This window comes from Streptomyces sp. NRRL WC-3605, assembly GCF_001509795.1.
GTDB classification, from domain to species: Bacteria; Actinomycetota; Actinomycetes; order Streptomycetales; family Streptomycetaceae; genus Streptomyces; species Streptomyces viridochromogenes.
In genome coordinates, this window is the sequence record NZ_LLZN01000055.1 from 1 (window position 1) to 57,671 (window position 57,671).

Annotated in this window: 45 protein-coding genes, 1 tRNA gene and 1 pseudogene (1 of these 47 running past the window's edge); 26 read left to right on the forward strand and 21 right to left on the reverse strand. The window is 71.9% G+C overall.

Annotated features, from left to right (window positions below; genetic code table 11):
- From ADL34_RS16570 to ADL34_RS16580, 3 genes are all read left to right on the forward strand, one after another.
- A partial coding sequence (locus tag ADL34_RS16570) for a beta-galactosidase small subunit (RefSeq protein ID WP_234375037.1) occupies window positions 1-749 on the forward strand: 749 nt, incomplete at its 5' end.
- 77 nt (window positions 750-826) lie between these two features.
- Window positions 827-1,603 carry an IclR family transcriptional regulator gene (locus ADL34_RS16575; protein ID WP_199835584.1) on the forward strand — a complete coding sequence of 259 codons (777 nt, stop codon included), beginning with the start codon at window positions 827-829 and terminating at the stop codon, window positions 1,601-1,603.
- 204 nt (window positions 1,604-1,807) lie between these two features.
- A complete protein-coding gene (locus ADL34_RS16580) occupies window positions 1,808-3,205 on the forward strand; it encodes a glycoside hydrolase family 16 protein (protein WP_062666288.1) in 1,398 nt (465 codons plus the stop codon).
- Window positions 3,206-3,263: 58 nt separating this feature from the next.
- On the opposite strand, the gene ADL34_RS16585 is transcribed toward ADL34_RS16580, so the two are convergent.
- Together ADL34_RS16585 and ADL34_RS16590 are read right to left on the reverse strand one after the other, a co-directional pair.
- Window positions 3,264-3,674, reverse strand: coding sequence for a GerW family sporulation protein (locus ADL34_RS16585; protein WP_062666291.1), 411 nt, complete (start codon window positions 3,672-3,674; stop codon window positions 3,264-3,266).
- Between the two features lie 94 nt (window positions 3,675-3,768).
- Window positions 3,769-4,689 carry a helix-turn-helix domain-containing protein gene (locus ADL34_RS16590; RefSeq protein ID WP_062666293.1) on the reverse strand — a complete coding sequence of 307 codons (921 nt, stop codon included), beginning with the start codon at window positions 4,687-4,689 and terminating at the stop codon, window positions 3,769-3,771.
- A 177-nt stretch (window positions 4,690-4,866) separates the two neighbouring features.
- On the opposite strand from ADL34_RS16590, the gene tkt reads away from it, so the two are divergent.
- The 7 genes from tkt to ADL34_RS16625 all read left to right on the forward strand — a co-directional run bounded on the left by tkt (window position 4,867) and on the right by ADL34_RS16625 (window position 14,717).
- A complete protein-coding gene (tkt, locus tag ADL34_RS16595) occupies window positions 4,867-6,942 on the forward strand; it encodes a transketolase (RefSeq protein WP_062666295.1) in 2,076 nt (691 codons plus the stop codon).
- Between the two features lie 18 nt (window positions 6,943-6,960).
- Window positions 6,961-8,106, forward strand: coding sequence for a transaldolase (tal, locus tag ADL34_RS16600; protein ID WP_062666297.1), 1,146 nt, complete (start codon window positions 6,961-6,963; stop codon window positions 8,104-8,106).
- Window positions 8,103-9,632 carry a glucose-6-phosphate dehydrogenase gene (gene zwf / locus ADL34_RS16605; protein ID WP_062666299.1) on the forward strand — a complete coding sequence of 510 codons (1,530 nt, stop codon included), beginning with the start codon at window positions 8,103-8,105 and terminating at the stop codon, window positions 9,630-9,632. The genes tal and zwf overlap by 4 nt, the downstream gene beginning before the upstream one ends.
- Window positions 9,629-10,564 (forward strand): glucose-6-phosphate dehydrogenase assembly protein OpcA, encoded by a 936-nt coding sequence (gene opcA / locus ADL34_RS16610; protein ID WP_062666301.1) that lies wholly within the window; start codon window positions 9,629-9,631, stop codon window positions 10,562-10,564. The genes zwf and opcA overlap by 4 nt, the downstream gene beginning before the upstream one ends.
- A complete protein-coding gene (gene pgi, locus ADL34_RS16615; protein WP_062666303.1) occupies window positions 10,557-12,239 on the forward strand; it encodes a glucose-6-phosphate isomerase in 1,683 nt (560 codons plus the stop codon). Before opcA ends, pgi begins: the two co-directional genes overlap by 8 nt.
- 1 nt (window position 12,240) lies before the next feature.
- Window positions 12,241-13,116, forward strand: coding sequence for a phosphogluconate dehydrogenase (NAD(+)-dependent, decarboxylating) (gnd, locus tag ADL34_RS16620; RefSeq protein WP_062666305.1), 876 nt, complete (start codon window positions 12,241-12,243; stop codon window positions 13,114-13,116).
- Window positions 13,117-13,247: 131 nt separating this feature from the next.
- The gene (locus ADL34_RS16625) at window positions 13,248-14,717 is read left to right on the forward strand and encodes a hypothetical protein (protein ID WP_062666307.1); all 1,470 of its coding nucleotides are present in this window, start codon (window positions 13,248-13,250) and stop codon (window positions 14,715-14,717) included.
- A 4-nt stretch (window positions 14,718-14,721) separates the two neighbouring features.
- On the opposite strand, the gene ADL34_RS16630 is transcribed toward ADL34_RS16625, so the two are convergent.
- The gene (locus tag ADL34_RS16630; RefSeq protein ID WP_062666309.1) at window positions 14,722-15,132 is read right to left on the reverse strand and encodes a VOC family protein; all 411 of its coding nucleotides are present in this window, start codon (window positions 15,130-15,132) and stop codon (window positions 14,722-14,724) included.
- Between the two features lie 165 nt (window positions 15,133-15,297).
- Between ADL34_RS16630 and ADL34_RS16635 the strand changes: the two genes are divergently transcribed.
- From ADL34_RS16635 to ADL34_RS16645, 3 genes are all read left to right on the forward strand, one after another.
- A complete protein-coding gene (locus ADL34_RS16635; protein WP_062666311.1) occupies window positions 15,298-15,867 on the forward strand; it encodes a TetR/AcrR family transcriptional regulator in 570 nt (189 codons plus the stop codon).
- Window positions 15,864-17,210 (forward strand): MFS transporter, encoded by a 1,347-nt coding sequence (locus ADL34_RS16640; protein WP_062666313.1) that lies wholly within the window; start codon window positions 15,864-15,866, stop codon window positions 17,208-17,210. Before ADL34_RS16635 ends, ADL34_RS16640 begins: the two co-directional genes overlap by 4 nt.
- Window positions 17,211-17,275: 65 nt before the next feature.
- On the forward strand, window positions 17,276-18,508 hold the full coding sequence (locus ADL34_RS16645; protein ID WP_062666315.1) for a serine hydrolase domain-containing protein: 1,233 nt from the start codon (window positions 17,276-17,278) through the stop codon (window positions 18,506-18,508).
- 67 nt (window positions 18,509-18,575) lie between these two features.
- Here the strand turns inward: ADL34_RS16645 and ribA are convergent, their stop codons facing one another.
- Window positions 18,576-19,244 carry a GTP cyclohydrolase II gene (ribA, locus tag ADL34_RS16650; RefSeq protein ID WP_062666317.1) on the reverse strand — a complete coding sequence of 223 codons (669 nt, stop codon included), beginning with the start codon at window positions 19,242-19,244 and terminating at the stop codon, window positions 18,576-18,578.
- A gap of 41 nt (window positions 19,245-19,285) precedes the next feature.
- Between ribA and ADL34_RS34865 the strand changes: the two genes are divergently transcribed.
- Window positions 19,286-20,074 carry a creatininase family protein gene (locus ADL34_RS34865; RefSeq protein ID WP_079034072.1) on the forward strand — a complete coding sequence of 263 codons (789 nt, stop codon included), beginning with the start codon at window positions 19,286-19,288 and terminating at the stop codon, window positions 20,072-20,074.
- A gap of 98 nt (window positions 20,075-20,172) precedes the next feature.
- Here the strand turns inward: ADL34_RS34865 and ADL34_RS36715 are convergent.
- The 5 genes and pseudogenes from ADL34_RS36715 to ADL34_RS16675 all read right to left on the reverse strand — a co-directional run.
- Window positions 20,173-21,198 (reverse strand): annotated as a pseudogene (locus ADL34_RS36715) (lysylphosphatidylglycerol synthase transmembrane domain-containing protein); the annotation flags it as partial.
- Window positions 21,195-22,271 (reverse strand): class I SAM-dependent methyltransferase, encoded by a 1,077-nt coding sequence (locus ADL34_RS16660; RefSeq protein ID WP_062666322.1) that lies wholly within the window; start codon window positions 22,269-22,271, stop codon window positions 21,195-21,197. The gene ADL34_RS16660 and the pseudogene ADL34_RS36715, both read right to left, overlap by 4 nt.
- On the reverse strand, window positions 22,268-23,473 hold the full coding sequence (locus ADL34_RS16665; RefSeq protein WP_062666323.1) for a glycosyltransferase family 4 protein: 1,206 nt from the start codon (window positions 23,471-23,473) through the stop codon (window positions 22,268-22,270). The genes ADL34_RS16660 and ADL34_RS16665 overlap by 4 nt, the downstream gene beginning before the upstream one ends.
- A complete protein-coding gene (locus tag ADL34_RS16670) occupies window positions 23,470-23,868 on the reverse strand; it encodes a 6-pyruvoyl trahydropterin synthase family protein (protein WP_062666324.1) in 399 nt (132 codons plus the stop codon). Before ADL34_RS16670 ends, ADL34_RS16665 begins: the two co-directional genes overlap by 4 nt.
- A gap of 152 nt (window positions 23,869-24,020) precedes the next feature.
- Window positions 24,021-25,001, reverse strand: a complete 981-nt coding sequence (locus ADL34_RS16675) for a zinc-dependent alcohol dehydrogenase (protein ID WP_062666326.1) — start codon at window positions 24,999-25,001, stop codon at window positions 24,021-24,023.
- A 108-nt stretch (window positions 25,002-25,109) separates the two neighbouring features.
- Here ADL34_RS16675 and ADL34_RS16680 point away from each other — a divergent pair, with 108 nt between their 5' ends.
- The 3 genes from ADL34_RS16680 (at window position 25,110) to ADL34_RS36110 (ending at window position 27,019) form a co-directional block, all read left to right on the forward strand.
- Complete coding sequence (locus ADL34_RS16680; RefSeq protein ID WP_062666328.1) at window positions 25,110-25,883, forward strand: CDP-alcohol phosphatidyltransferase family protein; 774 nt, start codon at window positions 25,110-25,112, stop codon at window positions 25,881-25,883.
- Between the two features lie 46 nt (window positions 25,884-25,929).
- Window positions 25,930-26,535, forward strand: coding sequence for an HD domain-containing protein (locus tag ADL34_RS16685; protein WP_062666331.1), 606 nt, complete (start codon window positions 25,930-25,932; stop codon window positions 26,533-26,535).
- Window positions 26,536-26,866: 331 nt separating this feature from the next.
- Window positions 26,867-27,019 (forward strand): hypothetical protein, encoded by a 153-nt coding sequence (locus ADL34_RS36110; RefSeq protein ID WP_159038930.1) that lies wholly within the window; start codon window positions 26,867-26,869, stop codon window positions 27,017-27,019.
- A 305-nt stretch (window positions 27,020-27,324) separates the two neighbouring features.
- On the opposite strand, the gene ADL34_RS16690 is transcribed toward ADL34_RS36110, so the two are convergent.
- The 4 genes from ADL34_RS16690 to ADL34_RS16705 are packed head-to-tail and all read right to left on the reverse strand — an operon-like array spanning window position 27,325 to window position 31,928.
- On the reverse strand, window positions 27,325-28,689 hold the full coding sequence (locus ADL34_RS16690; RefSeq protein ID WP_062666333.1) for a GH1 family beta-glucosidase: 1,365 nt from the start codon (window positions 28,687-28,689) through the stop codon (window positions 27,325-27,327).
- A 47-nt stretch (window positions 28,690-28,736) separates the two neighbouring features.
- A complete protein-coding gene (locus ADL34_RS16695; RefSeq protein WP_062666335.1) occupies window positions 28,737-29,576 on the reverse strand; it encodes a carbohydrate ABC transporter permease in 840 nt (279 codons plus the stop codon).
- 37 nt (window positions 29,577-29,613) lie between these two features.
- Entirely contained in the window at window positions 29,614-30,603 is a 990-nt protein-coding gene (locus tag ADL34_RS16700) for a carbohydrate ABC transporter permease (protein WP_062666337.1), read from the reverse strand.
- Between the two features lie 5 nt (window positions 30,604-30,608).
- Complete coding sequence (locus ADL34_RS16705; protein WP_062666339.1) at window positions 30,609-31,928, reverse strand: ABC transporter substrate-binding protein; 1,320 nt, start codon at window positions 31,926-31,928, stop codon at window positions 30,609-30,611.
- A 206-nt stretch (window positions 31,929-32,134) separates the two neighbouring features.
- On the opposite strand from ADL34_RS16705, the gene ADL34_RS16710 reads away from it, so the two are divergent.
- The gene (locus ADL34_RS16710) at window positions 32,135-33,943 is read left to right on the forward strand and encodes a coagulation factor 5/8 type domain-containing protein (protein ID WP_199835583.1); all 1,809 of its coding nucleotides are present in this window, start codon (window positions 32,135-32,137) and stop codon (window positions 33,941-33,943) included.
- Window positions 33,944-34,030: 87 nt separating this feature from the next.
- Here the strand turns inward: ADL34_RS16710 and fusA are convergent, their stop codons facing one another.
- Window positions 34,031-36,079, reverse strand: coding sequence for an elongation factor G (gene fusA / locus ADL34_RS16715; protein ID WP_062666342.1), 2,049 nt, complete (start codon window positions 36,077-36,079; stop codon window positions 34,031-34,033).
- Between the two features lie 523 nt (window positions 36,080-36,602).
- Here fusA and ADL34_RS16720 point away from each other — a divergent pair.
- On the forward strand, window positions 36,603-38,018 hold the full coding sequence (locus ADL34_RS16720; RefSeq protein ID WP_062666343.1) for an MFS transporter: 1,416 nt from the start codon (window positions 36,603-36,605) through the stop codon (window positions 38,016-38,018).
- Window positions 38,019-38,227: 209 nt separating this feature from the next.
- Window positions 38,228-39,106, forward strand: a complete 879-nt coding sequence (locus ADL34_RS16725; protein ID WP_234375039.1) for an ABC transporter substrate-binding protein — start codon at window positions 38,228-38,230, stop codon at window positions 39,104-39,106.
- A gap of 18 nt (window positions 39,107-39,124) precedes the next feature.
- Here the strand turns inward: ADL34_RS16725 and ADL34_RS16730 are convergent, their stop codons facing one another.
- The gene (locus ADL34_RS16730) at window positions 39,125-41,851 is read right to left on the reverse strand and encodes a SpoIIE family protein phosphatase (RefSeq protein WP_079034073.1); all 2,727 of its coding nucleotides are present in this window, start codon (window positions 41,849-41,851) and stop codon (window positions 39,125-39,127) included.
- A gap of 372 nt (window positions 41,852-42,223) precedes the next feature.
- On the opposite strand from ADL34_RS16730, the gene ADL34_RS16735 reads away from it, so the two are divergent.
- The gene (locus ADL34_RS16735) at window positions 42,224-42,748 is read left to right on the forward strand and encodes a hypothetical protein (RefSeq protein WP_062666347.1); all 525 of its coding nucleotides are present in this window, start codon (window positions 42,224-42,226) and stop codon (window positions 42,746-42,748) included.
- 147 nt (window positions 42,749-42,895) lie between these two features.
- Here the strand turns inward: ADL34_RS16735 and ADL34_RS16740 are convergent.
- Window positions 42,896-42,980: transfer RNA gene (locus tag ADL34_RS16740), tRNA-Leu, on the reverse strand.
- A 140-nt stretch (window positions 42,981-43,120) separates the two neighbouring features.
- Here ADL34_RS16740 and ADL34_RS16745 point away from each other — a divergent pair.
- Window positions 43,121-44,455 (forward strand): DUF2254 domain-containing protein, encoded by a 1,335-nt coding sequence (locus tag ADL34_RS16745; RefSeq protein ID WP_062666349.1) that lies wholly within the window; start codon window positions 43,121-43,123, stop codon window positions 44,453-44,455.
- A gap of 218 nt (window positions 44,456-44,673) precedes the next feature.
- On the opposite strand, the gene ADL34_RS16750 is transcribed toward ADL34_RS16745, so the two are convergent.
- The 3 genes from ADL34_RS16750 to sucC form a co-directional block, all read right to left on the reverse strand.
- Entirely contained in the window at window positions 44,674-46,215 is a 1,542-nt protein-coding gene (locus tag ADL34_RS16750; RefSeq protein WP_062666350.1) for an aldehyde dehydrogenase family protein, read from the reverse strand.
- A gap of 108 nt (window positions 46,216-46,323) precedes the next feature.
- Window positions 46,324-47,208, reverse strand: a complete 885-nt coding sequence (gene sucD, locus ADL34_RS16755; RefSeq protein ID WP_062666352.1) for a succinate--CoA ligase subunit alpha — start codon at window positions 47,206-47,208, stop codon at window positions 46,324-46,326.
- A gap of 14 nt (window positions 47,209-47,222) precedes the next feature.
- Window positions 47,223-48,356, reverse strand: a complete 1,134-nt coding sequence (sucC, locus tag ADL34_RS16760; RefSeq protein ID WP_062666354.1) for an ADP-forming succinate--CoA ligase subunit beta — start codon at window positions 48,354-48,356, stop codon at window positions 47,223-47,225.
- Window positions 48,357-48,500: 144 nt separating this feature from the next.
- Between sucC and ADL34_RS16765 the strand changes: the two genes are divergently transcribed.
- From ADL34_RS16765 to ADL34_RS16780, 4 genes are all read left to right on the forward strand, one after another.
- Window positions 48,501-50,183: a thiamine pyrophosphate-binding protein gene (locus ADL34_RS16765; protein ID WP_062666356.1), complete on the forward strand. Its 1,683-nt coding sequence runs from the start codon at window positions 48,501-48,503 to the stop codon at window positions 50,181-50,183.
- Window positions 50,184-50,193: 10 nt separating this feature from the next.
- On the forward strand, window positions 50,194-51,444 hold the full coding sequence (frc, locus tag ADL34_RS16770) for a formyl-CoA transferase (protein ID WP_062666357.1): 1,251 nt from the start codon (window positions 50,194-50,196) through the stop codon (window positions 51,442-51,444).
- Between the two features lie 4 nt (window positions 51,445-51,448).
- Window positions 51,449-53,593 carry an acetate--CoA ligase family protein gene (locus ADL34_RS16775; protein ID WP_062666449.1) on the forward strand — a complete coding sequence of 715 codons (2,145 nt, stop codon included), beginning with the start codon at window positions 51,449-51,451 and terminating at the stop codon, window positions 53,591-53,593.
- 121 nt (window positions 53,594-53,714) lie between these two features.
- Entirely contained in the window at window positions 53,715-55,094 is a 1,380-nt protein-coding gene (locus ADL34_RS16780; RefSeq protein ID WP_062666364.1) for an OFA family MFS transporter, read from the forward strand.
- Between the two features lie 79 nt (window positions 55,095-55,173).
- Here ADL34_RS16780 and ADL34_RS16785 read toward each other — a convergent pair whose 3' ends face one another.
- Complete coding sequence (locus ADL34_RS16785; RefSeq protein ID WP_062666366.1) at window positions 55,174-56,373, reverse strand: sugar phosphate isomerase/epimerase family protein; 1,200 nt, start codon at window positions 56,371-56,373, stop codon at window positions 55,174-55,176.
- Between the two features lie 115 nt (window positions 56,374-56,488).
- Window positions 56,489-57,671, reverse strand: the 3' portion of a protein-coding gene (locus ADL34_RS16790; RefSeq protein WP_062666367.1) for a nucleotide pyrophosphatase/phosphodiesterase family protein. Its footprint extends 248 nt past the window's final position; only the last 1,183 of its 1,431 coding nucleotides appear in the window; the start codon falls outside the window, past its right edge — the gene reads right to left on this strand; its stop codon occupies window positions 56,489-56,491.

Sequence of the window (57,671 nt, forward strand, 5' to 3'; positions counted from 1 at the left end):
ACGCCGAGGGCCTTCTCCGCCCCCCCCTGCTGACGGCTGCCCCCCCCCTCCCCCTGTGGCGGGCGCCCACCGACAACGACGAGATCGGCGGCATGGCCCGCCGCTGGCGCGACCAGGGCCTGGACGCACTGGTCCGCAAGGTGGTGTCCGTACGCGAGCGGACCGGCCGGATCACGGTGGAGGCCGTCTACACGGGAGGGCCCGCCGTCGTACGGCACCGGCAGGTGCTGACGCCCGTCGAGGGCGGCGTCCGCATCGACGAAGAGGCGGAACTGCCGCAGGAGTTCGACGACGTGGCGAGGGTCGGCACGGTCTTCGAGACGGTCGCCGGCCTGGACCGTGTGGACTGGTTCGGGCAGGGCCCCTGGGAGTCCTACCCCGACCGCGCCGCCGGCGCCCCGGTCGGCCATCACACCCGCCTGGTGGACGAGTTGTTCACGCCGTACCTGCGCCCGCAGGAGAGCGGTGGCCGGCACGGGGTCCGCCGGTTCACCCTGTCCGGACCGGACACGAGGGGTCTGCGCGTCACGCTGGACGGGCCGCGCCAGGTCTCGGTGACCCGCTTCCGCGCCGAGGACCTCACCACCGCCCGCCACCACGACGAACTCGCCCCGCGCCCCGGCTGCGTGATCCACCTCGACGCGGCCCACCGCGGCCTCGGCACGGCGTCCTGCGGGCCGGACACCTCCCCCGGCTACCTCGTGGCACCGGGCGTGCACCGGTGGAGCTGGACGCTGGGGGTGGTCTGAGAGGCGTTCACACTCCGTGTGGCAGTGCTACGTTGCACGTCCCGCCCGCTCCGCTGACCTCGACCAGGGAGCCCGCCATCGTCAGCCCGCCGCACCCCGAGATCCCCCGCTCCGCCCCCGGCCGGCTCCTCTCCGTCCTCGGGGCGTTCGACCTGGAGCACCCCGCGCTGAGCCTCACGGACATCGGGCGGCGGGCCGGGCTAAGTCTGAGCACCGCGCACCGGCTGGTGGGGGCGCTGAGGGAGTGGGGTGCGCTGGAGCGGGACGAGCGGGGGCTCTATCACGTCGGGCTGCGGCTGTGGGAGCTCGCGGCGCTCGCCCCGCGCGGTCCCGCGTTGCGGCAGATCGCGCTGCCGCATCTGGAGGACCTGTACGAAGCGACGCACGAGAACGTGCAGTTGGCGGTGCGGGACGGGGGCGAGGTCGTCTACATCGAGTGGCTGTCGGGGCGTTCGGCGGTCGGGGTGCACATCCGGGTCGGAGCGCGCTGGCCCCTGCACGCCACCGGGGTCGGGCTCGCGCTGCTCGCGCACGGCGGGGTGGAGGAGCAGGAGGAGTACTGCGCCGGACCGCTCGCCTCGTTCACGCCGTACACGGTGACGGACGCGGCCCGGCTGCGCCGCATGCTGGCCGAGGTGCGGCGCACCGGGGTGGCGGTCAGCAGTCGCCAGGTCACCGAGGACGCGCTGTCCGTGGCCGCCCCGGTCCGTGATCCGGCGGGCACGGTCGTCGCCGCCGTGTCGGTCGTCGTGCCCTACGCCGACGCGCAGGTCCCGGTGCTGGCCCCTGCCGTACGGCTCGCGGCGCGGGGGATATCCCGGGGGCTGGGGTGGCGGCCCGGGCGACCGGCGTGAACAAGGCAGGCGGACCGGCACCGCCACGGTCGTCGGACCGGGCGCCCTTCACACGGTGAACTCGGTTGTGACGCAGGGGATTTATTTGCTTCAGCTCTTGACGACCGGCACGCCGGGGAGCACATTGACCTCGTTTGAGAGCGCTCTCAGTCACCCCTCCCACAGTCCTCCACCTCCCCACCCCGTATCCCGAGAGGCACCCCCATGAGCGAACTCTCCGGCCCGCCCCCAAGACCCCGCTCCCTTCGGCGCGCGCTCGTCGCAGTGCTCGGCACCCTCGGTCTGGCGGCGGCCGCCGCAGGTGTCGTCGTCCCGTCCGCCAGCGCCTCCGCCCCCACGCCCCCGTCGGGCTGGACCCAGGTATTCCTCGACGACTTCACCGGCCCCGCGGGCACCGGCGTGAACACTTCGAACTGGCGCTACGACACCGGCAAGGGCTATCCCGGCGGCCCCGCCAACTGGGGCACCGGCGAGATCGAGACGATGACGAGCAGCACCGACAACGTCTCCCTCGACGGCAACGGCAATCTGCGGATCACGCCCCGCCGGGACGGGGCCGGCAACTGGACGTCGGGCCGCATCGAGACCAACCGCAGCGACTTCCAGCCCCCGTCGGGCGGCAAGCTCCGCGTCGAGGCCCGCATCCAGGTGCCGAACGTGACCGGGGCCGCCGCCAAGGGGTACTGGCCGGCGTTCTGGATGCTGGGCGCGCCCTACCGGGGCAACTACTGGAACTGGCCCGGCGTCGGCGAGCTGGACATCATGGAGAACACCCAGGGCATGAACACGGTGTTCGCCACCATGCACTGCGGCACCGCGCCGGGCGGCCCCTGCAACGAGAACAGCGGGATCGGGAGCAACACGAACTGTTCCGGTACGACCTGCCAGGCCGGCTTCCACACCTACCGGCTGGAGTGGGACCGCTCGACGAGCGTGGAGGAGATCCGCTTCTACCTGGACGGCGTCAACTTCCACACCGTGCGCGCCAACCAGGTCGACGCGGCGACCTGGGCCAACGCGACCAGCCACGGGTACTTCATCATCCTGAACGTGGCCATGGGCGGCGGCTTCCCGGACGCCTTCGGCGGTGGCCCCGACGGCGGGACGCAGCCGGGGCACTCCATGGTCGTGGACTACGTCCAGGTGCTGTCGTCCGGCGGGGGCGGCACGACCCCGCCACCGACGGGCAACCGTGACGCCTACAGCGCCATCCAGGCCGAGTCGTTCGACGGGCAGGGAGGTGTGTACACCGAGTCGACGTCGGACACCGGCGGCGGGCAGAACATCGGTGCCCTCGCCAACGGGGACTGGGCGCTCTACAAGGGCGTCAACTTCGGCTCCACGGCGGCCCGTCAGTTCGTCGCGCGGGTGGCGAGCGGCGCGGCGGGCGGGGTCAGCGGTCTGGTGGAGGTGCGGCTGGACAGCCGCGGCAACGCGCCGGTAGGCAGTTTCGCGCTGGCCGACACCGGCGGCTGGCAGTCGTGGCGGACCGTCCCCGCGAACATCGGCGCGGTGACCGGCACGCACGACGTCTATCTCACCTTCACCAGCGGCCAGCCCGCCGACTTCGTGAACGTGAACTGGTTCCACTTCGGTCATTGACGCGTGGGTTGGCGCCGCCCCGCCCGGTCCCGTCCGGCCTGGCGGGGCGGCGGTGCGTTCAGTGCCGTCGCCCGCGCAGCGCCCTGATCGCCGTGGGGAGGGCTGCGCCCAGCACCAGGCCGGCCAGGGGGGCCGCCCTGCCCCAGGTGCCGCGGATGGGCCGGTAGGTGGTGACGCCGTCGCGGATCTCGATGTAGCCGAGGGGGCGGGCCTCCACTCCTCCCCCGCCTCCGCCGCCGTCGTTCGTCCTGGCGCCCTCCACCGTGCGTCCCGTCCCGCCGCCGAGGCCGAAGGCCACCCGGGCGACGGGGACGACGGTGACCCCGTCGGCGGCGACGGGTTCGCCGTAGACGGCGGTGACCGACGCCCGGCCGCCCAGCTTCTCGGCGAGGCGTTCCAGGAGTCGGACGGTGGCGTGGGCGGCGGGGTCGGGGGCCTGTTCCGGCGTGGTCGCACGAGGGTCGCTCATGCAGGACTCGTAGGCGCGCGGGGCGTCCGCGTCAACCCGGCCCGCCGGTCGGGCGGGCGGGACCACCCCCTGGGACGTGTGCGGAGCCGCCCGGCTACCGGAGTTCCGCGCGGAACGCCGCCGGTGTCGTGTCGGTGTGCTGCTGGAAGTACTTTGAGAAGTTGGCCGCGTCCGTGAAGCCGACGGCCGCGCCGATCCGGCCGATCGGCATGTCCGTGTGGGCCAGGAGCCGTTTCGCCTCCAGGACCACGCGCCGGTCGATGAAGCCCTTCGGCGTCTGGCCGGTGGCGGCGCGGACCGCGCGCACGAGGGTGCGGCGGGAGTAGCCGAGCTGGTCGGCGTAGGCGCTGACGCTGTGGTTGGTGGCGAAGCCGCGTTCCACGGCGTCCCGGAAGAGCGTGAACGCCGTGTCGCCCTGCCGGGGCGTGGCCGCCGAGCTCACGGCGAGGTGGGCCAGGCGCAGCAGGAGCGCGGTCAGGGAGTGGCGCAGGACGGCGGTGTGCAGGCTGAGCGGCAGGGTCGTGGAGTCCTCGTACTCGCGCCGCAGTTGGGCGAGCGCCGCGCGCAGGGCGGTGAGCTGGGGCTCGTCGGGGCGCAGGAGGGGCGGCAGGTCGTAGCGGTACAGGCCGGTGGCCTCGACGGTGGCGCGGGGCAGGAAGCCGGGCTGCATCGTCAGGACGGTGCCTCGGTAGCCGGCGTCCGCCGCGAACCGGTGGACCTGGCCGGGGCGGATCCACAGCAGGTCGCCGGCGTGTGCCGCGTACTCGGTGAAGTCGACCATGTGCCGGACGGGGCCGTCGTCGAAGAGCATCACGACGTGGAAGTCGATGCGGTGGACCCTGCCGAGGGGTGCTTCGGAGTGCCAGGTGCGGCCGGGGCCCATGGGGCCGACCCGCATGCCGACGCCGAGGACGCTCAGATCCACCGGGAAGGGGAAGGTGCGGATCGCGTCGCCGTCGCCGTCCGGGTCCGGTCTTCCGGGGCCTGTTCCGCCTTCGGCCGTTGTGTCCACCATGTCCGTCTCATGCCGTCTCAGTCGTGCGGGGCGGCCGCTCAGCCGTGCGCCGCGTCCCGCGCGGTGTCCCACTTTCACCACAGCGTGACACACGCCGACCTTCCCAGCGAAAAGTCAGACTTTTAGTTTTGAACGCGTTGGACCAGCTACTTCACCGCGATCGAGGACTTCTTGAAGATGAGCACGCAGACACCGGACAGCTTCGAATGGACCGAACTCGACCGGCGTGCCGTCGACACGGCGCGTCTGCTGGCGGCGGACGCCGTGCAGAAGGTCGGCAACGGGCACCCCGGCACGGCGATGAGCCTCGCCCCGGCCGCCTACACGCTCTTCCAGAAGGTGATGCGTCATGACCCGGCCGACCCGGAGTGGACGGGCCGGGACCGCTTCGTCCTCTCCCCCGGGCACACCTCGCTGACCCTCTACACCCAGCTGTTCCTCGCCGGGTACGAGCTGGGCCTCGACGACCTCAAGTCGTTCCGTACACACGGGTCGAAGACGCCGGGTCACCCCGAGTACGGGCACACGGCGGGTGTGGAGACGACGACAGGGCCGCTGGGCCAGGGTGTCGCCAACGCCGTCGGGATGGCCATGGCCGCCCGCTACGAGCGCGGCCTTTTCGACCCGGAGGCACCCGAGGGCGAGTCCCCGTTCGACCACATGATCTGGGCGATCGTCTCCGACGGCGACCTCCAGGAGGGCGTGTCCGCCGAGGCGTCGTCGCTCGCCGGCCACCAGCGGCTCGGCAACCTGGTCTTCCTGTACGACGACAACCACATCTCCATCGAGGGCGACACCGCGACCGCCTTCTCCGAGGACGTCCTCAAGCGCTACGAGGCGTACGGCTGGCACGTGCAGCGCATCGAGCCGGCCGCGAACGGCGACATCGACGTGGCCGCCCTGTACGGGGCCCTGAAGGCGGCGCGGGCCGAGACGGGACGCCCCTCGATCATCGCGATGCGCACGATCATCGCCTGGCCCGCACCGAACGCCCAGAACACCGAGGCGTCCCACGGCTCCGCGCTCGGCGCGGAGGAGATCGCCGCCACCAAGCGCGTCCTCGGCTTCGACCCGGAGAAATCCTTCGAGGTCGCCGACGACGTCCTCGCGCACACCCGCCGGGCCCTGGACCGGGGAGCCGAGGCACATGCCGCCTGGGACAAGCGGATCGGCGCCTGGCGCACCGCGTCGCCGGAGCGCGCCGAACTGTTCGACCGGGTCGTCGCGGGCCGGCTGCCCGAGGGCTGGGAGGACGCGCTCCCGGTCTTCGAGGAGGGCAAGTCCGTCGCCACCCGGGCCGCGTCCGGCAAGGTGCTCCAGGCGCTCGGGCCGGTGCTGCCCGAACTGTGGGGCGGCTCGGCCGACCTGGCGGGCTCGAACAACACGACGATCGACAAGACGTCGTCGTTCCTGCCGACGGGCAACCCCCTCCCGGAGGCCGACCCGTACGGCCGCACCGTCCACTTCGGCATCCGCGAGTTCTCGATGGCCGCGGAGATGAACGGCATCGCGCTGCACGGCAACACCCGTGTCTACGGCGGCACGTTCCTGGTGTTCTCGGACTACATGCGCAACGCCGTGCGGATGTCCGCGCTGATGCAGCTGCCGGTGACGTACGTGTGGACGCACGACTCCATCGGTCTGGGCGAGGACGGCCCGACCCACCAGCCGGTCGAGCACCTGGCCGCGCTGCGCGCCATCCCGGGCCTGAACGTGGTCCGCCCGGCCGACGCCAACGAGACCTCGGTCGTGTGGGCGGAGATCCTGCGCCGCCACTCCACCGACCCGGCGCCGCACGGCCTCGCGCTGACCCGCCAGGGGGTGCCCACCTACGCCCCCAATGAGGATGCCGCCAAGGGTGGTTACGTCCTGCGGGACGCCTCCACCGCGACACCCGACGTCGTCCTCGTGGCCACCGGCTCCGAGGTCCAGCTCGCCGTCGCCGCGCGGGAGCTGCTGGAGGCGGAGGGGGTCGGCACCCGGGTGGTGTCGATGCCGTCCGTGGAGTGGTTCGAGCAGCAGCCGCGCGAGTACCGCGACAGCGTGCTGCCGCCGGCCGTGAAGGCCCGGGTCGCCGTCGAGGCCGGGATCGGCCTGACCTGGTACCGGTTCGTCGGGGACGCCGGCCGCATCGTCTCCCTGGAGCACTTCGGCGCCTCCGCCGACGCCGGGACCCTGTTCGCCGAGTACGGCTTCACCCCCGAGCGCGTGGCCGCCGCCGCCCGGGAATCCCTCGCCGCCGCCCGCGGTTGACCCGCACGCAGAAAGAAGATGATCGCAGTGACCACCGAAGCAATCACCGCCGGCAACCTGAAGCGCCTGTCCGACGAAGGCGTCTCCATCTGGCTGGACGACCTGTCGCGCCGCCGCATCGAGTCCGGCAACCTCGCCGCCCTCGTCGCGGAGAAGAACGTCGTGGGCGTCACCACCAACCCGTCCATCTTCCAGGCCGCGATCGGCTCCGGCGAGGGGTACGAGGAGCAGCTGTCCGACCTCGCGGTGCGCGGCGTCACGGTCGACGAGGCCGTACGCATGATGACCACCGCCGACGTACGGGCCGCCGCGGACGTGCTGTGGCACGTGTACGACGCCACCGGCGGCCGGGACGGCCGGGTCTCCATCGAGGTCGACCCGCGGCTGGCGCACGACACGGCGGCCACCGTCGCCGAGGCCCGCCAGCTGGCCTGGCTGGTCGACCGCCCCAACGTGATGATCAAGATTCCGGCGACGAAGGCCGGTCTCCCCGCCATCACCGAGGTCGTCGCGGCGGGCATCAGCGTCAACGTCACGCTGATCTTCTCGCTGGCCCGCTACCGCGAGGTCATGGACGCCTACCTGGCCGGTCTGGAGAAGGCGGCCGCGAAGGGCCTGGACCTGTCCGCCGTGCACTCGGTGGCGTCGTTCTTCGTCTCCCGCGTCGACGCCGACATCGACCGGCGGCTCACGGAGATCGGCACGGACGAGGCCCTCGCGCTGAAGGGGCGGGCGGCACTCGCCAACGCACGGCTCGCCTACGAGGCGTACGAGCAGGTGTTCGCCTCGGAGCGCTGGACGGCCCTCGAAGCCGCCGGCGCGAACCGGCAGCGCCCGCTGTGGGCGTCCACGGGCGTTAAGGATCCCTCCTACAAGGACACTAAGTACGTGGACCAGCTGGTCGCGCCGGGCACCGTGAACACGATGCCCGAGGCCACGCTCGACGCCACCGCCGACCACGGGGAGATCACCGGGGACACGGTGACCGGCGGCTATGAGCGGGCCCGCGCCGATCTGGCCGCGGTGGAGGCCCTCGGGGTCTCGTACGACGACGTCGTCACCCGGTTGGAGGACGAGGGCGTCGCCAAGTTCGAGGTGGCGTGGCAGGACCTGTTGGACGCCGTGAAGAAGTCGCTGGGCAGCAAGGGAGCTGACGCAGAATGACCTCCGACTGGGACAACCCGCTTCGCGATCCCCGCGACCGACGCCTCCCCCGGATCGCGGGCCCGTCCGGGCTCGTCATCTTCGGGGTCACCGGCGACCTGTCCCGCAAGAAGCTGATGCCGGCCGTGTACGACCTCGCCAACCGCGGCCTGCTGCCGCCGGGCTTCTCCCTGGTCGGGTTCGCCCGGCGGGACTGGGAGGACCAGGACTTCGCGCAGGTCGTGCACGACTCGGTGCGCGAGCACGCCCGGACCGAGTTCCGCGAGGAGGTCTGGCAGCAGCTCGCCGAGGGCATGCGGTTCATCCCGGGTGACTTCGACGACGACACCGCCTTCAAGCAGCTGCGGGACACCGTCCACGAACTGGACAGGGCGCGCGGGACCAGCGGGAACTACGCCTTCTACCTGTCCGTGCCGCCGAAGTTCTTCCCGAAGGTGGTGCAGCAGCTCAAGCGGCACGGCCTGGCGGACGCCCCGGAGGGGTCGTGGCGGCGCGCGGTCATCGAGAAGCCGTTCGGGCGCGACCTGGCGAGCGCCCGGGAGCTGAACGCGATCGTGCACGACGTGTTCGACCCGGAGCAGGTCTTCCGGATCGACCACTACCTGGGCAAGGAGACCGTCCAGAACATCCTGGCGCTCCGCTTCGCCAACCAGATGTTCGAACCGATCTGGAACCGCTCGTACGTCGACCACGTGCAGATCACGATGGCCGAGGACATCGGCATCGGCGGCCGCGCGGGCTACTACGACGGCATCGGGTCGGCCCGGGACGTCATCCAGAACCACCTGCTGCAGCTGATGGCGCTCACCGCGATGGAGGAACCCGCCGCGTTCGACGCCGCGTCGCTGCTCACCGAGAAGCTCAAGGTCCTCAAGGCGGTCAAGCTGCCCGAGGACCTGGGCCTGCACACCGTGCGCGGCCAGTACGCGGCGGCCTGGCAGGGCGGCGCGAAGGTGCGCGGCTACCTCGAGGAGGACGGCATCGACCCGTCCTCCAAGACCGACACCTATGCGGCCGTCCGGCTGAACGTGGACAACCGGCGCTGGGCGGGGGTGCCGTTCTACCTGCGCACCGGCAAGCGGCTGGGGCGGCGGGTCACGGAGATCGCGGTCGTCTTCCAGCGCGCCCCGCACTCCCCGTTCGACTCCTCGGCCACCGAGGAGCTGGGGCAGAACGCCATCGTCATCCGCGTCCAGCCGGACGAGGGCGTGACGGTCCGCTTCGGCTCCAAGGTGCCGGGGACGTCGATGGAGATCCGGGACGTGACGATGGACTTCGCGTACGGCGAGTCCTTCACGGAGTCCTCGCCGGAGGCGTACGAGCGGCTCATCCTGGACGTCCTCCTCGGGGACGCCAACCTGTTCCCCCGTCACCAGGAGGTGGAAGAGTCCTGGAAGATCCTCGATCCGATCGAGGAGTACTGGGACACGCACGGCAGGCCGGCGCGGTACGCGTCCGGGAGCTGGGGACCCGAGGAGGCGGACGAGATGCTCGCACGAGACGGACGGAGCTGGCGCAGGCCATGAAGATCGACCTGACCGACACCACGGCAAGCAAGATCAACAAGGCGCTGGTCCAGGGCCGCCGGGCGATCGGCACCCCGGCCGTGGGCATGGTCCTGACGATGGTCATCGTCACGGACGAGGAGAACGCCTACGACTCCATCAAGGCGGCCGAGGAGGCCTCGCACGAGCACCCCTCGCGCACCCTGGTGGTGATCAAGCGGCACGCCCGCACCCCGCGCGACCGCACCCGCTCCCACCTCGACGCCGAGATCCGGGTGGGTGCCGACGCGGGGACCGGCGAGACGGTGATCCTGCGCACGTACGGCGAGGTGTCCGAGCACGCCGACTCGGTGGTGCTGCCGCTGCTGCTGCCGGACGCCCCGGTCGTCGTGTGGTGGCCGGTGGACGCGCCGCAGAACCCGGCGAAGGACCCGCTGGGCGCGCTCGCCCAGCGCCGGATCACCGACCTGTACACCTCCGAGAGCCCGCTGCCCGACCTGGAGGCCCGCGCCCGCTCCTACGCGCCGGGCGACACGGATCTGGCGTGGACCCGGCTCACGCCGTGGCGTTCCATGCTGGCCGCCGCCCTGGACCAGGCGCGGGTGCCGATCGTGTCCGCGGTCGTGGAGGCCGAGGCCGACAACCCGGCCGCGGAGCTGCTGGCCCGCTGGCTGGAGGCCCGTCTGGACGTGACGGCCGACCGGGTCGTCACGGCCGGCCCGGTCGTCACGGGCGTCCGTCTGGGCACCGAGAACGGCGAGATCGTCATCGACCGCCCGGAGGGCCCGCTGGCCACCCTGCACCTGCCCGACCAGCCGTCGCGCACCCTGGCGCTGAAGGTCCGCACCACCTCCGAACTCATCGCCGAGGAGCTGCGGCGCCTCGACGCCGACGAGATGTACGCCGTCGCCCTGCGGGGCGAGGCCGGCAAGGAGACCCCCTCCCATGTCTGAGACCCCCCGGCTCACCCGGCGCCCCGAGTGGGTGGCCCTGGAGGACCACCGCGCGGACGCCTTCCAGCAGCCCAGTCTGCGGGAGCTGTTCGCCGCGGACCCCGCGCGCGCCGAGCGGTACGTCCTGCGCGTGGGCGACCTGCGCATCGACTATTCCAAGCACCTGGTGAACGACGAGACGCTCGCCCTGCTGCGCGAGCTGGCGGCCGCCACCGGCGTGGCCGGGCTGCGGGACGCCATGTTCCGCGGCGAGCGCATCAACGTCACCGAGGACCGGGCGGTGCTGCACACCGCGCTGCGGGCCCCCCGGGACGCGGTCGTCGAGGTCGACGACGAGAACGTCGTGCCGAAGGTGCACGCCGTGCTCGACAAGATGAGCGCGTTCGCGGACCGTGTCCGCTCCGGCGAGTGGACCGGCCACACCGGCCGGCGGATCAGGAACGTCGTCAACATCGGCATCGGCGGCTCCGACCTCGGGCCCGCGATGGCGTACGAGGCCCTGCGGCCGTTCACGGCACGGGAGTTGACGTTCCGGTTCGTGTCCAACGTCGACGGCTCCGACCTGCACGAGGCGGTCCGGGACCTGGATCCGGCCGAGACGCTGTTCATCGTCGCGTCGAAGACGTTCACCACGATCGAGACGATCACCAACGCCACCTCGGCCCGCTCCTGGCTGCTCGCCGGGCTCGGGGGCGAGGAGAAGGCCGTGGCGAAGCACTTCGTGGCGCTGTCGACGAACGCCGAGAAGGTGACCGGCTTCGGGATCGACCCGGACAACATGTTCGAGTTCTGGGACTGGGTCGGCGGCCGCTACTCGTACGACTCGGCGATCGGGCTGTCCCTGATGATCGCGATCGGCCCGGAGCGGTTCCGGGAGATGCTCGACGGCTTCCACACCGTCGACGAGCACTTCCGCACCGCGCCCGCCGAGTCCAACGCCCCGCTCACGCTGGGCCTGCTGGGTGTCTGGTACGGCAACTTCTTCCACGCCGAGTCCCACGCGGTGCTGCCGTACTCGCACTACCTGTCGAAGTTCACGGCGTACCTCCAGCAGCTGGACATGGAGTCCAACGGCAAGTCCGTCGACCGGGACGGGCACGTCGTGGGCTGGGAGACCGGCCCCGTGGTGTGGGGCACGCCCGGCACCAACGGGCAGCACGCCTACTACCAGCTGATCCACCAGGGCACCCGGCTGATCCCGGCCGACCTGATCGGCTTCGCCCGTCCCGTTGCCGAGCTGAGCCCCGAACTCAAGGCGCAGCACGACCTGCTGATGGCCAATCTGTTCGCGCAGGGTCAGGCGCTGGCGTTCGGCAAGACCGCCGACGAGGTCCGCGCGGAGGGGGTGCCCGAGGAGCAGGTCCCGCACCGCACCTTCCAGGGCAACCACCCCACCACCACGATCCTCGCCCCGGAGCTGACCCCGTCGGTCCTCGGCCAGCTCGTCGCCCTCTACGAGCACAAGGTGTTCGTGCAGGGCGCCGTGTGGAACATCGACTCGTTCGACCAGTGGGGCGTGGAGCTCGGCAAGGTCCTCGCCAGGAAGGTCGAGCCCGCCCTCACCGAGGGCGCGGAGGTCCCCGGCCTCGACCCGTCCACCGCCGCCCTCGTGGCCGCGTACCGCTCACTCAAGACCCCGTCGGACGCGCAGGGCGTCCAGGAGGAAGTGAACTGACATGCAGATCGGCCTTGTTGGTCTCGGCAAGATGGGCGGCAACATGCGCGAGCGTCTGCGCAACGCCGGCCACACCGTCATCGGCTACGACACCAACCCCGACGTGTCCGACGTGTCCAGCCTGGCCGACCTGGTCGACCAACTCGACGCGCCGCGCACGGTGTGGGTGATGGTGCCGGCCGGGCACGCGACGCAGACGGTGATCGACCAGCTGGGGAGCCTGCTCAAGCCCTACGACACGGTCGTCGACGGCGGCAACTCCCGCTGGACGGACGACGAGAAGCACGCCAAGGAGCTCGGCGCGCACGGCATCGGGTTCGTCGACGCCGGTGTGTCCGGCGGCGTGTGGGGCCTGCAGAACGGCTACGCCCTGATGGTGGGCGGCGAGAAGGAGCACGTCGACCGGCTCCGGCCGATCTTCGAGGCGCTCAAGCCGGAGGGCCCGTACGGCTTTGTCCACGCGGGCAAGGTCGGCGCCGGGCACTTCTCGAAGATGGTCCACAACGGCATCGAGTACGCCATGATGCAGGCGTACGCCGAGGGCTGGGAGCTGCTGGAGAAGGTGGACTCGGTGGACAACGTCCGCGAGGTGTACCGCTCCTGGCAGGACGGCACCGTCATCCGCTCCTGGCTGCTGGACCTCGCGGTGGCCGCGCTGGACGAGGACGAGCACCTGGAGAAGCTGAAGGGCTTCGCGCAGGACTCCGGTGAGGGCCGCTGGACCGTGGAGGCGGCCATCGACAACGCGGTTCCGCTGCCCGCGATCACCTCCTCCCTCTTCGCGCGGTTCGCGTCCCGGCAGGACGACTCCCCGCAGATGAAGATGATCGCCGCGCTGCGCAACCAGTTCGGTGGGCACGCCGTCGAGTCGAAGTAGCGCCCGGCACGGACACCAGGGGCCGGGGCGGCGCACCAGCCGTCCCGGCCCCAGCTTTGTCCCGGGGGGGGAACGTCCTTGATGGGGCGGCGAGTTGACAGCGGCGGAGGCCCGCGTCAGAGTCGCCGCTGATGGAGATCGACGAGCTGGCACCGGCCGAGCGCACCGTGTGGGAGGCCTTCCCCAAGGGGCGGCCCGTGGACTTCCGGCGGACGCCGGACGAGAGCGCGGCGGACGGCGCCGGCTGGGGGCCGGAGCGGACCGTGCGGGCCGAGGTGCTCAGGGCCCTGCTGCTCGACGGGCCCGAGGAGCGCGGCGAGGTGGCGGCCCTGAAGGTGGCGGGCGCCCGGATCACCGGCATGACGGACCTGCGGTACGCGACCGTGGACCGGGTGGTCCGGCTGAGCGACTGCTCCTTCGACGAGGTCCTCGACGTCTCCGGCACCCAGCTGAAGTACCTCAACCTGTCCGGCTCGCACCTGCCCGGACTGGCCGGGGCACGCGTCCGGGTCGACGGCGGGCTGCGGCTGACGGGCTGCCGGTTCCGCGGGCGGGTACGGCTCGGCGGGGCGCAGATCGCGGGGGCGCTCTATCTGGAGGACGCCGAGATCACGGCGGACGGCGGCGGACGGGAGGACCCGGTCCTCCAGCTCCACCAGGTGACCGTCGGCGAGGACCTGTGCGCGAGCCGGCTGCGCACCCGGGGCGAGATCCGGCTCAACGGGGCCACGATCAGCGGTTCGCTGCGGCTGGAGGAGGCGCGGCTGAGCAGTCCCGGTGACTTCGTGCTCGACGCCGAGGCGCTGGAGGTGGGGGCCAACGTCCTCGGCCGCAGGCTGGCGGCGGACGGCCGGATCGATCTGCGCGGCGCCCGCATACCCGGCCGTCTCGACCTGCTGTACAGCCGTCTGTCCAACCCCGGGGGCACCGCCCTGCGCGCGAGCAGCTGTGTGATCGGCGAGGTGTGGCTGCGCGAGGGCGAGACGATGCGGGGACGGCTCAATCTGCGCCGCTCCCAGATCGAACACCTCGACCTGGCACCGGAGATGCTGCCCGACCAGGTCCGTCTCCTCGACCTCACGTACACCTCGCTGACCCCGCACGAGCCCCCCGAGCGGCGGCTGCCCATGCTGGAACGGGACGAGGACACCTTCGACCCGCACGGCTACGAGCAGTTGACGGCCGTGTACCGCCGTACCGGCGACGACCATGCCGCCCGGCTCGTCCAGCTCGCCAAGCAGCGCCACCACCGCACGACCCTGCCCTGGTACGGCCGGTTGTGGGGCCGCGTGCAGGACGCCACCGTCGGCTACGGATTCCGGCCGATGCGGGCGCTGGGCTGGCTGCTCTCCCTGCTGGCCGTCGGCTCGGTCGCCTTCGCGCTGGACGCGCCGCCCCCGCTGAAGGCGGACGAGGCGCCGACGTTCGACGCGGTCTTCTACACGCTGGACCTGCTGCTGCCGGTGATCTCCTTCGGCCAGGAGGCGGCGTTCGCCCCGCGGGGCTGGCAGCAGGCCCTGGCCCACGTCCTGGTCCTGACCGGCTGGATCCTGGCCACGACGGTCGTCGCGGGTGTGACGCGGACCGTCTCCCGGCAGTAGCCGGTCACGCGTTGGACCAGCTCCGGGTGCACAGCACCAGCCGGTATCCGTCGGGGTCCTCGACCGTGACGCCCCACTCGTTCCAGTACGGATTCGGGGAGTCGACCCGCCTGCCCCCGCACGCCTCCAGCCGCGCGACGAGGTCGTCCGGAACGGGCCCGTCGAGGTAGATGACCAGGAGGTCCTCCTCGGTGGGCCGGGGCTCGACCGGACGGGCGGGCTCGTGGACGAGTTCCAGGTGCCAGTCGGCGTCGGGCCGGCCGAGCATCAGCAGGTCGTGTGCGCCGGGTTCCGGCCCGCCGGTCGCGCGCCACACGACCGTCAGCCCGAACCCGTCGGCCCAGAAGCGTTCGGCCGCCGCGAGATCACGGGAGGGGCGGGCGATACGGATGTGGCTGCGGCCGCTGACGGGCACGGGGCCTCCGGAGGTGGGGTGAACGGTGTGTCGTACCGGTCGGCAGCCTAGGCGGCGCGGGGCGGCACGGGCCATCGTCCGTTGGACCTGGGGCCCAGGTCCTGGTCCTCGCTCACTCACGTCATGGCGTAGACACTGTCTACTCGCCTTTGGTAGACAGTGTCCATGAACGACACGGGAGGGCTGCGGGAGCGGCTCGTCGACGTCGGTGTGGACCTCGTGGCCCGCGAGGGCGCCGGGGCCCTCACCCTGCGCGAGATCGCCCGCCGGGCCGGCGTCTCGCACGGCGCCCCGCGCCGCTGGTTCCCCACCCATCTGGACCTGCTGTCGGCGATCGCCCGCCGCGGCTTCGAGGAACTCGCCCGGAGGGTCGCCGCGGTGGGCGACGACGGTACGGCGCGGGCGCGGATCGCCGCGCTGGGGCGGGTGTACCTGGAGTTCGCGCTGGGCGACCGCGGCATGTACGAGCTGATGTTCCGTCACGACCTGTTGGAGAGCGGCCGACTGGGGCTGCGCGACACCAGCCTCCCCCTGTTCGGCCGGTTCGTCGAGCTGGTCGCGCAGGTGCGCCCGGACGTGGACCCCAGGCTGGTCGCGGGCGCGCTGTGGGCGAACCTGCACGGCATCGCCCAGCTGTGGAGCTGGGGCAGCCTCCAACTCGCCACGGCGACAGCCGACTTCAAGCCGCTCCTGGACGCGGCCCTGGACGCCCACCTCGGTCCGGAGGAGCGGTGAACCCCCGTCTGACGCTGGTGAGCAGCGTGGTCGGAGCGGTGGTCGTCGCCTTCGACGGCACCGTACTGACCGTCGCGCAGCCCGCCCTGCGCCGGGACCTCGGCGCCTCGTTGGCCCAGGTCCAGTGGACCAGCACCGGCTATCTGATCGCGGTGGCCGCCCTGCTGGTGTTCGCGGGGCGGCTCGGCGACCGGTACGGGCACCACCGGCTGTTCGGCATCGGCATGCTCGGCTTCGGGGGCGCCTCGGCCGGGATCGCCGTCGCGCCCGGCGCCGGCTGGGTGATCGGACTGCGGGTCGCGCAGGGCGTGTTCGGGGCCCTGCTGCAACCGGCGACGCTCGGGATGCTGCGGGCCGCGTACCCGCCGGACCGGCTGCGGAGGCCGATCGCGCTGCGGACCGCCTCGATCGGCGCCGCGGCGGCCCTGGGTCCGCTGGCGGGCGGCGCGCTGGTGGCCGGGCCCGGCTGGCGTGCCGTGTTCCTCCTCAACGTCGTCCCGGCGCTCGTCCTCGGCACACTCGCCCTCGTCGCCCGGCCCCGGGTCGCGGCCCGTCCGGTCCGGCTCGACCTGCCCGGCGCGGCCCTGCTCGCGGTGACCCTGGCCTGTCTGGTCCACGCCCTCGTCGGGTCCCCGGGGTGGGCGTGGACGGCGGCGGTGGCGTGCCTGACCGGCACCGCCTTCGTCCGGCACGAACGCCGTACGCCCCAGCCCCTGTTGCCCGCCCGTGTCGCCGGTCCGGCGGCTCCCGCGCTCGGCGTGCTGGTGGCCGCGTCGGCGGCGCTGTCGGGCACCCTCTTCGCCGGAACGTTCCTGCTGCAGGGCGCGCTCGGCATGGACGCGTTCCGCAGCGCCCTGACGAGTCTGCCGCTGGCCGTGCTCATGGTGGCGGCCGCCGCCACGAGCCCCGCGCTGCTGCGCCGGGCCGGGAGCAGCCGTACGACGTCGGGCGCGATGGTCGTCCTGGCCGCCGGCGTCCTCGTCCTCTCCCAGGCGACGTCGACTCCCACGCTGTGCACCGGGTTCGCGCTGATCGGCGCCGGGTTCGGGACCGTGATGACGGCGGCCACCCACGCCGTCGTACGGCAGGCGGCCGTCGAGTCGGCCGGCGTGGCGGGCGGGCTCCAGCAGACCGCGATGAACATCGGCCCGGTGCTGGGGGTCGCCGTCGCGACCGCGCTCATGGGGAGCGACGGTGACTCCGCCGGGCCGCCGATGGCCGTGCTGGCCGCCCTGGCCCTGGCCGGGGCGTGTCCCGGCCGTCTCCTCCCGGGTCCGGGCGAGGGCGAACGGAATGATCATCGCCGTTCGGAGGACCGGCCGCCGGTTCCTGAGCGACGATGAGAGCGGAGGCCGCCGCGGTGGGAACAGCACCGCGGACCTCGTCGTACGGCTGAGGAAGGAACGCGATGGCACTGCTGGCACAACAGGTCGACCCGGGCGAGGCCGGGCTGGACGTCAAGGCGCTGGACCGTCTCGACCAGCACTTCGCCCGTGAGGTCGACGAGGGGCGGCTGCCCGGTTTCCTGGTGTCCGTCGCCCGCGGCGGACGCGTCGCGCACCTCACCACGCACGGCATGCGGGACACGGCCGCCGGTCTGCCCGTCGAGGCCGACACCCTGTGGCGCGTCTACTCCATGACCAAGCCCATGACCTCAATCGCGGCCCTGATGCTCGTGGAGGAGGGGAGGCTCTCCCTCGACGACCCGGTCGGCCGTCACCTCCCGGCGTTCTCCGAACCCCGCGTGTACGTCCGCGGATCGGGCGCCGGCACGGTGACCCGCCCCGCCGACGGGCCGATGACGGTGCGGCATCTGATGACCCACACCGCCGGCCTCACCTTCGCGTTCTACCACCAGCACCCCGTCGACGCCCTCTACCGGGACGCCGGCCTGCACTCCGCCGTGCTCCCCGGCTCGGACCTGGCCACCACGGTCGACGTGTACGCGAGTCTGCCGCTCCAGTTCGAGCCCGGCACGCAGTGGAACTACTCGGTGGCCACCAACGTCCTCGGCCGGGTCGTCGAGGTGGTGTCGGGGCAGCCGCTGGACACGTTCCTCGCCGAGCGTGTCTTCGGCCCGCTCGGTATGACCGACGCCGGGTTCCGCGTGGACGGCGAACAGGAGGGACGGCTGGCCGAGTTGTACGGGCAGACCGAGTCCGGCGGCATCGAGCCGATCGCCGGTCTGCCGCTGCACGGACGTCCCCGGTTCCTGTCCGGCAGCGGCGGCGTGGTGGCGTCCGCGCACGACGTGCACCGCTTCATGGAGATGCTGCGCCGCCGCGGCGAGCTGGACGGCACCCGGCTGCTGACGCCGGGGACGGTCGCGCTCATGACGTCCAACCACCTTCCCGGCGGCGCGGATCTGCGCTCCTTCGGCAGCCGGCCCGCGCACGACGAGCCCGGCAACGACGGCGTCGGCTTCGGTCTCGGGGTGTCCGTGGTGATCGACCCCGACCGCACCCGCGACCCGTCGGTGCGGGGCGCCTTCGGCTGGAGCGGGGTCGCGACCACCACGTTCTGGGTGGACCCGACCCACGACCTCACCGTGCAGTTCATGACGCAGGTGCGGCACCGCACGTCGCACACGGTGTTCCAGGACCTGAAGCGGCTCGTGCACGAGGCGGTGGTGGGGGGCTGACCCGGGCCCGTGGGGAAGAGGGCGCGGGCCGTGCCCTCTTCCCGTCCGGGTGGGCCGGCCCCGCGGATCAGGTCAGCTGCCCGACGGCGTCCAGGTGGGGCAGGTGGTGGTCCATGCGCTCCCGCTTGGTGCGCAGATAGGTGATGTTGCTCTCGCAGGGCTGGATCAGCAGCGGGACCTGCTCGGTCACCTCGATGCCGTGCTCGATCAGCGCCTCGCGCTTGCGCGGGTTGTTCGACATCAGGCGGACGCTGCGGACGTCCAGGTCGCGCAGGATGCCGGCGGCGGCCCCGTAGTCACGGGCGTCGACGGGCAGTCCGAGCGCCAGGTTGGCCTCGACGGTGTCCAGGCCCTCCGCCTGCAGGGCCATGGCGCGCAGCTTCGCGAGCAGGCCGATGCCGCGGCCCTCGTGGCCCCGCAGGTAGACGACGATCCCGCTGCCCTCGGCGACGACGGCGCGCAGGGCGGAGGCCAGCTGGTCGCCGCACTCGCAGTGCTGGGAGCCGAACGCGTCGCCGGTCAGGCACTCGGAGTGCAGCCGGGTCAGGACGCCGTCGGGGCCCGGTTCACCATGGACGAGCGCCACCTGTTCGTCGCCGCGGTCGTGGTCGATGTAACCGATCGCCCGGAATTGCCCGTACACGGTCGGCAGGGGGGTGTTCACCACGCGTTCGACTCCGGAACGCTGCGTCCGCTGGCCGGACTTCTTGCCGAGCACGCCAATCTTTTCTGTCATGATTCTTCAGTTCCTATGCAGAGACGAAAGGCCGGTAAAAGATGAGTGATGCGCAGACGCGGCCGGCGGCACACTCGCTGGTGCCGGCGGACACCACCGAGGACGTACGGGCGCGGGGAGCGGACGTCTCACGACAGGTCGCGGTCCTTCCCGTCGGGAGCTTCGAGCAGCACGGCGCGTTCCTGCCGCTGGCCACGGACACCCTCGTGGCCTGCGCGATCGCGCGCGAGGTGGCCGCCGCGCACCCCGTACACCTGCTGCCGCCGGTGACGATCTCGTGCTCGCACGAGCACGCGGCCTGGCCGGGGACCGTCAGCATCTCTTCGGTGACCCTTCATGCGGTGATACGGGACATCGCGGATTCGCTCCGCCGTTCGGGCGTCGACGCCCTGGTGCTGGTCAACGGGCACGGCGGCAACTACGTACTGGGCAACGTCGTTCAGGAGTCCTCCGCGCGCGGAGAGCGGATGGCGCTGTTCCCGGCCGCGGAGGACTGGGAGACGGCGCTGGTGCGGGCGGGGGTGGAGACCTCGCTGCTCACCGACATGCACGCGGGGGAAATCGAGACCTCCATCCTTCTGCACGCTCATCCCGAATTGATCCGCCCCGGTTACGAGACTTCCGATTTCGTCGCGGACGACCGGCGTCATCTGCTCACCCTCGGCATGTCCGCCTATACCGATTCGGGGGTCATCGGCCGTCCGTCGCTGGGTTCCGCCGAAAAGGGGAAGCGGCTGCTGGAGAGCCTCGCGGATTCCTTCGGCGCGTATATGTCACTGCTGACCTCCGCGGGCGACTCCGTCGCGGACACGACGGACGGACGAAAATAGCCGCTGTCCCCCGGGTCCGCCACGGTGTCGGCGGATCCGGTGCGGGCCCGTAGCCCGGTGTACCAGCGGGCGACGAGGACGAGGGCGCCCGGCAGGGCGGCCACGAAGCTGAGGACGCCGTACACGACGGCGACGGCGAGCCCCGTGTCGGCGCCGAGCCCGGCGGCGGCGAACGCCCAGGCGGTGACGCCCTCCCGAGGGCCGAACCCGCCGACGTTCAGGGGCAGTCCCATGGCGAGCAGCGCTAGGACGGCGAGCGGCAGCAGGGCGGTGAGGGAGGCCCCGGAGCCGGCGATCCGCGCGGCGAGCACGAACATCGCGAGGTGACCGGCGAGGACGACCAGCGAGGAGACGGCGACGCCGGGTCCGTTGCGTCGGGACAGCAGGCTCTCGCGGGCCTGCGCGAGCGCGGTGCGCACGGCCGAGGGCCGCGCGCCGGACCTGCGGGAGGGCGCGCGGTTCATACGGACGGCGGCCACGACGGCGAACGTCCCCGCGGCGGCGAACAGCAGGAGCGGGGTGAGGTCGCGTGCCTGGTCGAGCACCGGCGACGGCATGGTCAGCAGGACGACGGCGCCGACCGCGGCGAGCGCGACCTGTCCGGCCGTGCGCTCCAGCACGACCGCGCGGACGCCGCGCCCGAGGTCACCGGCGCTCTGCCCGTGCCGTACGGCCCGGTGGACGTCGCCGAGGACGCCGCCGGGGAGCGCCGCGTTGAGGAACAGCGCCCGGTAGTAGTCGGCGACGGCCGCTCCGATCGGCAGCCCGATCCGCAGCCCGCGCGCGACCAGTTGCCAGCGCCAGGCGCTGAACACGGTGGTGACGAGCCCGATGCCGAGCGCGGCGAGCAGCGCGGGTCCGTCGATCCGCCGCAGCCCGTCGAGGAACACGCCGGTGCCGAGCCGCCAGAACAGCACGCCGAGGATGACGACGCCGGCGACCGTGCCCAGGTGGGTGCGGACCTTCGGGTCGCGCAGGAGGGCCTTGGTGCGGGAGACGGGGGCGTCCGCGGTCCTCGCCCCGGCCCGGGCGTCCGCGGTCTCCCCCGTACGGTCCGCCCGCCGGGCGCGCGGGGTGAGGCCCGCCCGCCCGGCGGGCGTCCCCGCCACCGTCTCCACGGTCATGACGCCCCGCCCGTCGCCCGGCTGAGGGCCAGCAGGTCGGTGTGGTGGACGACGACCCGCAGCTCGCCGGCCGCGCAGGCGTCGAGCCGGTCGCGCAGATAGCGGTCGGCGCGCTCGCGCAGTTCGGGGCGCTGCTCGACCGCCGCGCCGACCCAGCCGCGCAGCCACTGCGCGGTGAGCGCCGCCTCGTCGGGGCCGAGCCGCCAGGGGCTCGGATGCAGCTGGACGGTCGCCCCGTGCTCGGAGAAGATCTCGGCGGCCACCGTGGCGGCGTCCGGGCCGAGCAGTCCGGTGCGGCGCTGGTGCGCGTTGAACGCCTCGGTGATCTCCTCGTCCAGCGGGTCGGACGGGGTGAGTTCGACGCGGCCGGCGACCGACAGGGTCAGCAGTGCCGTGCAGCCCGCTCCCGCGCAGGCGGCGGCGAGGGTGTCGATCTCGTCGCGGGTGAGGACGTCGAGCAGCGCGGACGCCGTCACCAGGGAGGCGCCGTGCAGGGCGTCCGGGGTGAGCCGGCCGACGTCGCCGCGACGCGTCTCGACGGTGACGCGGCTGCCGTCGGCGGAGGAGCGCGGGGAGGCGACGGCGGCGAAGTGCAGCAGGTAGGGGTCGCGGTCGTGCAGGACCCAGTGCTGGGCGCCGTCCAGGTGGGGGGCGAGCCAGCGGCCCATGGAGCCGGTGCCGCAGCCCAGGTCGTGGATGACCAGTCCGCCGGGGCGGCCCGGCAGGTTGGCGAGCCGGATCCGCAGCGGGTCGAGCAGGTCGTGCGCCCGCGCGGCGGCGTCCGCGCTCTCGCGCAGCTCCAGCCACTCGGGGGCGTAGCGCGGCGGGTCGTCCGGCGCGGCCTCCCGCAGCCGTACGGTGGCCCGTTCACCGGGCCGGCCGGTGGGGCCCGCGCCGAGGATCACGACGTCGGAGTCGGCGCCGTGCGCCTCGGGTACGGACGCGTCGCTCATGTCACCCTCCGCCGGGCCTGTCCCGTTCTCCGGTCGCCCGCGCGCCGGACCGGCCGCGTCCCTGGGGCCCGGCTGGGCCGGGATGGTGCCCCCGCCCTGTGTCGTCGCCGCCTTGCTCATGCCGCCCTCCGCGGTTCGTCAGGCAGTCGGCCCAGTACCGCGGCCAGGCTGCGGGCCGTGCCGGCCCAGCCGTTCAGAGCGGCCCGGCGTCCCCGGGCCGCCGCCTTCAGCCGGCGTCGTACGTCCGCCTCGCCGAACCATCCGCGCAGTTCGGCGGCGATCGCGGCGGGGTTCTCCGGCGGTACGAGGATGCCGGGGACTCCGCCGTCGGGGGCGCGGCCGACGGCCTCCGGCACCCCGCCGACGTCGGTGGCCAGCACCGGGATGCCGCGTGCGAGCGCCTCGGTGACCGCCATGCCGTACGTCTCGGCGTAGGAGGTGAGGACCATCAGGTCGGCGGAGTTGTAGCTGGCGTCGAGTTCGGCGCCGGCCTGCGGGCCCGCCAGGACCAGACGGTCGGTGAGGCCGTGCCGTTCGATCAGGGAGCGCAGCCCGGCGACGTACTCGGGGTCGTGGTTCAGCCCGCCGACGAAGGAGCAGCTCCACGGCAGGTCGGTCACCGTCGCCAGTGCCTCGATCAGCCGGTGCTGGCCCTTGCGCGGGGTCACGGCGGCCACGCACAGCAGCTTGGACACGCCGTCCGTGCCGGACGCGAGGGGCGCGATGTCGGCGCCGGGGGCGGCGACGTGGACCCGCTCGGGGGCGAGGCCGTGGTGGGAGACGAGCCGGCGGACCGCCCAGTCGCTGGTGGCGACGACCGCGTCGACGGCGCGCAGCACCGTGCGCTCCCGGGCGTCCAGGTCGGCCGCGACGGACGGCTCCAGTCCGGTCTCGTCGCCGAGCGGCAGATGGACGAGGACGGCGAGCCGCAGCCGTTCGGCCTCCGGGACGATGATCTCGGGCACCCCGCAGGCGACCAGGCCGTCCAGCAGGACGACGGTCCCGTCGGGGAACTCCCGCAGGGTCCGCGCGAGTTCGGCGCGGGCTGCGGCCTCGGGGCGGGGCCACGCGCCGGCCACCGCGCGCTTGTGGACCTGCCAGCCGAAGCCGGGCAGGTCCAGGCTGACCCGCCGGTCGTAGGCGTTGCCGCCGCTGGGGGCCGCCGGGTCGTCGACGCCGCCCGGCATGACGAAGTGCACGGAGCGCAGGGACATCGGGATGATCTCCGCGTTCTTCAGGACGGAGTGCTGTACCGGCACATAGCCGAGCGTGGCCTTCTCCGGCTCCGGCCGCGCCTGCGTCTCCAGGGTCACGTCGGTCACAGGTCACGCTCGTAACTCGCCCACGCGACGTGCGACTCGTGCAGCGTGACGGTGATCCCGGCGAGACCCCGCGCGCCCTCGCCGAGCGCGCCCTTCTCGACGCGGTCCGCGAGCCGGTCGGCGATGACCTTGGCCAGGAACTCGGTGGAGGTGTTGATCCCGGCGAAGTCGGGTTCGTTGTCGAGGTTGCGGTAGTTCAGCTCGGCGACGACGGCGCCGAGCTCCTGGGTGGCCAGTCCGATGTCGACGACGATGTTGTCGTCGTCCAGCTGCTCACGCCGGAACGTGGCGTCCACGAGGAACGTCGCCCCGTGCAGACGCTGCGCGGGCCCGAAGACCTCGCCGTGGAAGCTGTGGGCGATCATGATGTGATCGCGGACGGTGATGCTGAACAACGGACGACCCTCCAGGTGCGGTGCGCCTAATCCCCGGCCGATCGCCGCCGGGGATGCCGTGTAGTACGGCTCATGGCTTCCCCTTGTTCAGCGCGTCCTCACTCTTTTCTCAGGTCAGGCGCTCTTGCGTCCCAGGGGGCTCGATCCGCGCGTCAGGGCGCGTCCGGGTACCTGATCCTGTGGCAGAGCGCCGGGATCCGCCCGGACGCCAGCTTCGGCAGCAGCTCGGGCAGCTCCTCGAAGGGGCTCTCCCCGGTGACGAGCGCGTCGAGCGCGGGATCGGCGAGCAGGTCGAGGGCTAGCGCGAGGCGGTCGGCATAGCTGCGGCCGGCGCGGGCCGGGGACACCGTCCCGACCTGGCTGCTGCGGATCACGAGGCGCCGCGAGTGGAACGCCTCGCCGAGCGGGACGGCCACCCGCCGGTCGCCGTACCAGCTGAGTTCGAGGACGGTGCCCTCGGGACGCAGCAGTTCCAGGGAGCGGGCGAGTCCCTGCTCGCTGGCGCTGGCGTGCACCACGAGGTCGCAGTCTCCGAGGGCGTGCTCGGGGGACGCGAAGGCGACGCCGAGGGCCTTCGCCACCTCGGCGCGGGACGGGTCGGCGTCGACCAACTGGAGCCGTACGCCGGGGAAGCGGGCCAGCAGCGCGGCGACCGAGCAGCCCACCATGCCGCCGCCGACCACGGCGATCCGGTCCCCGACCAGGGGGGCCGCGTCCCACAGGGCGTTGACGGCGGTCTCGACGGTGCCGGCGAGGACGGCCCGCGCGGCGGGCACGGCGTCCGGTACGACGGTCACCGCGCTCGCGGGGACGACGTACCGCGTCTGATGCGGGTACAGGCAGAAGACCGTACGGCCGGCCAGCGCGTCCGGCCCCTGCTCGACCACCCCGACGCTGAGGTAGCCGTACTTCACCGGGGCGGGGAAGTCCCCCTCCTGGAACGGCGCCCGCATCGCCGCGTGCTGGCTCTCCGGGACGCCGCCGCGGAACACGAGTGTCTCCGTGCCCCGGCTGACCCCCGAGTACAGCGACCGCACCAGCACGTCCCCCTCGCCCGGCTCGGGCAGGGCGACCTCCCGGATCTCGCCCGCCCCCGGGGCTCTGAGCCAGAACGCACGTGCGCTGCGGTTCATCGGGATCCTCCTGAACGATCGGCGGCCTGTCCACGTACCGAGGTGTGCACAGGCCGCGCACAGTACGCGGCCTTGATCGACTCTGTCATCTGGCCGGAGGAATGTGCGGTGGCCCTGAACAACACGTACGAAGCAAGGCTGGTCCAGCAGGAGACCGCGGTGGGAGCGGGCGTTCAGATCCTGTTGCTGGCCCTGCTGGGATCGGCGATCGGCATGGGTCCCGCGGGCTGGCTGACCGGCCTCGCGTTCGCCATCGCCTCCTGGGCGCTGCTCTCCCTGGCCCTGCACCGGTCCGGGCTCCGCTCGTTCGGCCCGGCGAACCGGGTCACGCTCGGCCGGGCCACCCTGGTCGGCGGGGTGACGGCCCTGGTCGCCGACTCCTTCCAGGACGCGCCGCCCGTCACCCTGTTCGTGGGCCTGACCGCGGTCGCCCTGATCCTCGACGGCGTGGACGGCAAGGTGGCCCGCCGCACCAACACCTCGACGGCTCTGGGCGCCCGCTTCGACATGGAGGTCGACGCGTTCCTCATCCTGGTGCTCAGCGTGTACGTCTCGATGTCGCTGGGTCCGTGGGTGCTGCTCATCGGCGGCATGCGCTACGCCTTCGTCGCCGCCGCCCGGGTCTGGTCGTGGCTGAACGCCCCGCTGCCGCCGAGCACCGCCCGCAAGACGGTCGCCGCGATGCAGGGCGTCTTCCTGCTGCTGGCCGCGTCCGCCCTGCTCCCCCACGCCGCCACCGTCGCCGTCACCGCCTCGGCGCTGGCCGCCCTGCTCTGGTCGTTCGGCCGGGACGTCCTGTGGCTGTATCGCACGCACCGGGCGACGCGGGTGGCACCGGCGGCGGCCGGGCGCAGGGCGCGGCCGGAACTGGTCACGAGCTGACGTCCGGGGGCGGCCAGCGCGCTCACCTGCTTGTTACGCTCGCCGGATGCACATACCGGGACCGGACGAGATCCGCGCGCTGCACGAGGAACACGCGCCGACCGCCGAGGCGTTCGCCTCCGTCCACCGTCACTGCGAGATCGTCTGGAGCGTCGCCGCGCACCTGCTGGAGTCGCCGCGCCTCGCCCACCTCGACGCGGAACTGGTCCGGGCCGGCTGCCTCCTGCACGACATCGGCGTCTACCGCCTCTACGACGCCGGCGGGCGGCTGGACCACGGGAACTACATCCGGCACGGCCTGCTCGGCCAGGAACTGCTGGAGAACGTGGGCCTCCCCGCCGTCCTGTGCCGTTTCTGCTCCCACCACACCGGCGTCGGAGTGACCCGGCAGGACGTCGTGCGCCAGAACCTCCCCATGCCGCCCGCCGACTATCTGGCGGAGACGCCGGAGGAGCGGCTGGTGATGTACGCGGACAAGTTCCACTCCAAGTCGCGGCCCGACCGGTTCCTGTCCCCCGACGCCTACGCCGCCCACGTCCGCCGCTTCGGCGAGGAGAAGGTGACCGCCTTCCAGGCCCTGCGCGACGAGTTCGGCGACCCGGACCTCACCCTTCTCGCACCGGAGGTGGCCTGGCCGCCCGTCACCGGCTGAGGGTCTCCCCCGCCACTCCGCGGGCAGGTGCGCGTCCGGTGCGTCCGGGCGGTGGTCGGGCAGGTTCGAGCGGGCGGACGCGTCGTGGCACACCCGCAGGAACTCCGGGTACCGCTCGAACCGGCCGAGAGCGGCGACTCCGGCGTACAACAGCAGTTCACGGTTGGCCCGTACGGCGCCCGGCTCGCCGTCGGCGCCGCGCACCGCGACCCGGGTGAGCCGTCCCGCCTCGTCAGTGAGCAGCCGGTGCGCCCGGGTCTCCATCCTCAGCGTGAGGTCGGGGCGGTCGAAGACGGGGGGCAGACACGCGGCGGAGGCGGACGAGCGCAGGTTGCGCGACCTTCTCCCGGCGCCCGGCGGAGCTGAGCGGCCGGCCACCGCCCGCGGGATCGACGGAGACGAGGAGACCGCCCGCTGGCTGGACGCGGTCGCGGAACTGCTCGGCCTGCGGCACGTACACCGTTTCCGCTCCGCGGGGAAGTGAGCGGCCACGGCCACGGAAGGCCGACCCGCCTCGTGATCCGGCCATGGGCGAGCCGGCCTCATGCCGTCAGCCGCACCCTCCCCGCGGCGGCCACAGCGCGGTCGACGGCCTCGTCGCAGAGCAGCGCGAGATCGTAGCCGCCGCGGGCGTAGCCACTGACGAGGGAGAGCCGTGCCCGTGCCTCAGCTCAGATGCGCTTCTGCGCTACCGGGACCCGAACCGGCCCGTCTGCGGGGCACACCCCGGATGTCCATGGCCCCGGCATCGGTGGGCGCAGGCCCCGTCCCGCGCCCACCACCGGCGCGTCACGCCGCCCGCCGCGCCCTCCCCCCATGCGCCCGCACGATGTCCGCGTACAGATGGCCGGTGCCCTTGATCGTCCGTACCTGTGTCTCGTAGTCCACGTGGACCAGGCCGAAGCGCTTCGCGTAGCCGTACGCCCACTCGAAGTTGTCCAGGAGGGACCACGCGAAGTAGCCGGCCAGTGGGGCGCCCTTGCGGGCGGCCGAGGCGCAGGCCGCTAGGTGCCGGACCAGGTAGTCCTGCCGTTCGGGGTCGTCGACCGTGCCGTCGGGGCGTACGACGTCCGGGAAGGCGGAGCCGTTCTCGGTGACGTAGATCTTGCGGGCGCCGTACTCCTCGGTGAGCCGCAGCAGCAGGGTCTCGATGCCGCTCGCGTCGATCTCCCAGTCCATGCCGGTGCGCGGCACGTCGGGGCGGCGGACCGCGCGGGCGTACGGGGCGGGGCCCTCGGGGTCGTCGACGACGCGGGCCGGGAAGTAGTAGTTCAGGCCGAGCCAGTCCAGAGGGGCCGCGATCGTCTCCAGGTCGCCGGGGTGCGAGGGGAGTTCGACCCCGTACGTCTCGACCATGTCGGCCGGGAAGCCTCGGCCGTGGATCGGGTCGAGCCACCAGCGGTTGACGTGGCCGTCCTGGCGGCGGGCGGCGGCCTCGTCCTCGGGTCGGTCGCCGGCCGCGTACACCGTGGAGAGGTTGTTGACGATGCCGACCTCGGCGCCGGGGGCGGCCGCGCGGATCGCCTGCGTGGCCAGGCCGTGGCCGAGGAGGAGGTGATACGAGGCGCGGACCGCGGCCGTGAGGTCGGTCAGGCCCGGGGCCATCGTGCCCTCGAGGTGCCCGATCCAGGCCGAGCAGGACGGCTCGTTGAGGGTGGCGAAGTGGCGGACGCGGTCACCGAGCCGGGAGGCGACCACCGAGGCGTACTCGGCGAAGTGCTCGGCCGTCGCGCGCTCGGGCCAGCCGCCCCGGTCCTGGAGGGCCTGCGGCAGGTCCCAGTGGTAGAGGGTGACGGACGGCGTGATGCCCGCCTCCAGCAGGGCGTCCACCAACTCGTCGTAGAAGGCCAGCCCCTTGGGGTTCACCGGACCGTCGCCGCCGGGCAGGACGCGAGGCCAGGCGACGGACAGGCGGTAGGCGTTGGTGCCGAGCGTGCGCATGAGGGCGAGGTCCTCGCGCCAGCGGTGGTAGTGGTCGCAGGCGACGTCGCCGGTGTCGCCGTTGGCGATCTTTCCGGGGGTGTGCGAGAACGTGTCCCAGATCGACGGGGAGCGGCCGTCCTCCGCGACGGCTCCCTCGATCTGGTACGCCGCTGTGGCGGTGCCCCACAGGAAGTCGTTCGGGAGTGCGGCGAGGTCGATACGGTCGGGCACGGAGTTCCTTTCGGGGCGGGGGTGGCACTCGGGGCGGGGGTGCTCGGTCACTTGACGGCGCCCGCGGTCAGTCCGGCGACGAGGTAGCGCTGGAGGAGGAGGAAGCCGGCCACCACGGGGACGCTCACGACCAGCGAGGCGGCCATGATCTGGTTCCAGTACACGTCGTTGAGCGTGGAGTAGCCCTGGAGGCCGACGGCGAGGGTGCGGGTGGTGTCGTTGGTCATGACGGACGCGAACAGCACTTCGCCCCAGGCCGTCATGAAGGCGTAGACGGCGACGGCGACGATGCCGGGGACGGCGGCCGGGACGACGACCCGGAACAGTGCGCCGAGCGGTCCGCAGCCGTCGACCAGCGCGGCCTCGTCCAGGTCGCGCGGGACGGAGTCGAAGTAGCCGATCAGCATCCAGATGGAGAACGGCAGGGAGAAGGTCAGGTACGTCAGGATCAGGCCGCCGCGCGAGCCGAACAGGGCGATGCCGGTGGCGTTGCCGATGTTGACGTAGATGAGGAACAGCGGGAGCAGGAAGAGGATGCCCGGGAACATCTGCGTGGACAGGACGGTGACTGTGAAGACCCGCTTGCCGCGGAAGTCGTAGCGGCTGACGGCGTACGCGGAGAAGACCGCGATCACCACCGAGCAGACCGTGGCCGCGCCCGCCACGACGAGCGAGTTCACGAAGTACCTCGCGAGCGGCACCGTCGACCAGATGTCGATGTAGGGGCGGATCGTCAGACCGCTGGGCAGCCAGCGGAACGTGCCCGACACGTCGGCCAGCGGCTTGAGCGAGCTGGAGACCATCACGTAGACGGGGACCAGGACGAAGCCGGTGAGCAGGGTGAGGAAGATCCGCCGGGACCAGAGGAAGGACCGGGGCGGTGCCATCGGGGACCTGTACGACCCGGCGAGGGGCCGTGTGGACTCAGACATCGGCGGTCCTCCGTCCGCGCGAGGTGATCACGAGGTAGACGCCGGTGACCACGAGCAGGAAGAGCAGCAGGAGCACGGACATCGCCGAACCGGTGCCGAAGTTCCAGGTGACGAAGGACGCCTGGTAGATGTGCACGGAGATGAGGTCGGCTGCCTCGGGCGCGGTCTTGCCGAACAGGACGTACGGCGTGTTGAAGTCGTTGAACGTCCACAGGAACAGGACGAGGACGAGCACCTGGTTGACGGGGCGCAGCGACGGCAGGGTGATCCGGCGGATCTGCTGCCACATGCCGGCGCCGTCGAGGGAGGCCGCCTCGTACAGCTCCTTCGGGATGTTCTGCAGGCCGGCCATGACGATGAGGAAGGCGAACGGCCAGCCCTTCCACACGGACACCGTCAGCAACGCGAAGAAGCTGTTGTCGCCGATGAGCCAGAACGTGGGCTTGTCGGTGATGCCGAGCTGGTCGTGCAGGACGTGGTTCACCAGGCCGTTGTCGTGCTGGAACATGAAGACCCAGGTGATGACGGCGGTGTACACGGGCAGCGCGTACGGCACCAGGAACAGGGCGCGCAGCAGGCCCCGGCCGCGGAACGCGTCCTGCATGTAGAGGGCGGCGGCGGTGCCGATGCACCAGCACAGGGCGACGGACAGCAGGGTGAAGGCGACCGTGACCAGGAACGAGTGGAGCAGCGCCTCGCCCACGGGGGCGTCGAAGTCCACGGAGATCTTGTAGTTGTCGACGCCGTTCCAGGGCGCGGTGGTCCAGTCGCGGATGTAGAACTGCGTGAGTTCCTTGAAGCTCATCACCATGCCGATCACCATCGGCACGAGGTGGACGAGGAGTTCGAGGAGCAGGGCGGGCAGGAGGAGCAGGTAGGGCAGGCCGATGCGGCGGATCCGCCCGGGACGGCGGCGGGGGCCGCTCGCCGTCCCGGGGGAGCTCGGACGCACCGCGGCCTCGGTGGGGACCGTGGTCGTCATCGTGCTCACTTCGCCGGCATCTGCTGCTGGGCCTTCTCGAGGGCGGCCTTGACCGAGTCCTCCGTGACCTTGCGTCCGGCGGCGGCGTCGGCGAACAGCCCCTTGATGGCGGTGCCGACGGCGGTCTCGAACTGGGACTCGTCGGCGACCTGCGGGGCGGCGACGGCGCTCTTGGCGAGGGTGTCCTTGAGGACCGCGTTCGCCGGGGTGTTGAAGGCGGCGTCGGCCTGGGCGCCCTTGACCGGCGGTATGGAGCTGTAGGCCTGGTTGAGGATCTTCTGCTCGGCGTCGCTCGTCATGAACTTCACGAACTTGGTGGCGCCGTCGATGTTGTCGGTGTTCTTGAAGACGGCCATGTTGATGCCCATGACCATGGAGTTGACGCCGGTGCCGGTGCCGGGGGCGCCGGACTGCACGGGCACCGGGGCGATGCCGTAGTCGTCCTCGCTCATGCCCTGGGACTTGAGGTTGGCGGACGCGGACTGCCACAGCAGCATCGCCGTCTTGCCCTTGGCGAAGTCGCTGACGGACTGGTTCTGCGCGTACTCGGCGTTGCCCGGCGCGACGACCTTGTCCTTGGCCATCAGGTCGACGAACTGCTTGACGCCGGCGACGGCCTTGTCGGAGGTGAAGTCGGCCTTGCCGTCGGCGGTGAAGAAGTCGGCGCCGTGCTGCTTGGCGAAGACGACGGCGTGGTGGATGTTCTCGGAGGGGTTGGACCCCTCGACGCCGAGCGCCCACTTGCCGCCGCCGGTGAGCTTCTTGCCGTCGGCGACGAGTTCGTCCCAGGTGGCCGGCGGCTCGGCGATGCCGGCGTCGGCGAACGCCTTCTTGTTGTAGTAGAGCGCGTACGCCATCGAGTACAGCGGGACGGCGGCCGGGTCCTTGCCCTCGGCGCCGGTGGAACCGAGCGCGGAGTCGACGAAGCGGTCCTTGCCGCCGATCTTGTCGAACTGCGCCTTGTCCCACGGCAGAAGGGCGCCGGTGGCCTGGAGCGAGGCGGACCAGGTGTTGCCGATGTTGAGGACGTCCGGGCCCTGGCCGGACGTGGTGGCGGTGAGGATGCGGTTGAGCAGGTCGGACCAGGGCACGACCTCCAGCTTCACCTCGATGCCGGTCTCCTTCTCGAACTTGTCGAGTTCGGGCTGGAGGACCTTCTTGTCGACCTCGATGCTGGCGCCCTGGTTCGAGGCCCAGTACGTGAGGGTCTTCGGGGAGTCGTTCGACCCCCCGCCGTCCGTCGACGAACCGCCTCCGCAGGCCGTGGCGGCCAGGGCGAGAGACATGGTGACGGCAGCTACGGCCGCGGCTCGCGTTGTGCGCATGGCTCCGGTGTCCCTTCCGGGGGTACTGCTGCTTAATTTAGAGCGTGAGTTAAGCCCCTGGGCGCGACGGCGTCAAGGCTTTGGACGCACTTGCCGGACTCTTGTCCAACCCCTTGACCTTTTCATTTCGCGGTTGAACCATTCAGCGGCGAGAGAGCGCTCCCAGACCCCACTTCGTTCACTTCCTGAACCAGGAGAGCCGCCCCATGCCTGATTCCTTGCCGTCGAACTCCCCCTCCGACTCCCGGCCCGCGGTCGGCCGCCGCACCCTGCTGGGCGCCGCCGCGGCGGCCACCGCCGCACCCGTGGTGCTGGGTTCGGCCGCCCGCGCCTCCGCCGCGCCGACGCCCCGCCGCAAGCCGCGTGCCCTGCCCGGCGGTGGCGACCTCGGCCCGAACGTCCTCGTCTTCGACCCGTCGACCCCCGGCATCCAGGCCCGCCTCGACGAGGTGTTCCGGCAGCAGGAGTCCGCCCAGTTCGGCACCGGCCGCTACGCCCTGCTGTTCAAGCCCGGCACCTACCAGGGCCTCAACGCCCAGCTCGGCTTCTACACCTCCATCGCGGGCCTCGGCCTCTCCCCCGACGACACCACCATCAACGGTGACGTCACCGTCGACGCCGGCTGGTTCGACGGCAACGCGACGCAGAACTTCTGGCGTTCGGCGGAGAACCTGGCGCTGGTCCCGGTGAACGGCACCAACCGCTGGGCGGTCGCGCAGGCGGCCCCGTTCCGCCGGATGCACGTCCGCGGCGGCCTCAACCTCGCCCCCAGCGGCTACGGCTGGGCCAGCGGCGGCTACATCGCGGACAGCCGGATCGACGGCCAGATCGGCCCCTACTCTCAGCAGCAGTGGTACACCCGCGACAGCGCGATCGGCAGTTGGCTCAACGGCGTCTGGAACATGGTGTTCTCGGGTGTCGAGGGCGCACCCGCGCAGAGCTTCCCCAATCCGCCGTACACCACCCTGACCACCACGCCGGTCTCCCGCGAGAAGCCGTTCCTGTACCTCCAGGGCAGCGAGTACCGGGTCTTCCTGCCCGAGAAGCGGACCAACGCACGCGGCGTGACCTGGGGCAACGGCACCCCGCGCGGCACCTCCCTGCCGCTCACGCGGTTCTACGTCGCCCGCCCCGGCGTGACGGCGGCGACACTGAACCAGGCCCTGGCACAGGGCCTGCACCTCCTCCTCACCCCCGGCATCTACCACCTGTCGGAACCCCTGCGGATCGACCGGCCGAACACGGTCGTCCTCGGCCTCGGCTACGCGACCCTCATCCCGGACGGCGGTGTCACGGCGGTGAAGGTCGCCGACGTCGACGGCGTGCGGCTCGCCGGCTTCCTGGTGGACGCCGGGCCGGTCAACTCCCCCACCCTGCTGGAGATCGGACCGCGCGGGGCCTCCCGCGACCACTCCGCGAACCCGACCACCGTCCAGGACGTGTTCATCCGCATCGGCGGCGCGGGCCCCGGCAAGGCCACGACCAGCATGGTCGTCAACAGCCGCCACACGATCGTCGACCACACCTGGGTGTGGCGCGCCGACCACGGCGACGGCGTCGGCTGGGAGACCAACCGCGCCGACTACGGCGTCGTCGTCAACGGCGACGACGTCCTGGCGACGGGCCTGTTCGTCGAGCACTTCAACAAGTACGACGTGCAGTGGTTCGGCCAGCGGGGCCGCACGATCTTCTTCCAGAACGAGAAGGCGTACGACGCCCCCAACCAGGCCGCCATCCAGAACGGCTCGGTCAAGGGCTACGCCGCCTACCGGGTCGGCGACGCGGTGACCTCGCACGAGGGCTGGGGCCTGGGCAGCTACTGCTACTACAACGTCGACCCGACGATCGTCCAGCACCACGGCTTCGCCGCCCCGACCCGCCCGAACGTCCGCTTCCACAACCTCCTCGTGGTCTCCCTGGGCGGCCAGGGCCAGTACGAACGCGTCATCAACGACACGGGCACCCCGACGTCGGGGACGTCCACGGTGCCGTCGACGGTGGTGTCGTATCCCTGACCGGTGACCGGTGAACTGGTGACCCGTTCCGGTTCCGGGGGAGGGCGGCCCCACCTGACTCCAGGTGGGGCCGCCCTCGCCCTCAGGTCACCGGGCGGCCTGCGGCGCTGGGGCCGGGGCGTAGCCCGTCGGGCGGGTGGTGAAGGTGCCGCGGCCCTGGGTGCGGCTGCGCAGGCGGGTCGCGTAGCCGAACAGTTCGGCCAGGGGCACGGTCGCCGTGACGACCGCCGCGCCCGCCCGGGTGACCGAACCCGAGACGCGTCCGCGGCGGGCCGCCAGGTCGCCGAGGACGGTGCCGACGGCGTCCTCCGGCACGGTGACCGTCACCTCGGCGACCGGCTCCAGCAGCACCATCGCGCAGGAGCGCAGGGCGTCGCGCAGGCCGAGGCGGCCGGCGGTGCGGAACGCGGTGTCGGACGAGTCCTTCACATGCGTCGCCCCGTCGGTGAGGGTGACGCGCACCCCGGTCACCTGGTGCCCGCCGAACGGCCCCTCGACGAGGGCGTCGCGGCAGCCGGCCTCCACGGCACGGACGTACTCCTGCGGCACCCGCCCGCCCACGACGGCCGAACGGAACTCGAAGCCGGACCCGGCCTCCAGCGGTTCGACGTCGAGGACGACGTGCGCGAACTGACCCGCGCCACCGTCCTGTTTGACGTGCCGGAAGACGAACCCGCGCACGCCGGTGCCGACGGTCTCGCGGTACGACACCCTCGGCCGTCCGACGGCGACGTCCAGGCCGGTCTCGCGCCTGATCCTCTCCACCGCGACCTCCAGGTGCAGTTCGCCCATCCCGGACAGCAGCGTCTGCCCGGTCTCCGCGTCCGTGCGCACCACCAGCGACGGGTCCTCCTCGGCGAGCCGGGCCAGCGCGGTGGCCAGCCGGTCCGTGTCGGTGGACCTGCGTGCCTCCACGGCGACCGACACCACCGGGTCGGCCACACCCGGCGGTTCCAGGACGAGGGGGGCGCCCGGCGCGCACAGCGTGGAGCCCGCGCGAGCCGACTTCAGGCCGACGACGGCGACGATGTCCCCGGCGACCGCCCGGTCGACCTGGGCGTGCCGGTCGGCCTGCACCCGCAGGATCCGCCCGATCCGCTCGGTGCGTCCGGCGCTCGTGTCCAGCACGGTGTCCCCCTTCCCGATCGTTCCCGAATACACCCGCACGTACGTCAGCCGTCCGGTCGGCGTGGCGCTCACCTTGAACGCCAGCCCCGCGAAGGGCGCCGCCGGGTCGGCCGGGCGCCGCTCGTGCGGGTCCTGCGTGTCGTGGACCGGCGGTACGTCGAGCGGTGACGGCAGGTACGCCACCACCGCGTCGAGCAGCGGCTCCACACCGCGATTGCGGTAGGCCGAGCCGCACAGCACGACGACGCCCTCCCCGGTGCGGGTGACCTCGCGCAGGGCGGCGGTCAGCGTGCCGGGCGACACGGTCCCCCGCGCGCAGAACTCCTCCAGCGCCTCGGCGTGCAGCTCGGCCACGGCCTCCTCCAGCAGACGCCGGCGCCGGCGGGCCTCGGCCCGCAGTTCCTCCGGTAAGTCCTCGACCGCGAAGGTGCCGTCGTCGCCCCAGACCAGCGCGCGCATCCGTACGAGGTCGACGACCCCGCGGAAGCCGTCCTCGGTGCCGATCGGCAACTGCACGGCCAGCGGCACCGGATGCAGCCGTTCCCGGATCGACGCCACCGCCCGGTCGAGGTCCGCGCCCGCGCGGTCCAGCTTGTTGACAAAGGCGATCCTCGGCACGCCGTGCCGGTCCGCCTGCCGCCACACCGACTCGCTCTGCGGCTCGACGCCCGCAACGGCGTCGAACACGGCGACCGCGCCGTCGAGCACGCGCAGCGCCCGCTCGACCTCGTCGGCGAAGTCGACGTGGCCGGGGGTGTCGATGAGGTTGACGCGGTGCCCGTCCCAGTCGCAGCTCACTGCCGCGGCGAAGATGGTGATGCCCCGGTCGCGCTCCTGCGGATCGAAGTCGGTGACGGTGGTGCCGTCGTGCACCTCGCCCCGCTTGTGGGTGGTGCCGGTGGCGTACAGGATCCGCTCGGTGACGGTGGTCTTCCCGGCGTCGACGTGGGCGAGGATGCCGAGGTTGCGTACGGCGGCGAGGGCGTTGATGTGGGTGTGCGTGCGCACGGCCGGTGGCCTTTCGGATGGTCCGGAAGAGGGCGGCGCGATGCCCCGGCGCACGGCAGCGCGGGCCCACGGCGAGGCGGGGGCGCTGGATCAGACGTGCGTCACGGGGTCCGGTGCCGGGCGCGCAGCGGGCACCGGGCGGCCGGAGACACCAGGATCACCTCGGTCCGGCGGGACCGGGAACGGGGAGCAGCGGCGGCGGTGTGCGCACGCACGGCCTGTCTCCCCTCGTCGTCGGTCGTGACGGCGCCGCCCGTCGTGGGCGGCGTCCTGCGGTGAGTCTAGGGAGGGCCGCTCGACCTGTGCCACGTGTTTTCGCCGAAGCGCGGGCCCACCACCCAGGCCCCACGGCATGCCCCTAGCCGTCTCGCATCGCGAGATGAGATTCCTGCTTCATGAGATGTCTGAGAGTCTTCGATCTACCTGCACTGTGCACCTATATTCGAGACAGGGAACGGGTGCCGCCGTGCGGGTCCGTCGGCACGCGCCGCCGCGACCCTTCTCCCCCTCGAAAGACCGAGAGATGTCTGCACCCACCAGCAGTCCCGCCGGCACCCCCGTGAACTCGCGGTCCCGCGTCCTCGTCGCCAGCCTCATCGGGACGACGATCGAGTTCTACGACTTCTACATCTACGCGACCGCGGCCGTCCTGGTGTTCCCGAAGCTCTTCTTCCCGAGCAGCGACCCGACCACGGCCCTGCTGTCGTCGTTCGCCGTCTTCGGCGCCGCCATGGTCGCCCGCCCGATCGGCGCCATTGTCTTCGGGCACCTCGGAGACCGCCTCGGCCGCAAGGGCACGCTGGTGACCTCGCTGCTCACCATGGGTATCGCCACCTTCCTGATCGGCGTACTGCCCACCTACGCGCAGGCCGGCTGGGTCGCCACCGCGCTGCTGGTGCTGATGCGGCTGGCGCAGGGCTTCGCGCTGGGCGGCGAGTGGAGCGGCGCCGCGCTGGTCGCCACCGAGAACGCCCCGAGCGGCAAACGCGCGCTGTTCGGCACGTTCCCGCAGCTGGGCGCGCCGCTCGGCTTCATCATCGGCAACGGCCTGTTCCTGATCATGGGCGCGCTGATGCCGTCCGCGGCGGGCGCCGACCCGTCCCAGCCCTCGGACGCCTTCCTGAGCTGGGGATGGCGGGTGCCGTTCCTGTTCTCGGCCGTGATGGTGGCGATCGGCCTGTGGGTGCGGATGCGCCTGGTCGAGTCGCCGGTGTTCGCGAAGACCCGGGAGGCCGGACTGGTGCGCAAGCTGCCGCTGGCGGCCGTGGTCCGCAGCCATGGGAAGCAACTGGTCCTCGGCACCTTCTTCATGCTGGCGACGTACGTGCTCTTCTACCTGATGACCACCTTCTCGCTGAGCTACGGCCGGACCGCGACGGACGCCGCCGTCCCCGGACTGGGCTACAGCTACACCACCTTCGTCCTGATGATGATCTTCGGCGTGTTGTTCTTCGCGGTGTTCACCCTGGTCTCCGGCCCGCTCGCCGACCGCTACGGCCGCCGCACGACCCTGGCGTGGGTCACCGCGGCGATCGTCGTGTTCGGGCTGGTGTGGGTGCCGCTGATCGGTCTGGGCACGCTCGGTGTGGTGCTGTGGCTGGTGCTGGGCTTCACCCTGATGGGTATGACGTTCGGGCCGATGGGCGCGCTGCTGCCGGAGCTGTTCCCGACGAGCATGCGGTATACCGGGTCCGGCATCTCGTACAACGTCAGCTCGATCCTCGGCGCCGCCGTCGCCCCGTTCATCGCGGTGGCCCTGTGGGAGGCGGGCGACGGCTCGCCGTGGCTGGTCGGCGTCTACCTCTCGTCGATGGCGGTGCTGACGCTGATCGCCCTGCTGGTGGGCAAGGAGACGAAGGACGTACGGCTGGAGGAGGGCGAGTCCGCCGCGGCTCCGGCCCCCGCCCGTGACGAGGCCGCCACCACCGTGGCCCCCTGAGCGCACCGGTCACTGTCGAGTACCACTGAGCACCACCGATTCACCCCTGAACGCCGCTGAGGCCCCCCAAGTCCGTTGCCGGACGCGGGGGGCCTCGGCGTGCCCGGAGCACACCCCACGGCCAGCGACTCCGCGGCGGCTCCGGCCACCGTTAGGCCCCGGGTGATTTATGGTGAATCCAGCAGTTTGCCCCTACCGGAGGTGCAATGATGCGCGCCGCGGCAGCGATCGTCTCTCTGGCTGTCAGCGGGGCGCTCGTCATCGCGACCTCGGCCTGCGACCAGGACGGATCGAAGGCGTCGAAGGTCCGCTACGGCGACTGTGACGTCTCGGGGCGGCACGGCGAGTTCCATCTGACCCCGGAGACGGCCGGGGCGCTCACGGTCAAGACGACCCTGCCCGCGCCGGGCTGGTGGAACGGTGACACGCCGGACTCCGTCAGGAGCGGCTACGAGTACTGCATGGCCGCGAACATCGCCTACCGCTCCGGACTCGACCGCGTCGACGTCAAGAACGCCCCCTTCCCGGAGGTCGTGTCCGGCCGGACCAAGGACTTCGACCTGGCCCTGGCACAGATCACGATCACACCGGAACGCAGCAAGGTCGCCGAGTTCTCCCCGCCCTACCTCTCCTCGACCCTCGGCCTGCTGATCAGGGAGGGCGAGCGGATCGACGAGGACAACATCAGCGACGTGCGCATCGGGGTGGCAGAGGGCACCACGGGCGAGCAGTTCGTCGAGGACCGCATCAAGCCGGTCAAGCCCGTCACGGCCTACGCCAACGACCCGGAGATGATCACGGCCCTGGAGGACGGGCGGATCGACGCGGTCGTCCACGACACGACCATCCTGCTGCCGTACGCCCAGAAGGAGGGCAGCATGGTGAGCCTGGTGGGCCAGTACCGGACCGACCAGGGCTACGGCGCCCTCTACCCGATGGGTTCGCGCAACCGGACCGAACTGGACCGGGTCATCAGGCAGCTCATCGACGACGGGACACTCGCCAAGCTGTCGGCCGTCTATCTCGGGGCCGCCTTCGGCCGGGACCCGGCCAAGATCCCGTTCCTCACGGTCGACGAGAGTTCGTGACCGCGCGCCCCCACGGCGTCACAGGTCGAGGAGGCCGGTCAGATCCCCGGCGGCCTCGCCGTCGAGCGCCAGCTCAGCCCAGATGATCTTGCCTCGGTCGGTGTACCGCGTCCCCCAGCGGCGGGACATCTGCGCGACGAGGAACAGGCCGCGGCCCCCCTCGTCGGTGAAAGTGGCCCTGCGCAGATGCGGGGAGGTGCTGGTGCCGTCGGCGACCTCGCAGATCAGGCCGTCGTGGTCACGCAGCAGCCGTAGGCCGATGGGGCTGCGGCCGTACCGGATGGCGTTCGTCACCAGTTCGCTGAGGATCAGCTCGGTGGTGAAAACCGCCTCGCCGAGCCCCCAGGACTCCAGCCTGCGGCCGGCCTCCGCACGGATGCGGGGGACGGCGGCGGGGTCGTCGGGCACGTCCCACTCCGCGACCTGGTCCGGGTCGAGCAGCCGGGTGCGGGCGACGAGCAGGGCGACGTCGTCGCTCGGCCGGGTGCGCAGCATCGCATCGAGCACCGCCTGGCACGTGTCGTCGAGACTGGCGCCGTGCGTGGCGGCCAGCGCCTCCCGCAGCATGCCGAGCCCGACGTCGATGTCCCGGTCCCGGGCCTCGACCAGGCCGTCGGTGTAGAGGACGAGCCGGCTGCCGGCGGCCAGCCGGAGCTCGGCGGTCTCGACCGGCAGCCCGGCCCCCACACCGAGCGGCGGGGCGACCGGGATGTCGGGGAAGGTCACGGAGCCGTCGGGCGCGACGAGGGCCGGTCCGGGGTGGCCGGCCCGGGCGAGGACGCACCGCCCGGAGACCGGGTCGTAGACCGCGTACAGGCAGGTGGCCCCGGTGATCGCCTCGGTGTCGCCCTCGACCGCCGCGTCGTGGTCGATCCGGGTGATGAGGTCGTCCAGGTGTGCGAGGAGCTCGTCCGGAGGCAGGTCGAGGGCGGCGAAGTTGTGCACGGCCGTCCTCAGACGGCCCATGGTGGCGGCGGCGTGCAGCCCGTGGCCGACGACGTCGCCGACCACCAGGGCGACCCGGGCCCCGGGCAGCGGGATGACGTCGTACCAGTCGCCGCCGACCCCGGCCTGCGCGGGCAGGTACCGGTGCCCGACCTCCAGGGCGGACAGCTCGGGGAGCGTGCCGGGCAGGAGGCTGCGCTGGAGGGTGACGGCCGTCGTGTGCTCGCGGGTGTAGCGGCGCGCGTTGTCGATGCACACGGCCGCCCGGGTGGCGAGCTCCTCGGCCGGGGACACGTCGTCGCCCTCGAAGGGATCCTGCTCCGAACGCCAGAACTGCACGACCCCCAGCAGCTGGCCCCGCGCCCGCAGCGGCACCGAGATCATGGAGTGCATCCCGTACGCGATGACCTGCCGCGCGCGCTCCGGGTCCTGGGCGCGCCAGCCGTCGGCCGCGGCGAGGTCCGCCACCAGGACCGGCCGGCCGGTGGTGACACCGGTGGTGACGGGATTGCCGGGCCGGTAGCGCACCGGCGTTCCGACGGGCCGGAAGGGCGGGTCGTCCTGGATGCCCGCGACCGCCACGCGGCGCATCTCCGTGCTCGCTCCCGTGGGCTCGTCGCCGTGCAGCACGGACTTCACCAGTTCGACGGTGGCGAAGTCGGCGAAGCGCGGGACCGTCACCTCGGTCAGCTCCTCGGCGGTGCGTCGGATGTCGAGGGTGGTGCCGATCCGGGTCCCGGCCTCGTAGAGCAGTTGCAGACGCCCGCCCGCCACGTCGGCCCGGCCGGCGAGCGAGCGCAGCTCGGTGGTGTCGCGCAGAGTGGCCACGCAGCCCTCGCGGGGACCCACGGGCCGGACGTTGACCGCGAGCAGGGTGTCACCGGCCAAGAAGACCTGGTCCGTGGCGGCACGGCCCGATCCCAGCAGTTCGGCCAGGGCCGGGTTCAATCCGATCTCGGTGACCGGTCTGCCCTCGGCGTCCGGGGGCAGGGTGAGCAGGCGGCGCGCCTCGTCGTTGGCCAGCAGCAGCCTTCCGTCGCCGTCGAGGATGAGGACGCCCTCGCGGACCGCGTGGAGCACGGCGTCGTGGTGCTCGTACATACGGGTCATCTCGACGGGCCCGAGGCCCCGGGTCTGCCGCCGCAGACGACCGCTGACCAGCGCGGACCCGCCCGCGGCCAGGAGCAGCGCGACTCCGCCGGCAGCGAAGATCACCGGCAGCTGCTCCTGCACGACCCCGGTGACCTTGTCCACCGTGACGCCTACGGTGACGAGGCCGACGGCGTCGCCCTTGTCATTGAAGACGGCCACCGTCGAGTCGACCGCCTTCCCCAGGCTGCTGTCGAAGGTGGTCTGGTGGGGCTTGCCTTCGAGTGCGTTGCCGTAGGAGGTGGAGACGTGCTTGCCGATCTGGTCCTCGTCGGGGTGGGTCCACCGGAAGCCGTAGGGACTGAGCGCCACGACGTAGTCGACGCCGGTCTTCTCGCGCACCGCCTCGGCGTGCGGCTGCAGCTCGGCCGTCGGGTCGTCGCTCTGCATCGCCTCGGCGGTGCCCCGGGCGTTCGCGAACGCCTCGGCCGTGACGAGCGACCGGTCCTTGGCCTCCTGGAGCGCGCGGTTGCGGTCCTGGATCACGAGGGCCGCCACGGCCGTGGCGATCAGCAGCAGCACCACGACGAACTGGAGCAGGAAGACCTGACCGGCGACGCTGCGCGGCTTCCGCCACGACAGCAGGCGCCGGCCGGCCGAAGCGCGCCGGGCCTTCGGGGCGGCTTCCGACGCCCCGCCTCCGGGAGGCACGCGATCGCGCCCACCCTCGGGGGGTACGCGGTCGCCCCCGCCCTCAGGGGGCACACGGTCACCCTCGCCCTCAGGGGGTACGCGGTCGCCCTGTCGGCGCGCTGGGGCGTATCGCCCTAGTTTGCCCATTTTCTCAGTATCGGGGACGGGAGAGAGGGGCGCGGCTCAGGGCGGGGCGATCGTGCTCGGCGGCCGCAGCAGGGTTGCCAGGAGCGGGCCCCGCGTCGGCGCCTCGGCCGCACGCATCGCATCTCGGCCGGGGCGAGTGCCCGCACGCCACCACCGGGTAATGCGCAGGCCGGCCGGGCCACGCCTGTCCTATTCTGACCGCCGCCGTCCCCGCCAGGACGAGCCCGAAGGAGGGGTGGCAGAGTGCCGGACGTGTACGGGATCATGCTGGACGCCGAGCTGAGCCAGGCGTTCGACGTGTGGTCCGCCTATCTGGACGCCCGGACCGGCGAAGACCACCAGGCCCGCGCACGACTGCGTTCCACCTTGCGATCGGCCCGCGAGGCGGCCGCCGCGGGCGATCTCGAGTCCGCACGCGCCCTGGTGGCGGAGTTGTACGACGACGCGCGAGACGCCGGTCTTCCCTGGGCTCCGGTGCGGCCCGACGCCCGCACGGCGGACCGGCAGGCGCGCGACTACACCAAGGACGAGCTGCGGCAGTTGCTTCCCGTGGACCAGCGTGAGGAACTCGACAGCATCGCGATCTACCTGAGCGTCACGCGTCGACGCCTCCGGACCGCCCCCGGCCTGGACGCGGCCACCTGCCGAGACATCCTGTACGTCTCGGCCCGCGCCGACATGGCCCTCGACCTCGCTCACCCGACAGCGGCGTGGCGGGAACTCGAACGCCTCAAGGCCATCGCGCGACGCTGTGGCGTGGAGCCCTGAGAACCGAGCGGAAACGACGGGGCCGCGACGACGAGGCCCACCGGTATCCGCACCCCTGTTCCTCGACCCGGCGCCGAATCTCCGCGGCAACAAAAAGAGGACCTCGACCTGATGGCCGTGGTCCTCGATCTCCATCGCTGGAGTGAGTGTCCGAGGGGGGACTTGAACCCCCACGCCCGATAAAGGGCACTAGCACCTCAAGCTAGCGCGTCTGCCATTCCGCCACCCGGACTAGGTGTGCGCCGCCGTGCCGGGGTGTCCCGTCGGCGACATGGACAACAATACCAAGCTTTCGGAGTGCCTTTCACCTGCGTTTCCTTCCATCGGGCGGGGGTCCCGGACCTCGCGGCCCGGCCCGCCTAGGGTCGCACCATGAGTGACTGGCTGGTTACACGGGGCCCGAACGCGGGGCGGCGCCGTCCGCGGGCGCTGTCGCCGTTCCGGGAGCATCTCCGGGACACCTTCTGGTTCGCGCCGACGGCCGCGATGGTGGGCGTGTTCGTCGTCTGGCTGGCGGCGCAGGCGCTCGACACGGCGATCGTGGACGCGCTGCGCGAGGACGGCGACTACGAGTCCATCGAGGAGCTGCTGCGGTTCGCGGAGGACGCCAAGACCGTCGTGAACGCGGTCGGGTCGGCCATGATGACGTTCATCGGGGTGGTCTTCAGCATCTCGCTGGTGGCCGTGCAGATGGCGAGCGGGCAGTTCACCCCGCGGGTGGTCCGGCTCTTCGTGCGCAGCCGGATCACCAAGGCGACGTTCGCCGTCTTCCTGGCCACCTTCGTGCTGAGTCTGCTGGTGCTGACCTCGTTCGACACCACCGACGACCCGCGGAAGGCGACGACGCTGCCGCTCGTGCAGTCGGTCCTCACGCTCTGCATGGTGGCGCTGAGCCTGCTGCTCTTCGTGCTGTACGTGAACGGCACGCTGCGGCTCATGCGGATCAGTCATGTGATCGCGCGGATCGCCTCGGAGTCCTTCCGGATGGTGGCGTCGATGCCGCCGTCCGACGGCGGTCCGGACGCGCCCGGTCTCGGTGCGCCGACGGCTTGGGTGCCGCACGACGGGCGCGCCGGGGTGCTGCGGGACGTGCACATCGCGCGGCTGGTGCGGGTGGCCCGCCGGCACGGGGTGGTGCTGCGGCTGGTGCCCCGCATCGGGGATTTCGTGGTGCCGGGTACGCCGCTGCTGGCCGTGCACGGCGGGGCCGCCCCGCCCGCGGGCGCGCTGCGCCGCATCACGTCCGTGGGCGTGGAGCGGACGTTCCACCAGGACCTCGGATTCGGGCTGCGGCAGCTGTCGGACATCGCGCTGCGCGCCCTGTCCTCGGCGATCAACGACCCGACGACGGCCGTGCAGGCACTCGACCGGATCGTGCAGTTCCTCGCGGCGATGTCCCGGCGTCCGCTGGACGAGGCGGTGCTCCGGGACCGTGGCGGGGCCGTGCGGCTGGTGCTGTCCGTGCCGGGGTGGTCGGAGCTGGTGGATCTCGGGTTCGCCGAGGTACGGGTGTGCGGTGCTGACAGCCCGCAGGTGACCCGGCGGCTATTGGCCGGGCTGGACGACCTGCTGCTGCTCGCTCCCCCGGACCGGCGGGAGCCGCTGCTGCGGCACCGCGAGCTGCTGCGGCAGGCGGTCGAGGAGACCGTCCCGAACGCCTCCGACCGTGCGTTCGCGCTGCGGCCGGACCGGCAGGGCATCAGCTGACCGGATGCGGACCGGCCCGCCGACGCCCCGGTCGGTCCGGGCCGCCGATGCCCCGGTCGGTCCGGGCGCCCGTGCTCGCGGAGGAGCCGGTGCCGGAGCGCTCTCCGACTGCCGCTCTCCGCCCGTCCGGGTGCCCGTGCACAGGGGGGAGGAGGGGAGGAGCCGGTGCCGGCAAGCACCCCGGGCTGCCGCTCCCCACCCCGTCCCGGTACCCATGCTCAGGGCAGCAGCTGGTACTCCGGGAAGTTCCCCGGCAGCCGCTCCCCCGGCGGGCCCTGCGTCACCGCGCGTACCAGCAGGTCGCCGCCGACGAACGCGCCGCGCCAGGACGCGCCGAAGCCGCCGAACAGCTCGTCCCGGTCGCCGCGTGAGCGCGGCGTGCCGTGGCCGACCTTGAACGCGCGGATCTGCGGGGCCAACCTGTCGTACGTGGCGCGGTCGTCGGTGGAGAGCGTGGCGACCAGGGCGCCGTTGGAGGCGTTCATGGCCGCCAGCAGCTCCGCCTCGGTGTCGACCAGGACGATCGTGTCGACCGGGCCGAAGGGTTCCGCGTGGTGCAGCGGGGAGGATCGCGGCGGGTTGAGGAGGGTGACGGGCTGGACGTACGCCGAGGTGTCCTGGCCGGGGAGGAAGCGGGCGTCGGAGAGCCGGCCGCGGTGCAGCGGGACGGCGCCCCGGTCGATGGCCTCAGCCACCTGGTCATGGAGTTCCTTGGCCTTGGCGGCGTTGATCACCGGGCCGAAGTCCAGGCGGGGGTACGGGTCGTCCGGCTGTTCGACCGCCAGGGGGTGGCCGATCCGCAGGGTGCGGACGGCGGGCAGGTAGGCGGCGAGGAAGTCGTCGAACAGCTCGCGCTGGACGACGAAGCGCGGGTACGCCGTGCAGCGCTGTTTGCCGTAGTCGAAGAGCTTGGGGACGACGGCGGTCAGGGTGTCCCAGTCCGTGTAGTTCCAGATGCCCCAGGTGTTGAGTCCTTCCTGTTCGAGGATGTGGCGCTTGCCGAGGTCGGTGACGGCCGTGGCCACCGCCGCGCCGGTGTCGCGGCCGCCGACGAAGGAGACGCAGCCGATCTCGGGCGCCCGCACCAGCGCCTGGGACAGCTCACCTCCGCTGCCGCTGACGAGGGTGACGGGGATGCCCTCGCGGGCGGCGAGCGCGCAGGCCAGGGTCAGACAGGCGACACCGCCGTCGGTCGGGGTCTTGGCGATGACCGCGTTGCCCGCCAGGGCCTGTACCAGCACTGCGTGAACGAGCACGCTCATCGGGTAGTTCCAGCTCGCGATGTTGGAGACGGGTCCGTCGAGCGGGACCCGCTCCGCGGTCATCGGTCCGATGCCGTCGACGTACCAGCGGACGCCGTCGATGGCGCGGTCGACGTCCGCCGTCGCGAGCCGCCAGGGCTTGCCGATCTCCCAGACGAGGAGCAGGGCGAGCAGGTCGCGGTGCTGGGCGAGGGCGTCGAGGGTGGCGGCGACGCGGGCCCGGCGTTCGTCGAGGGGGACGTGCCGCCAGGCGCGGTGCTGGTCGAGCGAGGCGCGTACGGCCTGGTGGGCGGTGGCCGCGTCCAGGCGGGGCGGGCCGGCGATGGGGCTGCCGTCGACGGGGCTGGTGGCGGGCAGCGCGCGGCCGTCCGCCTGCCAGGTGCCGTCCCAGAGGTTGAGGACACGGTCGTCTCGGAACGCCTCCGGGGCGACGGCGAGGCAGCGCTGCCAGGCGTCGGTCCAGGAGGTGCCGGACTTGAGGGTGAGGGTGGTGGCCAAGGGGTCTCCGCTCTCGGTGCACAGTCGGGGGCGGTGGTGATGGCTGCGAGGGACGCTAGCGGGGGGCGGGCACGCCGGTAAGTGACCGCGCGTGGACTATGAGTGACGTCACGCGCCGGTGGTGAGGCGGTCCAGGACCAGGCGGGCGGTGTCGGTGGGGGTGCGGCCGACCCGTACGCCCACGGCCTCCAGCGCCTCCTTCTTCGCGCCGGCCGTGCCGGAGGAGCCGGAGACGATCGCGCCCGCGTGCCCCATGGTCTTGCCCTCGGGCGCGGTGAAACCGGCGATGTAGCCGACGACCGGCTTGGTGACGTGGTCGCGGATGTAGGCGGCCGCGCGTTCCTCGGCGTCGCCGCCGATCTCCCCGATGAGCACGATCAGTTCGGTGTCGGGGTCGTCCTCGAACGCGGCGAGGCAGTCGATGTGGGTGGTGCCGACGACGGGGTCGCCGCCGATGCCGACGCAGGTGGAGAAGCCGACGTCCCGCAGCTCGTACATCAGTTGGTAGGTGAGGGTGCCGGACTTGGAGACCAGGCCGATGCGGCCGGGCTTGGTGATGTCGGGCGGGATGATGCCCGCGTTGGACTGGCCGGGCGTGATGAGGCCGGGGCAGTTGGGGCCGATGACGCGGGTGCCGCGTGCCCTGGCGTGGGTCGTGAAGGCGACGGAGTCGTGGACCGGGATGCCCTCGGTGATGACGACGGCGAGCTGGATGCCGGCGTCGGCGGCCTCGGTGACGGCCGCCTTGGCGAAGGCGGGCGGGACGAAGACCACGGTGACGTCGGCGCCGGTCGCGTCGATGCCCTCGGCGACGCTGCCGAAGACGGGCACGGCCCGGTCGTCGAAGTCGACGGTCCGGCCGGCCTTGCGCGGGTTGACGCCGCCGACGACGTTGGTGCCGGCGGCGAGCATCCGCCGGGTGTGCTTCATGCCCTCGCCGCCGGTCATGCCCTGGACGAGGACCTTGCTCTCCTTGGTGAGGTAGATGGCCATGTCGTCATGTCTCCTCAGGCGGTGGCGGCGGCGAGTCGGGCGGCGCGTTCGGCGGCGCCGTCCATGGTGGTGGCCTGCTGGACCAGCGGATGGGCGTGCCCGTCGAGGATGGCCCGGCCGCGGGCGGCGTTGTTGCCGTCGAGGCGGACCACGAGCGGCTTGGTCAGCCGGACGGTGTCCAGGGCCCTCACGATGCCGTCGGCGACCGCGTCGCAGGCGGTGATGCCGCCGAAGACGTTGACGAGGACGGACTTCACGTCCGGGTCGGACAGGATGACGGAGAGGCCGTCGGCCATGACCTGCGCGGAGGCGCCGCCGCCGATGTCGAGGAAGTTGGCGGGCCGCGCGCCGCAGCCTGCGACGACGTCGAGGGTGGACATGACGAGTCCGGCGCCGTTGCCGATGACGCCGACCTCGCCGTCGAGCTTGACGTAGTTGAGGCCCTTGGCGGCGGCCGCCGCCTCCAGGGCGTCGTCGTGCCCGGTGCCGTCGGCGCCCCAGCGGGCCTGCCGGAACTGGGCGTTGTCGTCGAGGGTGACCTTGCCGTCGAGGGCGAGGATGTGGCCCTGTGCGGTGCGGACGAGGGGGTTGACCTCGACGAGGAGGGCGTCCTCGCGGACCAGCACCTCCCACAGGCGGACGAGGACGTCGACGGTCTGCGGCGGCAGTCCGGCGGCCTCGGCGATCTCGGCGGCCTTCGCGGAGGTGACGCCCTCGGCGGGGTCGACGGGGACGCGGGCGACGGCCTCGGGCCGGGTGGCCGCGACCTCCTCGATCTCCATGCCGCCCTCGGCGGACGCGATCGCGAGGAAGCGGCCCGCCGCGCGGTCGAGGACGTAGGACACGTAGAACTCGGCCCCGATGTCGACGGGTTCGGCCAGCATGACCGTGCCGACGGTGTGGCCCTTGATGTCCATGCCGAGGATCTGACGGGCGGTGAGCTCGGCGGCGGCGGGGTCCGCGGCGAGCTTCACGCCGCCCGCCTTGCCCCGGCCGCCGGTCTTCACCTGTGCCTTGACGACGACCCGGCCGCCGAGCCGCCGGGCGATCTCGCGGGCCTCCTTGGAGGAGTCCGTGACCTCCGCCCGTGGCACCACGATGCCGTGTTCTGCGAAGAGTTCCCTTGCCTGGTGCTCGTACAGGTCCATTCCGGCTCCTGACTCGAAAGTGCCGCACGCCCCCTGGACACCACCCATCGGATGCGGGATAACAAGGTTCATACAGTATTCGTCGACTGTATGCAATGTACCGCGAGACCGCTCCCACCCCCTACGAAGGGACAGGACTTCGCCATGCCCGACGACACCAAGGACGTCATCTCCGGTGGTCATCTCGTAGCCAAGGCACTGAAGGCCGAGGGGGTCGACCGCATCTACACCCTCTGCGGCGGCCACATCATCGACATCTACGACGGCTGCGTCGACGAGGGCATCGAGGTCGTCGACGTCCGTCACGAGCAGGTCGCCGCCCACGCCGCCGACGGCTACGCCCGCATCACCGGAAAGCCCGGCTGCGCGGTCGTCACCGCCGGGCCCGGCACCACCGACGCCGTCACCGGCGTCGCCAACGCCTTCCGCGCCGAGTCACCGATGCTGCTCATCGGCGGCCAAGGCGCCCTCACCCAGCACAAGATGGGGTCCCTGCAGGACCTGCCGCACGTCGACATGATGACGCCGATCACCAAGTTCGCGGCGGCCGTCCCCGATACGGCCCGTGCCGCGGACATGGTGTCGATGGCGTTCCGCGAGTGCTACCACGGCGCCCCCGGGCCCTCCTTCCTCGAGATTCCCCGCGACGTCCTCGACGCCAAGGTGCCCACGGCGAAGGCACGCGTGCCCCAGCCGGGCGCCTACCGGGCCTCCACCCGCTCCGCCGGCGACCCCGAGGCCGTCGAACGGCTCGCCGACCTGCTCGTCCACGCCGAGAAGCCGGCCATCCTGCTCGGCAGCCAGGTGTGGACGACCCGCGGTACCGAGGCCGCCGTCGAGCTGGTGCGCACTCTCAACATCCCCGCCTACATGAACGGCGCCGGCCGTGGCACCCTGCCGCCCGGAGACCCGCACCACTTCCAGCTGTCGCGCCGGTACGCCTTCTCCAACGCCGACGTCATCGTGATCGTCGGCACGCCCTTCGACTTCCGCATGGGGTACGGCAAGCGGCTGTCGCCGGACGCGACGGTCGTGCAGATCGACCTCGACTACCGCACCGTCGGCAAGAACCGCGACATCGACCTCGGCATCGTCGGCGACGCCGGCCTGGTGCTGAAGTCGGTGACCGAGGCCGCTTCCGGGCGCGTCAACGGGGGCGCGTCGAAGCGCAAGGAGTGGCTGGACGAGCTGCGCGCGGCCGAGCAGACCGCGCTGGAGAAGCGACTGCCCAGCCTCCGGTCCGACGCCTCGCCCATCCACCCGTACCGGCTGGTCAGCGAGATCAACGACTTCCTCACCGAGGACTCCATCTACATCGGCGACGGCGGCGACATCGTCACCTTCTCCGGCCAGGTCGTGCAGCCCAAGTCGCCCGGGCACTGGATGGACCCGGGTCCGCTCGGCACGCTCGGCGTCGGGGTGCCGTTCGTGCTCGCGGCCAAGCAGGCGCGGCCCGACAAGGAGGTCGTCGCGCTCTTCGGCGACGGCGCGTTCTCCCTGACCGGCTGGGACTTCGAGACGCTCGTCCGTTACGACCTCCCCTTCGTCGGCATCGTCGGCAACAACTCCTCGATGAACCAGATCCGTTACGGCCAGGCCCAGAAGTACGGCCTGGAGCGCGAGCGGGTGGGCAACACCCTCGGCGACGTCCACTACGACAAGTTCGCGCAGATGCTGGGCGGTTACGGCGAGGAGGTCCGCGACCCCGCCGACATCGGCCCCGCGCTGCGGCGCGCCCGTGAGTCCGGGAAGCCGTCGCTGATCAACGTCTGGGTCGATCCCGACGCGTACGCCCCCGGAACCATGAACCAGACCATGTACAAGTGAGGTGGCCCGTATGACCGGCACGACGGGTACTCCGTCCAAGGCTCTCGAAGGCATCCGCGTCCTGGACATGACGCATGTGCAGTCCGGGCCGTCCGCGACCCAGTTGCTCGCCTGGCTCGGCGCGGACGTCGTCAAGCTGGAGGCGCCGACCGGTGACATCACGCGCAAGCAGCTGCGCGACCTCCCGGACGTCGACTCCCTCTACTTCACGATGCTCAACTGCAACAAGCGGAGCATCACCCTCAACACCAAGACCGAACGCGGCAAGGAGATCCTGACCGAGCTGATCCGGCGCTCCGACGTCATGGTCGAGAACTTCGGGCCGGGCGCGGTCGACCGCATGGGCTTCACCTGGGACCGCATCCAGGAGATCAATCCTCGGATCGTCTATGCCTCCATCAAGGGGTTCGGCGACGGCCCGTACACCGGTTTCAAGGCGTACGAGGTCGTGGCGCAGGCCATGGGCGGGTCGATGTCGACCACCGGTTTCGAGGACGGGCCGCCGCTGGCGACGGGGGCCCAGATCGGTGACTCGGGCACCGGGGTGCACGCCGTGGCAGGGATCCTCGCGGCGCTCTTCCAGCGCGAGACCACCGGGCGCGGTCAGCGGGTCAATGTGGCGATGCAGCACGCCGTGCTCAACCTCTGCCGGGTGAAGCTGCGCGATCAGCAGCGCCTCGCCCATGGCCCGCTTCCCGAATATCCCAACGACGACTTCGGCGACGAGGTTCCCCGGTCGGGGAACGCGTCCGGCGGGGGCCAGCCCGGCTGGGCGGTCAAGTGCGCGCCGGGCGGTCCGAACGACTACGTGTACGTCATCGTGCAGCCGGTCGGCTGGCGACCGATCAGCGAGCTCATCGGCCGGCCGGAGCTGGCCGACGACCCCGAGTGGGCGACGCCGGAGGCCCGGCTGCCCAAGCTGAACAAGATGTTCCAGCTGATCGAGGAGTGGTCCTCGACGCTGCCCAAGTGGGAGGTGCTGGAGCGGCTGAACGCGCACAACATCCCGTGCGGGCCGATCCTGTCCACAAAGGAGATCATCGAGGACTCCTCGCTGGTCGCGAACGAGATGGTGGTCACCGTCCCGCACCCCGAACGCGGCGAGTTCACCACCGTCGGCAGCCCGCTGAAGCTGTCCGACTCCCCCGTCGAGGTGACCAGTTCACCGCTGCTCGGCGAGCACAACGAAGAGGTGTACATCGGCGAGCTCGGACTCGGTGACGAGGAGCTGCGCCTGCTCAAGTCGAACGGGGTGATCTGACGTGATGGCCGAGGACCGTGTCATCAGGGTGCGGACGCTGCTCGACGCGGTGCGGGCCGAGGGCCGTACGGCGCTCACCGCGCCCGAGGGCAAGGTGATCGCGGACGCGTACGGGATCGCCGTACCGGGCGAGGAACTGGCGCGGGACGTCGACGAGGCCGTCGCGTACGCGGCGCGCTTCGGCGGGCCGGTGGTGATGAAGATCGTCTCCCCGGACATCCTCCACAAGACCGACGCCGGCGGGGTGGTCGTCGGGGTCGAGGGGGCGGTGGACGTCCGGGCGGCGTTCCACCGCATCGTCGACAACGCGCGCGCGTACGACGCGAAGGCCCGCATCGAGGGCGTCCAGGTGCAGGAGCTGCTGCCGCAGGGGCAGGAGGTCATCGTCGGTGCGGTCACCGACCCGACGTTCGGGAAGGTGGTCGCGTTCGGGCTGGGCGGGGTCCTGGTGGAGGTCCTGAAGGACGTCACCTTCCGGCTCGCTCCGGTGACCGCCGACGAGGCGCTGTCCATGCTGGACTCGATCCGTGCCGCGGAGATCCTGCGCGGGGTGCGCGGCGGGGCGGCCGTGGACCGGTGGGCGGTCGCCGAGCAGATCCGCCGGGTCGGGCAACTGGTCGCCGACTTCCCGGAGATCGCCGAGGTGGACCTCAACCCGGTCATCGCCACCGCAGAGGCGGCGGTGGCGGCGGACATCCGGGTGATCCTCTCCTCCGAGGCGCGCAAGGAGCGCAGGCGGTACACGCGCGCGGAGATCCTCACCTCGATGCGCCGGCTGATGCAGCCGTCGTCGGTCGCCGTCATCGGCGCGTCCAACGAGCAGGGCAAGATCGGCAATTCGGTGATGCGCAACCTGGTCGACGGCGGCTTCGCCGGGGACATCCATCCGGTGAATCCCCGGGCCGATGACATTCTGGGCCGCAAGGCGTACAAGAGTGTCACGGACGTACCCGGTGAGGTGGATGTGGCGGTCTTCGCCATCCCAGCGAAGTTCGTGGCGTCGGCGCTGGAGGAGGTGGGGCGCAAGGGCATCCCGAACGCCGTGCTGATCCCCTCAGGGTTCGCGGAGACCGGTGAGCACGCGCTCCAGGAGGAGATCGTCGCGATCGCCGAGCGGCACGGCATCCGGCTGCTCGGGCCGAACATCTACGGCTACTACTCGACGTGGCAGGACCTGTGCGCCACGTTCTGCACGCCGTACGACGTCAAGGGCGGGGTGGCGCTGACCTCGCAGTCCGGCGGCATCGGCATGGCGATCCTGGGCTTCGCCCGGACCACGAAGACGGGTGTGTCGGCGATCGTCGGCCTCGGCAACAAGTCGGACCTGGACGAGGACGACCTGCTGACCTGGTTCGGCGAGGACCCGCACACCGAGTGCATCGCGATGCACCTGGAGGACCTGAAGGACGGGCGCGCGTTCGTCGAGGCCGCGCGGGCGACCGTGCCGAAGAAGCCCGTCGTGGTCCTCAAGGCGGGGCGGACGGCCGCCGGCGCGAAGGCCGCCGGGTCGCACACCGGGGCCCTCGCGGGCGACGACGCCGTGTACGACGACATCCTCCGGCAGGCCGGTGTCATCCGGGCTCCCGGGCTCAACGAGATGCTGGAGTACGCGCGCGCGTTGCCGGTCCTGCCCACCCCCCAGGGCGACAACATCGTGATCATCACGGGGGCGGGCGGCAGCGGGGTGCTGCTGTCGGACGCGGTGACGGACAACGGCCTGTCGCTGATGGAGATCCCACCGGATCTGGACGAGGCGTTCCGCCGGTTCATCCCGCCCTTCGGGGCGGCGGGCAACCCGGTGGACATCACGGGCGGCGAGCCGCCGTCGACGTACGAGGCGACGATCCGGCTCGGCCTGGAGGACCCCCGCGTCCACGCGCTGGTCCTCGGCTACTGGCACACCATCGTCACTCCCCCGATGGTCTTCGCGGAGCTCACCGCGCGCGTGGTCGCCGAGTTCCGCGAGCGGGGGATCGAGAAGCCCGTCGTCGCGTCGCTCGCGGGCGACGTGGAGGTCGAGGAGGCCTGCCAGTACCTCTTCGAGCGGGGGGTCGTGGCGTACCCGTACACGACCGAGAAGCCGGTGGCCGTACTGGGCGCCAAGTACCGCTGGGCGCGGGCGGCGGGACTCCTGGGGGGCGGCTCATGAGGTGACACGGCGGGGGGCCGGCCGACGGTGCGCGTCGGCCGGCCCCGGGACCCGCGCGCGCACGAAAGGCATTGGACAGGGGGCGCTGGCCAGAGCTTTCGACGCAAGGGGTGCAAACAACGTGACTACTACCGACGTTACACGGGTCGCCACCTACCGGGAGGTGACCGACAGGAACGGACGCGTCTACCGTGTCGGCGAGACCGACGTCGACATCATGGGTCGCAAACGCAAGTGGATGGTGATCCTGCCCTGGGTGGGCATGATGGGCATCTCGTCCGCCGAGTACGCCTTCGCGTCCGCGGAGGACACGCTGCACGAGGCCCACCAGTGGTCCAGCAACAGCATCTACTGGATGATGACCGCCTGGGTGTTCTGCCAGGCGGCGGTGGCCTTCCCGGCGGGGCGGCTGCGGGAGAACGGCAAGCTGCCCGCGCGGTGGGCGATGATGCTGGGTGCGGCCGGCACGCTGCTCGGCTATCTTTCGCTGGCCTTCGCGCCGCATGTCGCCCTGGCCTTCCTCGGCTTCGGTGTCTTCAGCGGTATGGGCGCCGGCATGGTGTACGCGACCTGCGTCAACATGGTCGGCAAGTGGTATCCGGAGCGCAGGGGCGGCAAGACCGGCTTCGTCAACGGCGGTTTCGCCTACGGCTCGGTGCCGTTCGTCTTCATCTTCCACGGCTACATGGACGGCTCCAACTTCCGTTGGGTGCTGGTCTGCTCCGGCCTCTTCCTCGCCGCGATGGTGGCCGTCGCCGGGTTCTTCTTCCGGGACCCGCCGAAGAACTGGTGGCCGTCCTCCATCGACCCGCTGAACCCGCCGGACGACCCCCGCGCGCGGCGCTCGCTGGAGAAGAACCCGCCGGCCGTCAAGCAGTACTCCCCCATGGAAGCGTGGCGGACGGGCCGGGTGGCGCTGATGTGGTTCTGTCTGGCCTGCACCTCCGGCGTGAACATCTTCGGCATCGCGTTCCAGGTCGACATCGGCGAGGAGGCGGGCTTCGCGGCCGGCATCGTGGCGACCGCGATGTCGCTGAAGGCCATCGTCAACGGCACCGGCCGCGGCGTGATCGGCTGGCTCTCCGACCTCTACGGCCGCAAGCAGTGCCTGCTGTACGTGTGCGCGATCCTGGGGCTCGCGCAGTTCGGCATCATCTGGTCGGCCGAGATCAAGAACCTGCCGCTGTTCCTGATCTTCTCGGCGATCTCCGGCTTCGGCGGCGGGGCGATCTTCCCGATGTTCGCGGCGCTGACGGCTGACTACTTCGGTGAGAACAACAACGCCACCAACTACGGGATGGTCTACAGCTCCAAGCTCGTCTCCGGCCTGGGCGCGGGCATGGGCTCCCTGGTCGTCGCGGCGTGGGGCTACAACGGCGCCTTCAGCCTGGCGGGCGGCATCTCGCTCTTCGCCGGTGTCGTCGCGCTGTTCCTGCACCCGCCGGGACGGACGAAGAGCAAGCAGGTGACGCCGAACCCCCGCCCGCTCGGCGAGGGGTGACGATCGACGCCACCGGCGCGCACGGACCGGGCGGCCCCTCCCATGGTGCGGGAGGGCCCGCCCGGTCCGTGTGCCGGGGTCAGCAGCGCCGCTTGCGCAGGGCCGCCATGTTGTCGTAGCTGATCTTGGCCTCGCGCAGCGACTGCGCGGGGTCGGTGGCGCTCGGGGAGTTGTCGTCCTCCACCATCGGGTTGCGGTAGTTGCTCAGCCCGACCCGGGAGAAGAACGTCGTGTAGTCGATGTCGCCGGTGCCGAACGGCACCATGTCCCAGCCCATGCCGTTGGTGGTGCTGACGACACCGTCCTTGGCGTGGAACAGCGGGTAGCGCTTGTTGTACCGGGCGACCAGGGCCGCCGGGTCGAAGACGTTCTCGCGGGTGGAGCCGTCGTGGGCGGTGTAGGTGTGGAACTTGTACTGGGCGACGTGCGCCCAGAAGATGTCCATCTCCAGCCAGACCACCTTCGGGTCGGTGATCTTGAGGAAGTACTCCAGCTTCCGGATGCCGGAGCTGCGGGTCGGGCGGCCCTGGTCGTCCAGCGGGCCGCCGTCGAGCAGGAAGCCGTAGGCGCTGTCGTGGTTGTGGGTGTACAGCTTGATGCCGGCCCGGCGGGCTATCTCGCCGAGGGCGTTCCACTTGTCAGCGGCCACGTCCCAGTCGGCGCGGTAGGAGCTGCCGGTGGGGTCGCCGCCGGTGCCCATGTGGTCCATGCCGAGGATGTTGGCGATCTCCAGGTGCTTCTTGAAGGTGTCCGTGTCGGCCGTCGTCAGCGGCCAGGACGACGGGATGAAGCCGTGGTTGCCCTGGGCGCGCAGCCCGTACTCGTCGAGCCAGCGGCGCAGCAGCCGGGCGCCTTCGACCGACTCCAGGCTGGCGCCGCCGGGGGCGTTGGCATGCTGGTTGTATCCGGCGAACTCGACCTGCCGGTAGCCGTGCCGGGCGAGTTGCTTGAACACCTCGCGGAAGCCGGACGGCAGGTCACTCACGAGCGGGTCGCGGGCCGTGGCGTCCCGGACGGTGTAGAGGATGATGCCGCGCTTGTGGGGCGGCACGAGCACCTGCCCACGGCCGTGGTCGTGTCCATGGCCGTGGTCTCTGCCCCGGTCCTGGGCCAGGGCGGGTGCGGCGCCGAACACGGGGGCGGCGACCGCTCCGGCGGCCACGGCGGTGCAGGTGCTGAGGAAGCGGCGGCGGCCCACGCCGAGGCTGCGGCGCAGCGCCTCGTCGGGGGTGTTCGTGAGCGGGACGGCTGGGGTGCGGGGGTCGTTGTACGGGGTCACGGGTGCCCTGCCTTCTCGGTCGTGGCCGGTGCCGGTGGCGCCGGGACCGGCCGTTGTCAGTGCCGTGTGTTTCACTCTCGGTAGTCGGATTTCGGCGGCCGTGCGTGGTGCGGGGTCAGCCGAGTCCGGCGAGCCGGAGCAGGAGTTGCTTGACGTCGGTGGCCGCGACGCGGTCACCGACAGCGCGGGGGGTGGAGCAGATGAGGAGCGGACCGTCGTCGTCGCTCGCGGGGAGGCGGCCGTGGCTGCCGCGAATAGGTGAGGGATCCAGGGGCACGACCGCCATGCGGTAGCGCATGCCGAGCTTCTTGCGGGCGAGCGCGGTCGCGGCCTTGACCTTGACGTAGGGGTCGTGGGGGTCCATGAAGAGTTCGACCGGGTCGTAGCCGGGTTTGCGGTGGATCTCGACGAGCTGCGCGAAGTCGGGCGCGCGGTCGTCGTCGAGCCAGTAGTAGTACGTGAACCAGGCGTCGGGCTCCGCGACGGCGACGAGTTCGCCCGAGCGCGGGTGGTCGAGGTGATGGGCCTTCTTGCCCTCGTCGTCGAGGAGCTGGTCGATGCCGGGCAGGTCCTGGAGGGCTTCCCTGGCCGCCTCGAGGTCCTCGGGCCGGCGGACGTAGACGTGCGCGATCTGGTGGTCGGCGACGGCGAAGGCCCGGGACGTCATCGGGTCGAGGTACTCCATGCCGTCCTGGGTGTGCACCTCGAGGAGCCCGGCGCGGCGCAGGGCCCGGTTGATGTCGACGGGCCGGTCGGCGCGGGTGATGCCGTACTCGGAGAGCGCGACGACGGTACGGCCCTGGTTCCGGGCGTCGTCGAGGAGCGGGGCGAGGGCCGCGTCCAGGTCGGCGGCGGCTTTCAGGGAGCGCGGGTCGTCGGGGCCGAAGCGCTGCAGGTCGTAGTCGAGGTGAGGGAGGTAGCACAGGGTGAGGTCGGTGTCGCGGGTGCGCATGACGTGCCGGGTGGCGTCGATGATCCAGCGGCTGGACACGAGGTCGGCGCCGGGGCCCCAGAAGTGGAACAGCGGGAAGGTGCCCAGTTCGTCGGTGAGTTCGTCGTGCAGGGCGGGGGGCCGGGTGTAGCAGTCGGGTTCCTTGCGGCCGTCGGCGTAGTAGACGGGACGGGGGGTGACGGTGATGTCGGTGTCGGCGCCCATGGCGTACCACCAGCAGATGTTGGCGACGGTGTAGCCGGGGTGGGCGCGGCGGGCGGCGTCCCACAGCTTGTCGCCGGCGACCAGTCCGTTGTGCTGGCGCCACAGCAGGACGTCGCCGAGCTCGCGGAAGTACCAGCCGTTG

Coding starts and splice junctions, on each gene's coding strand:
- ADL34_RS16580 (WP_062666288.1), top strand. CDS start 1,808: ATGAGCGAACTCTCCGGCCCGCCCCCAAGACCCCGCTCCCTTCGGCGC.
- ADL34_RS16585 (WP_062666291.1), bottom strand. CDS start 3,674: ATGAGCGACCCTCGTGCGACCACGCCGGAACAGGCCCCCGACCCCGCC.
- ADL34_RS16590 (WP_062666293.1), bottom strand. CDS start 4,689: ATGGTGGACACAACGGCCGAAGGCGGAACAGGCCCCGGAAGACCGGAC.
- tkt (WP_062666295.1), top strand. CDS start 4,867: ATGAGCACGCAGACACCGGACAGCTTCGAATGGACCGAACTCGACCGG.
- tal (WP_062666297.1), top strand. CDS start 6,961: ATGATCGCAGTGACCACCGAAGCAATCACCGCCGGCAACCTGAAGCGC.
- zwf (WP_062666299.1), top strand. CDS start 8,103: ATGACCTCCGACTGGGACAACCCGCTTCGCGATCCCCGCGACCGACGC.
- opcA (WP_062666301.1), top strand. CDS start 9,629: ATGAAGATCGACCTGACCGACACCACGGCAAGCAAGATCAACAAGGCG.
- pgi (WP_062666303.1), top strand. CDS start 10,557: ATGTCTGAGACCCCCCGGCTCACCCGGCGCCCCGAGTGGGTGGCCCTG.
- gnd (WP_062666305.1), top strand. CDS start 12,241: ATGCAGATCGGCCTTGTTGGTCTCGGCAAGATGGGCGGCAACATGCGC.
- ADL34_RS16625 (WP_062666307.1), top strand. CDS start 13,248: ATGGAGATCGACGAGCTGGCACCGGCCGAGCGCACCGTGTGGGAGGCC.
- ADL34_RS16635 (WP_062666311.1), top strand. CDS start 15,298: ATGAACGACACGGGAGGGCTGCGGGAGCGGCTCGTCGACGTCGGTGTG.
- ADL34_RS16645 (WP_062666315.1), top strand. CDS start 17,276: ATGGCACTGCTGGCACAACAGGTCGACCCGGGCGAGGCCGGGCTGGAC.
- ribA (WP_062666317.1), bottom strand. CDS start 19,244: ATGACAGAAAAGATTGGCGTGCTCGGCAAGAAGTCCGGCCAGCGGACG.
- ADL34_RS34865 (WP_079034072.1), top strand. CDS start 19,286: ATGAGTGATGCGCAGACGCGGCCGGCGGCACACTCGCTGGTGCCGGCG.
- ADL34_RS16660 (WP_062666322.1), bottom strand. CDS start 22,271: ATGAGCAAGGCGGCGACGACACAGGGCGGGGGCACCATCCCGGCCCAG.
- ADL34_RS16675 (WP_062666326.1), bottom strand. CDS start 25,001: ATGAACCGCAGCGCACGTGCGTTCTGGCTCAGAGCCCCGGGGGCGGGC.
- ADL34_RS16685 (WP_062666331.1), top strand. CDS start 25,930: ATGCACATACCGGGACCGGACGAGATCCGCGCGCTGCACGAGGAACAC.
- ADL34_RS16695 (WP_062666335.1), bottom strand. CDS start 29,576: ATGGCACCGCCCCGGTCCTTCCTCTGGTCCCGGCGGATCTTCCTCACC.
- ADL34_RS16700 (WP_062666337.1), bottom strand. CDS start 30,603: ATGACGACCACGGTCCCCACCGAGGCCGCGGTGCGTCCGAGCTCCCCC.
- ADL34_RS16705 (WP_062666339.1), bottom strand. CDS start 31,928: ATGCGCACAACGCGAGCCGCGGCCGTAGCTGCCGTCACCATGTCTCTC.
- ADL34_RS16710 (WP_199835583.1), top strand. CDS start 32,135: ATGCCTGATTCCTTGCCGTCGAACTCCCCCTCCGACTCCCGGCCCGCG.
- ADL34_RS16720 (WP_062666343.1), top strand. CDS start 36,603: ATGTCTGCACCCACCAGCAGTCCCGCCGGCACCCCCGTGAACTCGCGG.
- ADL34_RS16725 (WP_234375039.1), top strand. CDS start 38,228: ATGCGCGCCGCGGCAGCGATCGTCTCTCTGGCTGTCAGCGGGGCGCTC.
- ADL34_RS16745 (WP_062666349.1), top strand. CDS start 43,121: ATGAGTGACTGGCTGGTTACACGGGGCCCGAACGCGGGGCGGCGCCGT.
- sucD (WP_062666352.1), bottom strand. CDS start 47,208: ATGGCCATCTACCTCACCAAGGAGAGCAAGGTCCTCGTCCAGGGCATG.
- sucC (WP_062666354.1), bottom strand. CDS start 48,356: ATGGACCTGTACGAGCACCAGGCAAGGGAACTCTTCGCAGAACACGGC.
- ADL34_RS16765 (WP_062666356.1), top strand. CDS start 48,501: ATGCCCGACGACACCAAGGACGTCATCTCCGGTGGTCATCTCGTAGCC.
- frc (WP_062666357.1), top strand. CDS start 50,194: ATGACCGGCACGACGGGTACTCCGTCCAAGGCTCTCGAAGGCATCCGC.
- ADL34_RS16775 (WP_062666449.1), top strand. CDS start 51,449: ATGGCCGAGGACCGTGTCATCAGGGTGCGGACGCTGCTCGACGCGGTG.